Genomic DNA, 57,671 nt, shown 5'->3' with positions numbered 1-57,671 from the left:
GGACCCAGAAGTCCTGCTGCAGCTCCCACACGGTGTCGTCGCGTTCGACGAGCTCGAGTGCCCGCAGGCGGTAGATCGGTTCCGTTCCGGCCGTCGACCGCGATCCGAGCGGGGTCGCGCCCTGGAAGTCGTCGCCGCCGATGTCCGGGTTCGCGGCGGCTTCGACGTACAGCTCGAACGAGCCGTCCGGGCCGGGCTCGACCGGCAGGGTGTCGTTCAGCGGCTCGATGCCCTTGATCGTCGTGCCGTCCGGTCGCCACGCGAGTCCCTCGGCCTGGAAGCCCGGCTGGCGCTTCGAGAAGCCGAGGTCGACGCGGAGCTCGACCGTCGTGCCGGGGTCGGCCCCGAAGTCCGACGGCACGGTGCCGCGGACCCGGAACCAGGTCGTCCCCCACGGCCGGCCGCCCCAGGCGTCACCGACGTGGAACGGCGTGTACTCGGCGGCGACGGCCTCGGCGAAGGGCACGGGCTCGACCGGCACCTGCCAGGCCTCGATCGTGACCGGGGCCGAGCGGCGGAGCACCGCGGGGTCGACGCGGTCCCGGACGAGACGGGCGATGCGGGCTTCGACGAGCGGTTCGTCGTGGTGCATGGAGGTGGTTCCTTTCCAGCAGGGACGGTCGGGCGCGGGGCCCGGAGTGCGTGGGCGCGGTCAGCCCTTGATGCCGCCGGCGAGGGCGTTCGCCCCGCCGAGGCCGCGCGAGACGAGGACGTAGAGGGCGATGACGGGCACGGAGTAGACGATCGAGAACGCGGCGAGCTGCCCGTACGCGACGGCTCCGTTCTGCCCGAAGAAGTTGAAGATGCTCACCGCGGCGGGCACCTTGTCGGGCGAGAGCAGCAGGACGAACGGGACGAAGAAGTTCCCCCACGCCTGGATGAACACGAAGATGAACACGACGGCGATGCCCGGGCGCATGAGCGGGATGACGATCCGCCACAGCGTGGTGAACATCGAGGCGCCGTCGGTCCAGGCGGCCTCCTCGAGGGAGATCGGCACCGAGTCCATGAAGTTCTTCGCCATCCAGATCGCCATCGGCAGGCTCGTGGCGGCGAGGAAGAAGATGCAGCCCCACACGTTGTCGATCAGGTTGAGCGACACGAACAGCGCGTAGACCGGCACCATCATCGCGGTGATGGGCAGGCCGGTGCCGAACAGGATGCTGTACAGGAACGGCTTGTTGACCCGCATCTTGTAGCGGGACAGCGGGTACGCGGCGAGGATCGCGACGACGACCGTGACGACCGCGGTCCCACCGGAGAGCAGCAGGCTGTTGCCGAGCGGGATGAACGACAGCTCGGGCGTGAGCACCTTCGTGAAGTTGTCGAGCGTGAACTGCGTCGGGAGCTTCACGGACAGCGACGCCTGCGTGTCGAACGAGGCGAGCACGAGCCACAGCAGCGGCACCGCGAAGCAGACCGCGATGACGAGCAGCACGACGTTCGACACCCAGCGCATGGTGCGGCCGCGCGGCGAGGTCATGTGCAGCGCACCGGGGGCCGTCACCGAGCGGGTGACATCGGACACGGGACGGTCGGCGGTGAGTGCCATGGTCAGTCCACCTCCGGCTTCAGTGCCTTGATGTAGATGATCGAGAAGACCGCGCCGACCACGAGCAGGATCGTCGCGATCGCGGTCCCGAAGCCGAGCTGCGAGAACTTGAACGCCTCCTGGTACGCCAGGATCGGCAGCGTCGACGAGTTCGTACCGGGGCCGCCGCCCGTCATCACGAAGATGAGCGTGAAGACCGACAGCGTCTGCAGCGTCGTGAGCATGAGGTTCGTCGAGATCGACCGGCGGATGACCGGCAGGGTGATGTAGACGAGTCGCTGCCAGCCGGCCGCGCCGTCCATCTCGGCGGACTCGGTGATCTCCTCGGGGACCTCCTGGCGAGCATCGGGTACGTGTAGAGCCAGTTCGGCCCGCTGATCCCGATCGAGGCCAGGAACGTGTTGAGCGTGCCGGTGTCGTTGAAGAACGCGTACGCCGCGAACGAGGCGACGATCTCCGGCAGGACCCACGCCGCGACGACGAACGTGCCGAGCCCGAGGACGTTCTGGCCCACGACCGCCGAGGCGAGCAGGAACACGATCGTCAGGACGACGGACTTCGGGAAGTCCGGGTCCTGGAAGAGCTCGACGTAGTTCTGCAGCCCGACGAACTGCTGGTTCGCGGCGCTCGCGCCGGTCAGCGCGGAGTTGGTGAAGGACCCGTAGAACGACGAGATGACGGGGCCGAGCAGGAAGATGACGAGCAGGACGACGGCCGGCAGGAGCGGGACCGCTCGGCTCGCTCTCCGCAGGGAGCGCCGCCGACGCGGCGTCGGCGGATCGGTGCGCTTCGGCGCACCGGGTGCCGACAGCGTCGGCGCGAGGGGGGTGCTGGACACGGGTGGTTGCCTTTCGGGTGCGCCAGAGGGTTCCGAAGGTGGGGAGGGGCGCACTGGAGGCACGGGGCGGTGTGGCGCCGCGCCTCCAGTCCGCCGTGCGGCCGGGTGACTACCCGACGTCGACGGTGTTCTTCTGGCCGACCACCTGTTCGACCGACTGGTCGTAGGCCTTGGCGGCTTCGGCGGGTGTCTGCTGCCCGGTCATGACGGACTCCATCGCGACCTGGATGGCGTTCGAGACCTGCGAGTAGTCGCTCGTCGCGGGGCGGAAGTTGGTGTGCTGCACCAGTCCCGAGAAGAACTTGAACGTCGGGTTGGCGCCGGTGTACTCCGGGTCCTCGGCGACGTCCTTGCGGACCGCGATCTGGCTGTTCTCGGTGTCGTACTTCAGCGAGCCGTCCTTGCTCAGGAAGGTCGAGATGAAGTCGAACGCCGCCTGCGGGTTCTTGGAGTTCTTGCCGACCGCGAGCGTCCAGCCACCGGACATCGAGTTGTAGCCGGGCTCCTGACCGTTCTGCGTCGGGAAGGCCGCCTGACCCATCACGTCGTTCCACTCCTTCCACGGAGCGGTGCCGGACTCGAGCCACGTGCCGGACTGCCACGAGCCCGTGCCGACGTTGGTGTCGAGCGCCTGCTGCGGGGTCGGGCCGAGGCCGCCCTGGTAGACGTCCTTCACGAACTTCAGGGAGTCCTCGAACTGCTTCGAGCCGACGACCCACTTCTTGTCCTTGTAGAGGGTGTTGCCGTCGCCCTCGGCGCCGTACAGGAGCATCTCGAAGCCCTGCATGGTGGACGCTTCGCCCTGCGCCTTGCCGGAGTAGATGTTGAACGGGATGACGCCCGAGTCCTTCTCCTTGATCGTCTTCGCGGCGGCGAGCACGTCGTCCCAGGTCTTGGGCTCCCACGGGACGGGCAGGCCGACCTTCTTGAAGATGTCCTTGTTGTACCAGAGCGCCCGGGTGTCGGTGCCCATCGAGACGCCGTAGATCTTGCCGTCGTCACCCTGGCCGGCCTGCTTGGCGTTGTCGTAGAACTGGTCCCAGTCCTTCCACTTCGCCACGTAGTCGTCGAGGGGCAGCAGGTAGCCGGCCTCGGCGTCGGACTTGATGAGGAAGGTGTCCTCGTACATGACGTCCGGGGCCGTCGCGGGCGCCTTGTTCATGAGCGCGAGCTTCGTGTAGTAGTCGTTGCCCTGGGCCTGGATCGGGACGAGGGTGACCTTCTTGCCCGGGTTCGCCTTCTCGTACTCGGTCTTGACCTCCTTCATCTGCGCATCGAGCTGCTGGAAGGCACCGAACTTCTGGTACGCGATCTTGATGGTGTCGCTCGAGGCAGAGCCCGAGCTGGAACAGCCCGCCAGCCCGACCGCGGCGACTGCCACGGCTGCGAGGCCGGCGATGATTCGGGTGCGGCGTTTCATCGGTGCTCCTTTGCACGGGATGTCCGCGGGCTCCGTCACCCGCGCGCAGGATTAGTACAGCGTGTGGACTTAATCGTGTCAAGCACTTTTCGTCACGGCTCGGTCACGGCATGGGCGCGCGCGAGGTGGAGGCCGATCCGCGCGTGGGAGGCCGATCCGCGCGTCCGAGGCCGATCCGCGCGTCGGAGGGCGGGTGGAACGACCTCCTCCGCGCGGAAGAGCTTCCCATCGCGCCTGCGATGGGAAGGAACGTGCACCCGCACCCGGGTCAGGCGATGGGCGTGGCGCCGCCGATCACCGTGATGCCGCCGGACTCGGGCACGTCGACGAGCAGCACGCTCGGACGCCCGACGTGTCGACCCTGCCGGATCACGACGCGGCTCCCGGGCGACACCGCGCCGATCGCGCGCAGGTAGGCGCCCGTGGACGCCGCCGCGGAACCGGTCGCCGGGTCCTCGGTGATGCGGCCGGCGGGGAACAGGTTGCGCGCCTCGAACGCGAGCGGGCCGGTGCGGTGCAGGACGGTCACGGTGCCCGCCCACCCGTACTCGTGCTTCAGGGCGGCGAGCACCGCGGGGTCGAACCGGAACTGGTGGAACAGGTCCTCGTCGGCCAGGACCACGACCGGGTGCCAGTTGCCGGCGAAGGACTCGAGCACGGGGAAGCCCTCGGCGACGTCACCGTCGACGAGTCCGAGCACGGCGGCGAGCCGCTCCCACCGCACGGGGTCGATCGGCCGGGTGTCGGGTTCGACGCTCGTCATCGCGACCTGCACGCTGCCGTCGGGCGCGGCCGTGGCGTCGACCGCGACGTCCCCGGCAGCGGTGGAGAACACCCGGGCTCCGGTGCCGTCGCGCTCGGCGAGCACGACGGCGGTGGCGACGGTGGCGTGCCCGCAGAAGGGGACCTCGGCGGCCGGCGAGAAGTAGCGCACGCGGGCGCCGTCCGGGGTCCGCGCGACCACGAAGGCGGTCTCGGGGTACCCCACCCGCTGCGCGACGGCGAGCATCTCGTCGTCGGTCATCTCCTCGGCGTCGAGCACGATGCCCGCGGGGTTGCCGCCCCCGGGCTCGGCGGCGAAGGCGGTGTAGCGGAGGACCTCGGTGCGCATCCTCCGACGCTACCGCGCGACCCCGGCGCACCCGGACGCCGACGCCCCCGCCGTCCGGAGGGACGACGGGGCATCGACGAGCGGTCCCGCGGGTCAGGCCTGCGCGACGGCCGACCGGTGACGACGACGGGCCACGAGGACACCGGTCCCGGCCGCCAGGAGCAGGAGCGCCGCAGCGATCCCACCGCCCAGCTCGGCACCGGTGAACGCGAGCGCACCCGTCGCGGGGTCGATCGTCACGGCCGTCCACCCGAGCACCGTGCCGTCGGACGCCGTGACCACGATGCGGTGCTGCCCGGCCGGGACGTCGGCGGGGACGACCACCGTCACGGTGCCGTCCGCGGCGACGACCGGCGTCCCGAGGAGTCGAGGCTCGGAGAACAGCCAGACCGCGACACGCTCACCGGCGTACTGCGCCCCGACGGAGATCGTCGCCGAGGACCCGGCTCGGACCACCGACGGCGCCGACACCGAGCCGCGGTTCCCCTCCGTGAGCGAAGAGGCGTCCGGCGCGACCGGGGCCGCCGGGGTCGTCGGGGTGGTCGGGTTGGTCGGGCCAGGGGCGGTCTGGGTCGGCGTCGGGGTTCCGTCACCCGCTCCCGGCGAAGGCGTGCCGCCGTCACCCGGAGCGGGCGTGCCGCCGTCACCAGGCGCGGGCGTCCCGCCGTCGCCCGGCTCCGTCGACGCGTCGCACGGGTACGTCCCGGTCCGCAGCGAGGACCCGTCCGTGTCGTTGTCGTCGGCGGTGAAGGTCGCCCGGGCGCCGTCCACACAGCGCCCCGAGATCGCGAAGCCCTCGTTGGCGAGCCCTCGGTCGGCGTTCGCCGGCGCCTCGTACAGCGTCGCGAGCGTGAACGCCCCGTCCTGCACGTCGAACAGCGCGGTGCGCCCGGAGCAGGCCTCGTCGCAGACGACCCAGAGCGCGTCGAGCGTGGGGTCGAACTGCACCTCGGCGACGAGGGAGAACGGCGTCGCGATCGTGGCGACGCGCTGGAACGCCCCGTCGTCCATCAGCGCGTAGGCGTAGACGCTCGCGGTGCCCTCGACCCCGACCAGGAAGAGGCCCTCGCCGTGCCTGGGGTACGAGGTGGGCGCGTAGGCCGCACCGGTGTGCTGGTCGACGAACCCGTGTGACGTCAGCCACGCGTCCGGCACCCAGGTCACGCCCTCGAGCCCGGCGTTCGCGCCGAGACCCGGGAAGTCCGCGGCGAGGTTCCACTCGTCCGTCGCGCGCAGCACCGACTCGGAGCCGTCGGCGCTCGCGAAGCGCAGCACCGCGGGGCGGCTCACCTTCGACACGTCGTTGTCGCGCTCGGTCGACACGTAGACCGCGCCGGGGTCGTCGGCCGTGACGGTGACGCCCTCGGCGTCGGGCGTCCCGGTGCCGTCGGCGTACCGCAGGTCGACACCGGCGGCGTTCGTCGGTGCCCAGCCGCCCCGGCCGTCCGGGGCCAGGTGGTAGAGCAGTCCGTCACCGTTCTGCACGGCCCAGAGTTGCCCGTCCGCCGACGTGGCGGAGGGTGCCCAGTCGAGGCCGCTCAGGTCTCCGGTGAAGGTGTCCTCGGCGTCCAGGACGGTCTCGTCCGGGCCGCCGGGCCACGCCTCGGCGGTCACGGACCCGGCGAAGCGGTTCGCCGCGCCCTTCGTCGGCTCGGCGGTCTCGGCGAAGGCACCGGTCCCGTCCGGGTTCCGTCCGTACGTCGTCGCGGCGTGCGCCGTCCAGGAGTACGAGTCCACCGGGACGCCCCGGGGGTCGGACAGCCGGACGGTGTCCGCCTTGCCGAGCCCGAAGCCGAACCGGGCCTCGTCGAGCACCGTGAAGCCATCCGGCGCGACGGTGGTGCCCGCCGGGATCGTCCACGCGTGGTCGTCCTCGCTGTCCCGGAGCACGTACCCGCCGAGGTCGACCGTGGTCGTCCCGACGTTCGTCAGCTCGACCCAGTCGCCCGGGGTGCCGTCCTGCGACTCGACCTCGTTGATGCGGACCGGCGAGGAGCAGTCGTTCGGCTTCCCCTTGGTCGACGCGGTGGTGTCGACGAACGTGCCGGAGCCGTCCGGGCAGCTGCCGTACGTGACGGCCGCGTGCGTGGTCCACGCGTACCGCAGCGTCAGCGCGCCGGCGGTGTCGTAGAGCCGGACCGCGTCGGCGCCGCCGAGTCCGAAGTCGAATCCGGGGCGCGTGGTGGTCTCCTGGTCGACGACGAGGTACCCGCCGGCGGCGATCGTCGACCCCTGCGGCAGCACGTACGCGGCGTGCGACGAGTCGGAGTCGAGGAAGCGCTGTCGTCGGCGTTGGACTCCACCTCGTTGATCGCGAGTCCGGCGACGGGGCCGGTGGCGACGCGGGCGCCGACGGTGGGGTCGTCGTCACCGACCGCGGCGACGGCGGGGGTCGCGGTCAGCACTCCGGCGGCGAGGGCGATGCCCGTCGCGAGGCCGGCGCCGAGCCGCAGGGCAGGGGTGCGCATGCAGGGTCCTTCTCAGGGAGGTCGGGGGACCTGCACGACTGTTCAGCATCTCGGCGTCCGTCCGGTGGCGACCAGGTGAACGACAGGTGTCGCGCCACGGGCGGTGACCGGTGCGGCTTCTCAGGGGACGCCGACAGGATGAACACCGCACTGCAGTCGATGATCGACCGCGCAGGACGCATCACCGCCGAGGAGGCCGAGGCCCTCGACGTCGCCTGGAAGGCCGACGAGCAGATCGTGGTGCCGGAGGCGAGCGCGTCGCTCGCGATCCAGGGCGGCGCGGACGGCCGCATGGTGACGAACGCCGACCTGCTCGCCGCGTGGCAGCACGCGCTCGACGCCGCCGGTGCCGCCGGCCGGGTCGACGAGATCGAGGCCGCGCAGGCGGCCGGACGCGCGGTGAAGCACTCCGACGCGCACCTCCGCGACCGCGCCGGGGCCGAGGAGGCCGTCCGGTCCGCGGTCCTCGCCACCGGCGTGCGGGACCTCCTGTCCGACGACGAGTACGACACCCTGACGGCGACCTGGCGCAAGGTGCTCGGCGCGGCCTGACCCACACCCTGACCAGCGGAAGGCGCGCGCCGGACCGGCACCGTGCCTCCCGTCCGCGTCAGCGCCGACCAGGCGTCAGCGCCGACCGGGCGACAGCGCCGACCGGACGACAGCGCCGACCGGACGACAGCGCCGGTTCAGGCGTCAGCGCCGGATCAGGAGCGCACTCGCGCGCGGTGACAGCGCCGCGTCGAGGACCAGGCAGGCCGCGCCGACGGCCGCGACGTCCGCACCCCGACCGCTGTCCTGCACCACCACCGGGTGCTTCGGCACCAGCAGCGGCGACGTGACGACCGCCTGCCGGGCGGCCGGCAGGGCGACGGGCGCGATCCGCGACCAGAACGGACCACCGAACACGACACGGTCGATGTCGAGCAGGTTCACGATGAGCACGACGGCGTTCCCCATCACGGTGCCGGCCTCGGCCGCGAGCGTCACCGCGACCGGGTCGTCCGCGTCGATCGCCTCGCCGAGCGCGGCCCACGCCCGTTGCACCGCGGCGGCGTCGTCCTCGCGCGCGGGATCGCCGAGTGCCAGCCCACGCGAGCGCGCGACCTGCACGAGCCGGTCGGGGGCGACGGCCGCGCCGACCATGATGTGCCCGGCGTCGCCGGCGTTCGAGCCGACCCCGCGCACCGGCTCGTGGTCCACGACGAGTCCGACGCCGAAGCCGGTGCCGAAGTACACGAACGCGAAGTTCCGGGCGGACGACTCCCCCGCCAGGAACATCTCGCCGACGACCGCGGCGGTGACGTCCTTCTCGAGGAGCACCGGGAACCCGGTGGCCTCGGCGAGCGCGTCACGCAGCGGGACGTCACGCCAGCGGGGCAGGAAGGGCGGGTCGAGCACGACGCCCGCGTCCACGTCGAGCACCCGCGACCAGGCCGTCGATGGCGGTGGCGATGGTGCGGACGACCTCGTCCGGGTCCTCGGCGGACGGCGTCGAGGTCGTCGTCTCGGCGAGCACCGTGCCGGCCAGGTCGAGCAGCACGTACGTGACCACCGCGGGGTCGACGTGCACCCCGACGGCGTACCGGCTCGAGGCCTCGAGCCGCAGGATCGTCCGTGGCTTCCCGCGCCCGGCGACGACCGTGCCGGACTCGACGATCATCCCCGCCTCGATGAGGAACCGGGTGACGTTCGACACGGTCTGCGCGCTGAGGCCGGTGCGGGCGGCCAGCTCCACGCGGCTCAGGCCGTCCGGCGACCGGCGGACCGCGTCGAGCACGACGGTGCGGTTGAACCCGCCGATCGACGGCAGGTTCGCCCCACGCCGGTGCTCCACCATCCCGCGACCATACCGCGCGGTCCGGACGGCGCTGCAACGGACGTGCAACGGTCGTGTCACCGTCCTGGCCCCCGGTCGGGGAGCACCGCTAGCCTGACCCCATGTCCGACCTGCGCCTCGAAGAACTCTCCGCGTCCACCGCCGCCGCAGCGAACTCCCTGACGCTCAAGCCGGGGCAGGAGGAGTTCGTGCAGCCGCAGACGTACGCGGTCGCGGAGTCCGACGTGAAGCCCAGCTCCGCCTGGACCCGCGTCGTCCTCGACGCGCGGACGAGGAGCTCCGGAGCGCGATCTGGCGCGTGCACGTCGCCGGTGACGCCCAGGGCCGGGGCGTCGGACGCTTCGCGGTGCACGGCCTGGCAGACGAGGCGCGGAGCCGAGGGTTCGAACGCCTGACCGTCGTGTACGAGCCCGGCGGCGAGGTCGGTCCCGAGGCGTTCTTCCGCGCGCTCGGCTTCTCGGTCGTGCGCGAGACGCAGTACGGCGACCACTTCGCCGCGCTGTCCCTGTAGTGCCCTCCGAGCCCGACCCGACGGACTTCGGTGCCGCGGTCGCGCTGGTGGTGCGGTCGATCCCACCCGGTCGGGTGATGACCTACGGAGACGTCGCCGCTGAACTCGGGTCACGTGCACCCCGGGCGGTCGGCAAGGTGATGGCGCACGAGGGCTCGGACCTGCCGTGGTGGCGGGTGGTCCGCTCCGGCGGGCTGCCGCCGGTCCGGCACGAGACCCGCGCGTTCGAGCACTACCGGGCGGAGGGGACGCCGCTCGTGCAGGGCTCCTCGGCCTGGAGGATCGACATGCGCCGTGCGCGCTGGTCCGGCTTCTCCGAGCAGCTGCGAGATTAACTGCATACGACATTTCAGATGTACAACTGAGCGACCTCGTCTCGAAAGGACACCATGCTCAGGAAGAACCACGTCATCGCCACGACCGCCGTCACGGTCGGTCTCCTCTGCGCCGCGGCAGCTCCGGCATCGGCAGCGACGAACGCCTTCGGAACCGCTGCGACCGCCAGCGCGTCCGCCCGTGCCTCGTCGACGATCCCCGGCAGCTCGACCGAACTGCGCTACTTCGGCGGCGTGCCCGTGCTCGACCTCGGCGACTCGCGACTCGCCCTTGCGTCGTCGCGCTCGGTCGTCGTCTCGGGAGTCGCCTCCGCCGCCGGCACCTTCCACCTGTCGGACGGTGACCGTGAGCTCTGCAGCGTCGCCACGCAGGGGCTGGCCTTCGTCTGCGAGATCCCGGACCTCGCGCCGGGGGAACGCGAGCTGCACGCCTTCGTCACGACTCCCGACGGCAGCCGCACCGCCGAGGACGTCGTGCTCCTGCGCGCCCGCGTCGAGAAGCCCAACGTCACCTCCGCCACCCGCCACGGTGACGTCGCCGTGATCGAGGGCACCGCGACCCCCGGCGCGCACATCACCGTCGCGACCCCCTCCGACGACGCCACGGTGGCCGAGGCCGACGCGAACGACGGCACGTTCCGCGTGGAAGCACCGGTGCGACCGGGCAACGCCGACGAGGACGACGCCTTCCGCGTCCGCGCCACGGTCGACCTGCCCGCCGACCAGCAGGGCGACCCCGAGGACTCGCTCGGCACCAGTGCGTGGACCCAGGTCGACGTCGACGACCAGGGCGGGACCCCCGACCCCGGCACCGGCGGCCCGAGCGACGTCGTCACGCCCCCGACCGACGTCGACCCCGGCTTCACCCCGCAGCCCGGCGACGGCGGCGAGACCCCCGACCCCGGCGACGGCGGCGAGGGCGAGACCCCCGCACCGGTCGACCCGATCCAGTGGATCATCCCGACGGATGACGGTGCTGGCTACACCTCGCTGCAGGTCCGCGGGGAACCGGGCACCTCGGTCACGGCGACCACCCCGACGGGCGACACCGTCCGCGGCCGCCTGGACGGCTCGGGCTCCGCACGCCTGCAGCTGCACCTGCCGTCGCAGTTCCGCTGGAGCGTGCAGGTGACGGCCGAGCACGACGGTGCCACGGCCGAGCGCACCGTCGAGGTGGGCACCGGCCCGCGCGCCGACCAGGGCACCCTGGTCGCGACCGCCGTCTCGAAGGGCTACGAATCGCAGATCTGGTTCGCGGGCGCGACCGGCTCCGTCACGATCTCCTACGACGGCCAGACGACCACCGCGTCCGGCAACGAGAGCGGCTGGGGCCGGTACGTCTACGGACCGAAGGCCGGCACCGTCGTGCCTGCGTGGGATCCGTCTGCTGGCTCATGCCATCGCCTCCTCTCGGGCGGGCGCATCGTCCTCGTCGAGCGAGGAGATGACGTAGCGGTAGTGCTCGTTGGTGGCCATCAGCTCCGAGTGGGTGCCGACGGCGGTGATCCGGCCGTTCTCCATGAGGGCCACGCGGTCGGCGAGGGTCACGGTGGACGGGCGGTGGGCGACGATGAGCGACGTGGTGTCCGCGAGGACCCGGCGGAGCCCGGCCTCGACCCGCGCCTCGGTGTCGACGTCGAGCGCCGACAGCGGGTCGTCGAGCACGAGCACCGACGGCCGCGCCGCGATCGCCCGGGCCAGCGCCAGACGCTGCCGCTGGCCGCCGGAGAGCGACAGGCCCTCCTCCCCGACGCGGGTGTCGACGCCCTCCGGGAGCTCGTCGACGAAGGACGCCTGCGCGATCTCGAGGGCCTCACGCATGATCCGCTCCGCCTCGTCGCCGGACAGGTCCGGGCGACCGAGCAGCACGTTGTCACGCACGCTCGTCGAGAAGAGCGTGGCGTCCTCGAACGCGACGCCGACGTGCCGACGGAGTTCCTCCCGGGTGAGGTCGCGGATGTCGACGCCGTCGATCGTGATCGAGCCGCCGGTCACGTCGTAGAGCCGCGGCACGAGCGAGAGCAGCGTTGTCTTGCCGCACCCGGTCAGGCCGACGAGCGCCATGGTCTCGCCCGGCTGGAGCTCCAGCTGGACGCCGTTCACCAGGTCCGGGAACTGCGCCGGCGAGTCCTGGTAGCGGAAGTGCACGTCGTTGAACGACAGCGCACCGTGCGGCTCGGCGATCGTCCGCGGGTGTTCCGGGTCCTGGATCGTGTTCTCGGAGTCCATCACCTCGAAGAACCGGTCGACCGCCGTGCGGGTGTCGAACGTCATCGAGAGCAGGAAGCCGATCGACTCGATCGGGAACCGCAGCACGGTCGCGGTCGCGAAGAACGCGAAGAGCTGCCCGACGGTGAGCTCGCCCTGCGACGCCAGCCAGATGCCGGCGAGCAGGCAGAGCGCGAAGGCGACGTCCGGCACGAGGAGCAGCCAGAGCCACAGGCCCGCGATCGCCCGGGACTTCTCGATCTCGGTACCGCGCAGCGCCTCGGCCTGCTCGGTGAACTCGTCGAGCTTCGACCGGCCGCGACCGAACGCCTTGAGCACGCGGATGCCGTGCACCGACTGCTCGACGCTCGTCGCGAGGTCGCCGACCTGGTCCTGGGAGCGGCGCGTGATGATCGAGTAGCGGCGCTCGAACAGGATCGCGGTGACCCAGATCGGCACGCACGCGACGAGGAAGACCAGGCCGAGCAGCCAGCCGAAGCTGAACAGCACGACGAAGCCGACCACGATCGTGACGGTGTTCACGACGAGCAGCACCACGCCGAACGCCAGCCAGCGTCGGATGAGCGACAGGTCGGACACCGAGCGGGACAGCAGCTGCCCGGACTCCCAGCGGTCGTGGAACGCGACCGGTAGGTCCTGCAACTTGTTGTAGAGCGCGTTGCGCATGCTCGACTCGATCCGCGTCGAGGGGCGCATCACCATCCGCCGACGGGCGGCGATGAAGAACGCCTCGAGCACACCGAGCGCCAGGACGGCGAGCCCGGCGGGCAGGATGAGGTTCCGGTCGCCGCTCGAGAGCGGACCGTCGACGAGCCCCTGCAGGACGTAGGGGATGGCGAGGGCCACGAGCGAGGCGCCCATCGCGACGGCCATGCCGCCGAGCAGGCGACCGCTGTGCGGTCGGACGTAGGGCCAGATGCGCGCGAGCGCGCGCAGCGTGGAGGGACGGTCGGTGGACGGGCGCGCCTGGTCTGGCGTCTTGGACATGGGTTGCGTCCTCGTGCGTCGTGCCGCGTCCGCCCGGTCTGGTCGCCGCTGCCGCCGACGGGTCACGTCGGTGGGTGGCGGTCCGGCCGGGAGGCACGGTGGGCGTTGCGTGGTGGTCGTCGGCCGGGCGCGTGGTCGCGCGCCGTCGCCGTCACGTCGCGTGACGTCGACCGGGCCGGAGGGCACCGGGGGACGCAGTGGTCCCCCGGGTTCTCAGCGGGTGGTCCGTGCTCGCCGACGGCGGTCGTCGGGCACGGGGCCGTGGGAGGGGCCTGGCTAGACGGCGGCCGCGGCCGGGGTCCGTCGCGGCATGCGCGCGCGGTACCGGGGTCGCGGAGCGGGAGTGGTCCCCACGAGGGACACGAGACCCGTCCGGGCAGCCGTCGCCACTGTGCCGGTCGTCGTGTCCATCGTCACTCCAGTCGTCGTCTTCGTCACCGTTGTGTCCGCGCTGCCGCCGATCCGTCGGGGATCGTCAGCACCTGTTGCGGAGCCTTGCAGACTATTCCCGGGCGGACGTGTTGCGCAACGGATCCGAGGAAGATTCCTGTTGTTGGACGCGGTGTCGATTCCGTCCGAGCGCGTCGGTCGGCGTCGGTCCTCGTCGGCGTTGGTCCGCGTCGGCGTCGGTCCGCGTCAGCGTCGGTCAGTGGAAGAAGTGGCGCTCGCCCGTGAAGTACATGGTCACGCCGGCCGCCTGCGCCGCCGCGATCACCTCGGCGTCGCGGACGCTGCCGCCCGGCTGGGCGACCGCGCGGACCCCGGCGTCGAGCAGCACCTGCAGGCCGTCGGCGAACGGGAAGAAGGCGTCGGACGCGGCGACGCTCCCCGCGGCCCGCTCGCCCGCACGCGTGACGGCGAGGTGGCAGGAGTCGACCCGGTTGACCTGGCCCATCCCGACGCCGACGCTCGCGCCGCGGTCGGCCAGCAGGATGCCGTTCGACTTCACCGCACGGCTGGCCTTCCACGCGAAGGCCAGGTCGGCGAGGGTCGCGTCGTCCGCTGGCTCCCCCGCGACGAGGTCCCACGTGGACTGGTCGAAGCCGGCGAAGCGGTCGGCGTCCTGCACGAGGAAGCCGCCGGAGATCTGCTTCACCTCGTGCTCGGCGAGCGCGAAGTCCGCCGGCAGCGTGAGCAGGCGGATGTTCTTCTTCTGCGACAGGATCTCGAGGGCCTCGGGGTCGAAGCCGGGGGCCACGACGACCTCGGTGAAGATGTCCTTGACCGTCTCGGCCATCTGCTTCGTCACCGGGCGGTTCGCCGCGATCACACCGCCGAACGCCGACAGCGGGTCGCACGCGTGGGCCGCCGCGTGCGCCGAGGCGATCGGGTCGAGGGCGTCGGCCGGGGCGATCGCGATGCCGCACGGGTTAGCGTGCTTGATGATCGCGACGGCGGGGGTGTCGAAGTCGTACGCGGCCCGGACGGCGGCGTCGGCGTCGACGTAGTTGTTGTACGACATCTCCTTGCCGTGCAGCTGGGTCGCCTGGGCGATGCCCGTGCCGTCGGGGGTCGTGTACAGCGCGGCCGCCTGGTGGGCGTTCTCGCCGTAGCGGAGGGTCGCACGGAGCTCGGCCTGCAGCCGGAGCTCGTCGTCGAACGTGCCGGGGGTCACGACGTCGCCGTCGACCGTCGGTGCCGCGGCCTGCTCGACCACGTCGGTCGCGAAGTACGACGCCACGGCGGTGTCGTAGGCGGCGGTGTGGGCGAAGGCCTGCGCGGCGAGGCGCTTCCGGAGCTCGAGCGTCGTCCCGCCGGCGCGGACGGCCTCGACGACCTCGGCGTACGAGGACGGCGAGACGACGACGCAGGCCACCGTCTCGACGAAGGGGTACAGGTTCACGACGACGAGCTCGAACGGCGCGATGCCGAGGTCCCCGAGCTGCTGCTCGTGCGACGCGAGGCGCAGGTCGGCGAGGAGTCCCGCGTGCACGGCCGGGTGCAGGGTCTTGACGCGGCCGTCGAGCGACTCCGGGAACCCGGTCACGCTCGACACGTCGGTCACGGCGTACCCGGCGTCGCGGATCGTCTGCGCGGTGCTGCCCGTAGAGACGAGCTCCACACCGGCGTCGGCGAGGGCCTCGGCGAGCGGTAGAGGCTGGGGTCGGCGGCGTGCACGCTCATGCGCTCGGGGTGCCCTTCAGGTCGGTGGTGCCGTTGGCGATGTCGAGGATCGTCTGGATGAGGAGTCGGCGTTCGACCGGCTTGATGCGGTCGTGCAGCGTCGACTCGGTGTCGCCCGGCAGCACCGGGATGCGCTCCTGGGCGAGGATCGGCCCGGTGTCGACGCCGTCGTCGACCTGGATCACGCTCGCGCCGGTCTGGTCGACCCCGGCCGCGAGCGCGTCCCGGACGCCGTGCGCCCCGGGGAACTCGGGCAGGTACGCCGGGTGGGTGTTGATGATGGCGGGGGCGAACTCCGACACGACCTGGTGCGGGAGCAGGCGCATGAGGCCGGACAGCACGAGCAGGTCGGGCGACCACGGGCGGATCTGGGCGGCCAGTTCGGCGCCCCAGTCCTGGCGCGTGGCGAAGCGGGAGAACGGGACCGTGAAGGTCGGGATGCCGAACTCCTCGCCGAGCCCCAGGCCCTCGGCGTCGCGGTCGGCCCCGATCGCGACGACGCGTGCGGGGTACTCGGCATCGGTGGTCGCCTGGAGCAGTGCCCGCAGGTTCGACCCGGTACCGGAGATCAGGACGACCAGTTCGAGCACGGGGACCAGCCTAGCGGCGGTGCGCGGCGGACTACGCGTCGTGCTTCGGACGGCGCCACCAGGGCAGCTCGTCCTCGGCGATCTGGTCGGTCGTGTCCCAGCGCGGAGGGCGGGCCGACCGCGCAGGCTCCGCGGTGTCGGCCGATCCCGTGGCGCCCACGTCGGTGCCCGTGACGTCGGTGCCGGTCAGGTCGGTGCCGGTGTCGTCGTGCCGGCTGGCGACGAACTCCTCGGTGCTCCACGGGAACGCGGGCTGCTGCTCGGTGCCCGGCGCGTGCGGGAGCGGTTCGTCCCCGGGGCCCCCGGGGCGGTCGGCGTCCGAACCCGTGACGCGGTCACGCAGGTCCCCGGCACGGCTCCGGACGCCGTCGGCGGCGCCCCGGAGTCGGTCGCGCAGGCTGCTCACACCGCCGCGGGACGGCACGGTCGCCCCCTGCGACGACGGAGCGGGCTCGATGCGCTCCGCCGCGACGGCGTCCGTGCGCGCCCAGGCCGGGAGCGGCACCGCGTCGGACTCCGGCTCGGGCCCCGGCGACGGCTCCCGTGACGGAGACGGAGACGCCGGTACCGGCGTCGGCTCGTCCGCCGGTGCCGGGTCGTCGTGGATCGGCTCGGTCGGGTGGTCGTCCGCCGCGGCACGGGTGGCGGCGTCGTGCGCCTCGTGCACCACGAACCGGTGCGACTGCGTGGACCGTCCGCCGCCGGCGTCGTCGAGGGCCGCGAGGAGCGAGCCGGCACGCGCATCGTCAGCGGCGTCGGCACCGGTCCCGTCGGTCGGGACGTCGTCGTCCGCCTCGTGCCAGCGCTCCCGGCCCCAGCCGCGCTCGGGCAGCCGGACGAGGTCGCTGCCGATCGCGAGCGCGACGACCGCGGGCACGCCGACCTCGAGGGCCGCGAACAGCCCGACGACGAGTCCGTCCGGACCCGCCTGTGCGAGACGACCCGGCCCGAACGACCCGGCGGTCAGCCCGGTGGCCACTCCGGTCAGCAGCCCGGCGACCACGCCGGTCGCCACCCCGGCGAGCGCCCGGTGCAGCGCGGAGTCGTCGGCGCCGAGCGCCCGCACGAGCCGCGGCCGGAGCAGACCGCCGACGACGAACCCGGCCACGACGGGCACGAGCACCCAGAGCAGACCGAAGGTGTGGCCGGCCGCGGGGAGCGCGCCGAACACGGGCAGGCCCGGGATCGGGCCGAGCACGGTGCCGATCGGGGAGACGCTCGAGCCGGTGCCGATCGCGAAGCCGGGTCCGACGAGCCACGCGGTGGCCCAGCCGACCAGGTCGGGCACGAACGCGAGCTGCCCGACGGTGAGCGCGATGCCGCCGACGACCCCCGCGTGCGAGCGCTCGTACAGGGCGATGACGTCGGCGAACGAGGCGAGCAGGACCAGCCCGACCACGAGCGCCGCGACGGCGACGACCACGGCGGTGGCGGCCGTGCCCGCGCGGAGCCCGAACCCGGCGAGCATGCGCCACCGCCCGGGGATGCGGTCGACGAGCGCGAGCACCCGACGGGCCAGGGGGTCCGCCGGCAGCCCGCGGCGCACGCGGCAGACCTCGGACGTCACGAGGGCGGGGACGGCGAACCACAGCGCGGGCAGCACGACGGCCTGCCAGACGGTGGGGTCGGTGGCCGCGGAGCGGGAGGACAGTGCGACAGCGAGCCCGAGGGCCGCGACGACCCCGGTGCCGACGAGCAGGCCCGTCGTCCGGTGCTCGGTCTCGGCGAACCGTCGTCCGGCCCGACCGCCGAGCCAGGCGGTCACGACCGCGAACCCGAGCGCCGCGAGGGTCACGTGGATGGGGGCGGCGGCGCCGTCCACCCCGGACGCGCCGGCCACCGCGGAACCGAGCCGGAAGGTCACGTCGACACCGTGGCCGACGAGCCAGACGCTGCCGGTCGCCTTCCAGAAGACGTCCCAGTCGACCTGCAGGCCGTACTCGAAACCCCAGAGGAGCGTCAGCGGGACGAGCGCGATGCCGATGCCCACGCCGACCGTCACGATCGCCTCGACGGCGGCCAGCAGTGCGGTTCCCAGGCGGTTCATCCGGGCCAGGGTACGTGCCGCCCGGGCCGGCGCGGGCGAGCCGCGCGGTGCCGGTGGACATCCACGCGACCACGGACGCAACGGGAGGCACGGTGCGGGCCCGCACCGTGCCTCCCGTCCGTCCTGGGGTCGGGTGACCGGACCGCCTACGAGGCGGCGACCACCTCGCGCAGCAGCGCGGCCGTCTCGGACGGGGTCTTGCCGACCTTCACGCCCGCGGCCTCGAGGGCCTGCTTCTTCGCCTCGGCCGTGCCCGCGGAACCGGACACGATGGCGCCCGCGTGGCCCATCGTCTTGCCCTCGGGCGCGGTGAAGCCCGCGACGTAGCCGACGACCGGCTTCGTGACGTGCGCCTTGATGTAGTCGGCCGCGCGCTCCTCGGCGTCGCCGCCGATCTCGCCGATCATGACGATCGCGGTGGTCTCCGGGTCGGCCTCGAACGCGGCGAGCGCGTCGATGTGCGTCGTCCCGATGACCGGGTCGCCGCCGATGCCGATGGCGGTCGAGAAGCCCAGGTCACGCAGCTCGTACATCATCTGGTAGGTCAGGGTGCCGGACTTCGACACGAGCCCGATCGGACCCTTGCCGGTGATCGTGGCCGGCGTGATGCCGACGAGCGACTCCCCGGGGGTGATGATGCCGGGGCAGTTCGGGCCGATGATGCGGGTCTTGCCGCCGAGGGCCTTGGCGTGCGCCCAGAACGCGGCGGAGTCCTGCACCGGGATGCCCTCGGTGATGACGACGACGAGCGGGATCTCGGCGTCGATGGCCTCCATCACGGCGTCCTTCGCGAACGCCGGCGGGACGAACACGATCGAGACGTCGGCACCCGTGGTGTCGATGGCCTCGCGCACCGAGCCGAACACGGGCAGCTCGACGTCGCCGTGCGTGACGGTCGTGCCGGCCTTGCGGGCGTTCACGCCGCCGACGACGTTCGTGCCGGCCTTGAGCATCAGCGCGGTGTGCTTCGTGCCCTCGCCGCCGGTGATGCCCTGGACGATGACCTTCGAGTCCTTGTTGAGGAAGATCGACATTGCTCTGGTGCTCCTTACGCCGCGGCCGCGGCGAGCTCGGCGGCCTGCTCGGCCGCATCGTCCATGGTCGCGGCGACGGTGACCAGCGGGTGCGCGGCCTCCGCCAGGATCCGACGGCCCTCGTCCACGTTGTTGCCGTCCAGGCGCACGACGAGCGGCTTCGTGGCCGCGTCGCCGAGGATGCCGAGCGCGGCGACGATGCCGTTCGCGACGGCGTCGCAGGCGGTGATGCCGCCGAAGACGTTCACGAACACGCTCTTGACCTGCGGGTCGCCGAGGATGACGTCGAGGCCGTTCGCCATGACCTCGGCCGAAGCGCCGCCGCCGATGTCGAGGAAGTTGGCGGGCTTCACGCCGCCGTGGCGCTCACCGGCGTAGGCGACGACGTCGAGGGTCGACATGACGAGCCCCGCGCCGTTGCCGATCACGCCGACCTGGCCGTCGAGCTTGACGTAGTTCAGGCCGTGGGCCTTCGCCTTGGCCTCGAGCGGGTCCTCGCTCGCGGTGTCCTCGAGCTGCGCGTGCTCCTGGTGCCGGAAGTCGGCGTTCTCGTCGAGCGAGACCTTGCCGTCGAGCGCCAGGATCTGGCCGTCGCCCGTGCGGACGAGGGGGTTGACCTCGACCAGGGTGGCGTCCTCGCCGGCGAAGACGTCGTAGAGCTTCACGAAGACGTCGGCGACCTGGTCCTGCAGCTCCGCCGGGAAGTTCGCCTGACGGGCGATGTCGAGCGCGGCTTCCTTGTTGATCCCGGTCAACGGGTTGACCTCGACCCGGGCGAGCGCCTCGGGCTTCTCGACCGCGAGCTGCTCGATCTCCATGCCGCCCTCGACGCTGACGAGGGACAGGTACGAGCGGTTCGCCCGGTCGAGCAGCACGGAGAAGTAGAACTCCTCGGCGATGTCGGCGCCCTGGGCGACCATCACCCGCTGGACGGTGTGGCCCTTGATGTCGAGGCCGAGGATCGCCTGCGCGTGCTCGCTTCACCTGGGCCTTGACGACGACCACGCCGCCGATCTTCTCGGCCGCTGCCTTCGCCTCCTCAGGGGTGTCGGCGATGATGCCCTGCAGCACAGGGACGCCGTAGGACTCGAAGAGGTCCCTGGCCTGGTACTCGAAAAGATCCACGCTGTTCTTCTTCCCGCACGGTTCGTGCGATCGGCATCGGTCATCGGGTCGCGCACTCAACGTCGAGGGTCGCTCGATGTCGAGACAACGGCCGCGACCACCCTACTGCCGCAGCGTGGACACCCGGTGCGCGGATCCGGATGGCCGCGACGCGCCACGCGGGGAGGACCTCCAGCCGCCCCCGGGCACGGTGGCTCCGATGGACACCGCACTCCGTACCCGCGCCGCCGACGTCTTCGGCTGGGACCTCCGTGACGCCCAGGCCACGGTCATCGACGCCGTCCTGGCCGGCCGCGACGCCCTCGCCCTGATGCCGACCGGGTCGGGGAAGTCCGCGATCTACCAGGTCGCCGGGCTCGCACTCGACGGGCTCGTCGTCGTGGTCTCCCCGCTCGTGGCCCTGCAGGAGGACCAGGTCGTCGGACTGCAGCGGCACCCGGACGCCCAGCGTGCCGTGGCCGTGAACGCGACGACGCGGGCCGCCGAGGTCGAGGACGCGTGGGACGCGATCGCCGCCGGGGACGTCCGCTACGTGTTCCTCGCGCCGGAGCAGCTCGCGAAGGACGACGTGGTCGAGCGACTGGCCGCGGCGGGCGTGTCCCTGCTCGCCGTCGACGAGGCGCACTGCGTGTCCTCGTGGGGGCACGACTTCCGCCCCGCGTACCTGGCCCTCGGCGAGGCTGCGGAGCGCCTCGGCCGTCCGCCGGTCCTCGCCCTCACCGCGACGGGCTCGGCCCCGGTCCGCGAGGACGTCGTCGCGCGCCTCGGCATGCGCGACCCGCTCGTGCTGTCCGCGGGGTTCGACCGCCCGGGCATCCGCATCGAGGTCGAGCGCTACGCCGACGCCGACGAGAAGCGCGCGGCCGTGGTCGAGCAGGCCGCAGCCGCGACCGGCACCGGCATCGTCTACGTCGCGACCCGGAAGGAGACCGACGAGTACGCCGACGCCCTCCGCGCCCGCGGCAAGGACGCCCGGCCGTACCACGCGGGCATGCGGGTCCGGGACCGCGACGCCGTGCTGCACGCCTTCCACGACGGCGAGGTGGACGTGGTCGTCGCGACGAGCGCCTTCGGCATGGGCATCGACAAGCCGGACGTCCGCTTCGTGCTGCACGCCGACGTCGCCGAGTCCGTGGACGCGCACTACCAGGAGATCGGCCGTGCGGGACGGGACGGCGCCCCGGCGACCGCGACCCTGCACTACCGCGCCGAGGACCTGGGCCTCCGCCGGTTCTTCGCGACCGGCACCCCGAAGCCCGCGTCGCTCCGCGCCGTGTTCGACGCGGTCCCCGAGGACGGGTCGATCGCCCGGTCGGCCCTCGCCGACGCGTCCGGCCTGTCGACCCGGACCGCGGGCCGTGCGGTGAACACCCTCGTCGAGGCGGGCGTGCTCGACGACGGCGCGGACGGGATCGTCCGCGCTGCCGACGCACCGCACTCGGCCGCCGAGGCCGCGAAGCGCGCGTCCACCCGCGCCGAGGAGCGCGAGCAGGTCGAGCAGTCCCGGATCGCGATGATGCGACGGTTCGCCGAGACCACCGGCTGCCGCCGCCAGTTCCTGCTCGGCTACTTCGGCGGCGAGCTCGCCGAGCCCTGCGGGAACTGCGACACCTGCACGTCGGGCAGCGCCTACGAGCAGGGGGCGCACGGCGCCGACGGTGCGCACGACGACGTCTGGCCGCCGGAGTCGGCGGTCGAGCACGCGCAGTCTTCTTCGAGTCGGCCGGGTACAAGACGCTGGCCCTGGCCGACGTCGAGGAGCGGCACCTGCTCGAGCGGGTCTGAACCCGGGACGCCGAGCACAGGGGGAAGGCGCGGTCGCTCGACCACCCGTCGGCGACCGCGCTCCACTCCCCCGAGCACGGCGAGTGTGCCCCGCGTCCGTGTCCCGGAGGTGTCCGCCGGGTGAACGCGACGCGAAGCCGGGCCCCGAGTGCGCATCCCGGACGCCCCGTCAGGCGTCCGGCGTACACAGGAGGACCACCGAACGCGCCCGATCGGGCGAACGACAAGGAGCCACCATGAGCGACCCCGGCATCAGCCCCGTCGACGACTTCGACGCCCAGGAGCGCCGCGCCGACGACGTGGACCGCGAGCACGTCGGGCCGTACGAGGTCGACGAGTCCGAGGAGTCCCTGGAGACCGTCACGAACGACGCCGTCGCGGGCGAGACCGTCGAGCCGCAGGTCGGCGACGGCTCGGACGACGGCCCCACGGGCGGCGCCCCGCGCGAGGGCTCCCCGGACCTCTGGGAGCACGACGAGGACGAGGACCGTCCGGACCTCGGCGGCGACCTCGGCACGAAGCCGCTCTGACGCAGCACGGCACCGACGGAGCACGGGACGGTAGGTTGCCGCCCGTGCTCCGTCGTGTCCGTGCCGCCGTCCGCCGCGTCCCTGCGGTCGCGAGGCTGCTCGCCGTCGCCGCGCTCCTGCTGGTGGCCGCCGGCGCGCACACGCTCGTCCACGGGGACGGCCCGGCCACGTGGGTGGCGCTCACCGTCGCCGGGATCGTGATCGCCCTCCTGACCGGCTGCCCGACCCGCACCTGGCCGCTCCCTGCCGTCTGGCTCTTCGCTGCCCTGCTCGCGTCTGCTTCCGCCACCGGCGACGCCGTCGCCGCCCGCGTCGCCGCGGCGGCGGTCGCCGGTGGCGTCGGTCTCGTCGCCGCCGTCCTCCTGGACGTGGTCCCGGTGCTGCGGGCGCGCGGGCGCGGGTCCGCGACGTGACCGGTCGACGGCCTGGAGGCACGGCACACGACCGGTGGCGTGCCTCCCGTCCGACACCCGGCCGGGTCGCGGACCGTGCCCTGCGGGACTGGCTGGCCGACAGCACGCCCGTCGCGGCCGGCGGCCGCGCCATCCTGCTGCAGATCGCGGACCCGGTCGTCGCAGCGGGGGTCCGACGGCACTCGGACTTCGCGCGGCGACCGCAGCAGCGGCTCGCCCACACCCTGATGTTCGTCTCCGCCGTCGTGATCGGCACGGACGCCGACGCCGCCGTGGCGACCGCCTTCGTCGAGCACGCGCACCGGCCCGTCGCCGGCGCGGACGACGTCGAGCGCCAGCTGTGGGTCGCGGCGACGCTCTTCGACTCCGCACGTCGCGCCCACGAGCTGTTCGGCGACCCGCCCGGTCCGGACCGGGCCGAGGACGTGCTCGCGGCCTACGACGTCGCCGACTTCGACCGGTACTGGGCCGCGACGCTGCCGACGCTCACCGTCACCGACGACGCCAGGGGCATCGTCCGGGACCTCCTCCACCCGCGCTTCGCCCCGGCGTGGGTGCGGGCCGCGATGCCGCTCGTGCGGACCGTCACGGTCGGGATGCTGCCCGATGCTCTCCGCGCCGCGTACGGGTTCCCCTGGGGGCCGCGCGAACAGCGGCGCTTCCGACGGGCCGTCCGGCTCGTCCGGGGTGTGCGCCGCATGGTGCCGGCGGCACTCCTGCGGCTCCCGGGGCCCCTGCTGCTGCGCGCGATGCACCGGACGGCCGCCCGGTACCTCGCGGTACGGCCGGACCAGTTCTTGTCCTAGCGACAATTACCGTGGTACGGTCGGGTCATGGCAGTCGAACTCAGCACCTGGGACGCCCAGGGCACACCGACGACACCGACGTTCTCCACCATGCGGTTCCCCGCCGGTGAAGCCCACGTCAAGGTCGTGGACGACGCCGACGCGGGGGCGACCACCGAGATCGCGACCCTGCGCGGCACCAACGGGGACGACCTCGTCATGCTCGGCATGTGGGCTGACGCGGTCCGGCAGCGCGGCAGCAGGTCCGTCGCCCTCGTCCCGTACCTGCCCGGAGCCCGCCAGGACCGCGGGCTCCCCTTCGGCGCGAAGGTCTACGCGGACGTCCTCAACGGCTTCCACATCGACCAGGTGATCGCCTTCGACCCGCACTCCCCCGTGATCGTCGACCTCGTCGACAACCTCACGGTGGTCACGAGCGAGCAGGTCGTCCGCGATGCCGTGCTCGACGTCGAAGGGGACGCGTACACGGGGATCATCGCGCCGGACAAGGGTGCGGTCGCCCGTGCCACCGCGGTCGCCGAGTCCTGCGGGCTGCCGCTGTACCGCGCCGAGAAGCACCGCAACCCGGACACCGGCAAGCTCGACGGCTTCACGTGCGAGCCACTCCCGGCGGACGGCCGGTTCCTGGTCGTCGACGACATCTGCGACGGCGGCGGCACGTTCACGGGCCTCGCCGGCTCGACCGGCCTGCCGAAGGAGCGCCTGGGCCTCTGGGTCTCACACGGGGTGTTCTCCGGCCGGGCTCCGCAGCTCGCCGAGCACTTCGGCGAGATCGTCACGACCGACAGCTACCCGGCCCAGAACGCCGTCCCCGGTCTCCGGACCGTCCCGCTCAGCCCCTACCTCACGAAGGAGATCCGATGACCACCACGACGACGGGCCTCGAGCCCCGCACCACCACCGCGAGCCCGATCGCCCCGCTGCTCGCCGTCGACGGCTACAAGCACTCGCACCGGCAGGTCTACCCGCAGGGCACGACCCGGATCCTGATCAACTGGACGAACCGCTCGAACGCGCACATGCCCGAGTCGACGCACGCCGTGGTCTTCGGGCTGCAGGCCTTCGTGCAGCGGCACCTCGTCGAGGCGTGGGAGCCGTTCTTCGCCGCCGACGAGGACACCGTCGCCGACCTGTTCGAGCAGGCGCTGCAGGGCTACTTCGGCCCGAACCACATCGGGGTCGACCACGTCCGCGCCCTGCACCGCCTCGGGTACCTGCCGCTCGAGATCCGCGCCCTCCCCGAGGGCACCCTCGCGCCGATCGGCGTCGCCACCCTGACGGTCGAGAACACCGTCGACGAGTTCTTCTGGCTGCCGAACTACATCGAGACCGCACTGTCCGCCTCGATCTGGCACCCGTCCACCGTCGCGACGAAGGCCCTGGCCTACCGCGACCTCATGGAGGAGTGGGCCGAACGGACCGGCGCCGACCCGGCGAGCATCGACTTCGCCGCGCACGACTTCTCGTTCCGCGGGCAATCGAGCATCGAGTCCGCAGCCGCCGGCGGTGCCGGGCACCTGCTCTCGTTCCTCGGCACCGACTCGATGCCCTCGCTCGACTTCATCGACCGCTACTACCCCGGCGACAACGGCTGGGTCGCGGCGAGCGTGCCCGCCACCGAGCACAGCGTGATGTGCGTCCGGGGCGCCGACGGCGAGCTCGAGACCTTCGAGCAGATCCTCGATGTCTACCCGACGGGCATCGTCTCGGCGGTGAGCGACGGCTTCGACCTGTTCAAGGTCATCACCGAGACGCTCCCGCAGCTCAAGGACCGCATCACGGCCCGCGACGGCAAGCTCGTCATCCGCCCGGACTCGGGCGACCCGGTCGACATCGTCACCGGCACGGTGCACAGCGTCCCGCGGGACGAACTCCTCCGCGACGGCCGCACCCACGAGGAGAAGGGCGTCGTCGAGCTCCTCGACGAGCTGTTCGGCCACACCGTCAACGCGAAGGGCTTCAAGGTCCTCGACCAGCACATCGGCGTGATCTACGGCGACAGCATCACGCTCGACCGTGCGCACCGCATCTACGAGCGCCTGGCCGCCAAGGGCTACGCGAGCGACAACATCGTGCTCGGCATCGGCTCGTACACGTACCAGTACATGACCCGCGACAACCTCGGCAGCGCGGTGAAGGCCACGTGGGCGCTCGTCGACGGCCAGCCGGTCGACATCCAGAAGGACCCGAAGACCGGCAGCGGCAAGAAGAGCGCGAAGGGCCGCATCGCGCTGCACCGCGACGCGGACGGCGAGATCCGCCAGACCGACCAGGCCACGCCCGAGGACGAGGCCACGAGCCTCCTCCAGCCGGTCTGGGTCGACGGCCGCTTCCAGGTCCACCAGTCCTTCGCGGACGTCCGACAGGTGCTCCGCACCGAGCGGGCGGCCCGGGCCGCCCGCCGGGCGACGGTGTGACCGACGCCGCCACGGTGGCCCGCGACCAACCGCTCATCGCGATCGACGTCGTCCCGGTGTCGTTCACGACGGCGGACGGTCTGCGGGTCGCCACCGCGCGGCGGGCACACGACCCGTTCGCCGGCCTGGAGGCACTCCCCGGCGTCCAAGACCGGGATCGACACGGCTGCGGTCCGGCACCTCGCGCAGGTCGGTGCGTTCGACGGACCGTCCCGCGACCCGCGGGACACCGCGATCAGCATCGCGTTCCTGGCGGTCGTCGACCCGGGGGTGGACGCACCGTCCGCGGTCTGGCGGCGACCCGACCAGGGTGACCCGCGCCTCCCGTTCGACCACGACGCGATCGTCCGGACGGCCGTCGACCAGGTGCGGACCCGGCTGTGGCGCGACATCCCGCTGACACGCGCCCTGCTCGGCGAGGTGTTCCCGACGTCCGCGGCGGCGCGGCTGCACGCGGCGTTGCACGGCAGCGCACCAGACGCCGGCCGCACCCACGACGGCGGGCACGCGGAGCGGACGTCCCCCGGCGACCTGGACGTGGGCGGGCTGAGCGCGGTTGGCTGGGGCCATGTCCGCTTCGCTGTCCGGTGACGACTCCCTGCACCTGCCCGAGTTCGACGCGCCGCCGTCGTCCCCGATCGACCTGGCCCGGCGGTGGCTCGACGACGCCACATCGCGCGACGTGTCCGAGCCGATGTCGATGACCCTCGCGACGGCGGGGGCGGACGGCCGGGTGAGCGCCCGCACGGTCGACGTGAAACGGCTCGAGGACCGCGGGCTCGTGTTCGGCACCTCGACGCTCAGTCCCAAGGGGCGGCAGCTCGCCGAGAACCCGCACGCCGCGCTCCAGGTGTACTGGCGCGAGACGATGCAGCAGCTCCGGTTCGAGGGCCGGGCGGTGCAGCTCTCCGACGACGAGTCCGACGCGCTGTTCGCCGACCGCTCGCCGAAGTCCCGCGCCGCGACCGCGATCGCCGACCAGTCCGCCGTGCTCGAGCCCCGGACCCTGCAGGACCTGATCGACGACGCGAACGTGCTCCTGTCCCAGACCGACGACGCCGTCCCGCGCCCGGAGGGGTGGGTTGCGTGGCGGCTCGAGCCCGAGGTCGTGGAGTTCTGGCACGGCAGCCGCGACCGGATGCACCGGCGGCTGCAGTACGTCCGCGCGGGCGAGGGCTGGGACGCGGCGCGGCTGCAGCCGTAGCGGGGGCGCTCGTGCTCTGCCTGTTGCCGTCCGCAGAGCGCGGTAGCGTCGGTGGATGGGGAACGCAGGCGCAGTGACCGTCCGACCGGCCGGGGCAGGGGACGCCCGGGCGATCGCCGAGGTGCACGTGCGGGCCTGGCAGGAGGCGTACGCGCACCTGCTGCCCGCGGCGTACCTCGCCGCGCTCGACGTCGACGCCCGGGCGGCCCGCTGGGAGGGACTGGTGGTCGAGCCGGGCCTGACCGTCGTGGTCGCCGAGTGCGACGGCGCCGTCGTCGGGTGGGCCTCCGCCGGCCCCGGGCGCGAGGAGCCCGCGGTGCGGGACCGGGAACTCGAGGGGATCTACGTCCTCGCGGCCCACCACGCGTCCGGCGCCGGGCAGGCGTTGCTCGACGCCGCGGTCGGTGCCGAGCCGGCGTTCCTCTGGGTCGCGGAGGGCAACCCGCGCGCCGAGGCCTTCTCCCGCCGGAACGGCTTCGAGCGGGACGGCGGAGCGAAGCACGTGCCGATCGGGCCGAACGGCATGGACGCGGTCCGGATGGTGCGCTGACACGCGGTCCGCGCGGTCCGTGTGGTCAGCGCCGGCCTCGTCCGGGCCGAGCGCCTCGGGTCGAGCTCCCCGGAGCGGTGCGCCTCGGCGTCAGAGCTTCTCGATGGGCGCGATCTTGATCAGGAGCTTCTTGCGCCCCGCGGAGTCGAACGCGATCTCCGCGATGCGCTTCGCGCCCTGGCCCGTGACCGCGGACACCGTGCCCTGACCGAAGTCGACGTGCGAGATCCGGTCGCCAGGGGCGAGCTCCATGTCACCGTTGTCCCGGACCTGCCCGGACACCCGGTTCGCCCACTCCGTCTTGGGACGGGTCTTCGCCGCAGCCGCCGCACGGTCGTACGACCCGCCGCCGAAGCCGCCACCACCGCGGTAGCCGCCCCCGCCGGACGGACCGCCGCCGAGCCCACCGCCGCGCCGGGCGTTGAGGGCCCGGGGCTCGGTGCCACCGCGGCTGTTCGCCATGCCGGGCGACTGCTTCCACTCGATGAGCCCCTCGGGGATCTCCTGCAGGAAGCGGGACGGCATCGCCACGTTGACGTCGCCGAACTGCGCGCGGGTCATCGCCAGGGACAGGAAGAGGGACTTCTTGGCCCGGGTGATGCCGACGTAGAACAGTCGGCGCTCCTCGCTCGGACCACCCGGTTCGTTCGCCGACATCCGGTGCGGGAGCAGGTCTTCCTCGACGCCGGTGAGGAACACCGCGTCGTACTCCAGGCCCTTCGCCGTGTGCAGCGTCATGAGCGACACCGTGCCCGACGAGTCGTCGAGCTCGTCCGCCGCGGCGACCAGGGACACCTCGGTCAGGAAGTCGGACAGCGTGCCTTCGGGGTTGTTCTTCTGGAACTCCCGCGTCACGGCCACGAGCTCGTCGATGTTGTCCGCGCGCGCGGCATCCTGGGCGTCGGGCGACTTCCGCAGGTTCTCGAGCAGCCCGGAGCCGTCGAGCAGCTGCGTCAGGGTGTCCACGACCGGCTGCGTCGCCGCGCGCGAGGCCACGTCGTCCAGCAGCGCCGCGAAGGACGTGATCGCGGTCCGCACCTTCGGGCCGAACCCGAGCTCGTCCGCGTGCCGCAGGGCGTCGCGCATCGAGGTCTCGTGCTCGTCGGCGTACCGCTGCAGCGCCGTCTCGGTCACCGCACCGATGCCGCGCTTCGGCACGTTGAGGATGCGGCGGAGCGAGAGCGGGTCGGCCGGGTTGGCGACGGTGATCAGGTACGCCATCGCGTCCTTGATCTCGGCGCGCTCGTAGAACTTGGTGCCGCCCAGCACCCGGTACGGGATCGCCGCGCGGATGAAGATCTCCTCGAGCGCACGGGTCTGCGAGTTCGTGCGGTAGAAGACGGCCATGTCGCGGTAGGACGTACCGTCGTCGTGCAGCCGCTGGATCTCGTCCGCGACGAACTGGGCCTCGTCGTGACCGGTGTAGCCCGTGAACCCGATGATCTTGTCGCCGGCGCCGACGTCGGTGAACAGGTTCTTGGCCTGCCGGTCGAAGTTGTTCGCGATGACGGCGTTCGCGGCGTCGAGGATGGTCTGCGTCGACCGGTAGTTCTGCTCGAGCAGGATGACCTTCGAGTTCGGGAAGTCCCGCTCGAACTCGACGATGTTGCGGATGTCGGCCCCGCGGAACGCGTAGATCGACTGGTCCGAGTCGCCGACGACCGTCAGGGACGCCGGGGCGATCGACCCGTCGGCCTCCCGCATGCGCTCGACGTGCTGGCCGGCGTCCTCGAGCTTGTCCACCTGCTCGACGGGCACCGGACGCGTGAGCTCACGGATGAGGGCGTACTGCGCGTGGTTCGTGTCCTGGTACTCGTCGACCAGTACGAACCGGAAGCGTCGCTGGTACAGCGCGGCGACCTCGGGGAACGCCCGGAACAGGAACACCGTCTGCCCGATGAGGTCGTCGAAGTCGAACGCGTTCGCCCGCCGCAGCTCGTTCGTGTACCGGCGGAACACCTCGGTGAACATGACCTCTTGCGGGTCGTTCGCGTTGATGTTGCGCGCGTACGTGTCGATGTCCTGCAGCTCGTTCTTGAGCTTCGAGATCTTCGACGCCGCAGCCCCGACGGTCAGCCCGAGCGAGTCCGCCTCGAGCTCCTTGATGATCCGCTTGAGGAGCGCGCGGGAGTCAGCGGAGTCGTAGATGGTGAACGACTGCGGGAACCCGAACCGCTCCGCTTCGCGACGGAGGATCCGCACGCACGCCGAGTGGAACGTCGAGATCCACATGCCCTCGGCAGCCTGCCCGACGAGGGCCTGCACGCGCTCGCGCATCTCAGCCGCGGCCTTGTTCGTGAACGTGATCGCGAGGATCTGCGACGGCCACGCCTCGCGGTTCGCCAGGAGCAGGGCGATGCGCCGCGTGAGCACACTGGTCTTGCCGGAGCCGGCGCCCGCCACGATGAGCAGGGACTCGCCGCGGTACTCGACGGCTTCCTTCTGCTGGGGGTTGAGACCCGCGGTGAAGGGGTCGTCGTACCCGCCGGCGCGGTGGCCCGCGTCCGGCTCGGGGGACTGGTCGAAGGGCTCGAGCACGATCGTCATGACCGGGTCAGTCTAGGCGCGCCCTCCGACAGCCGCAGCGGGCCGCGACCACGAGCTGTGGGCCGCGGGACACAGCTCGGTCCGCGAGGAGCCGGGCGTGCCGCGCGCACGTCCAGGCTGTGGGGCATGAGGACGTGGACCGTGTGGGACGCCGTGGCGCTCGTCGAGCGGAGCTGGTGCTGGATGGTCTTCGTCACCATGCCGGTGACGATCGTCGTCGCGCTGGCCGCTTCCCTGCTGGTCGACGGCCGCCCCCTCGGACCGGAGCAGGTGGCCGCCGCCGGGCTCCTCGGCCTGATCGTCGCCGTGGCGTCGGGGGTGGTGTCGGTCGGCGGCGGGATCGTGGCACTGCCGTGCACGTGGTTGCTCGGCTGGGCGCTCACCCGGCGCGCGCTCCCCCGAGGCGTGCACGTCGTCGCACACGCCGTGCTCGCCGGTGCCCTCGGGACGCTCTGCGTCGTCGTGCCGAGCGCGTCCTGGGGCTCGCCGCTGTGGGCTCCGCTCCCGGCCTTCGCCGCGGTCGTCGGGGTCGCAGCGAGTACCGCAGCCGCGATCGCCGCGCGGCGCACTGGGCTTCCGGCCGACATCGAGCCCGCAGCGGAGCCCGACGTCTCAGTCCGCGCTGCCGCCGACGAGTGACCGGGCCCGCACCGCGAGGTCCGGGTGGTCCGCGAACACGCCGTCGACGCCGGTCCGCAGCACCGAGGTGAACCAGCGCTCCCAGTCCCCGTGGGCGGCGACGTCCCCGCCCCGACGGAGCGGCGCCGGCAGGAACCGGTTCTCCGGCCGCAGGGTCCAGGTGTAGACCGCGAGCCCCGCCGCGTGCGCCCGGTCGACGATCGCGCTCCGCACCGGTCGGGGGTCGTCCACGGCCGCGGTGTCGGTCCCCGCCATCAGGGTCTTCAGGTCGACGCTGATCCCGTGGAACTCCGCGGCGAAGCCGGCCAGGGCCTCGTCGGTCCGCTCGGACGCCCACGACGGAGCCACCGACCCGTGGGCGGCGACCTCGTCCGCGGCGCTGCCACGAGCCTCCTGGAGGTACACGAGCCGGCCACCCGTCCTCCGCGCGCCGAGCTGCCGGAGCACCGTCTTCTCGAACGACTCGACCGTCAGGCGGTCGTCGCCGCGCCAGCCGGCGGCCCCGAGTGCGTCGTCGAGCAGCTGCGCCATCGGGAGGCCGGCCTGCTCGAAGAAGGTGGCGTGCTTCACCTCGGCGACGAGCCCGACCGGCCGCGGTGCCGCGTCGAGGATGCCGAGCAGGTCCTCGAGCCGGAGCACGCCCTCCTGCCCGTCGTACGCCGCGGACGCGGGCCGCAGGGCCGGGAGGCGCTCGCGGACCCGGAGCGTGCGGAGCTCGTCCCACGTGAAGTCCTCGGTGAACCACCCGGTGACGACCTGTCCGTCGACGGTCTTCGACGTCCGCAGGTGCGCGAACTCGGGACGGTCCGCGACGTCGGTCGTGCCGGACACCTCGTTCTCGTGGCGCAGCACGAGCACGCCGTCCCGCGTCGGCACGAGGTCCGGCTCGATGGCGTCGGCACCGAGTTCGACGGCGAGCTCGTAGGCGCTCCGGGAGTGCTCGGGCCGGTGGCCGGACGCACCGCGGTGGGCGATCACACGGGTCATGCGCCGAACCGTACCGCCCCGCCGTGACCGGGCGGTGTCGCGCGACGGGACACTGCTGCGAGCCGTCGCAGGTGATCGGCGATCACTCGGCCGGCTCGGGGTGCGCTCGCAGACCACCCCCATAGTCTTCGGGTGTCGGGCCCGTCAGGACCCGCTTCCGCTCGCCGCGAATCCTCAGCCTTCCGCGGCGCAGCGCCTCTAGGCTGAGAGGACTCGAATCTCCAAGGAAGAGGACACCATGGCCTTCAAGCCCGGTTTCGACCAGTCCCCCGCCTTCAACGACCAGGGGCGTGGCGCCTGGGGCGTCAGCGGCGCTGGTCAGCAGCAGGCGGGCTGGGGACAGACCCCGAAGCAGGGGCAGTACCCGCAGCAGGGCGGCATGACGCCCGAGCAGCTGCAGTACATGTACGACCGCCCGTCGGCGAACACCGTCGACACGGACCGGATGTCGTACGAGGACACCATCGTCAAGACGCTCCTGGCGTTCGGCGTGCTCCTCGTCGGCGCGGTCGCCGGGTGGAACCTGCCCCCGATCGTCTGGATCGTCGGCGCGATCGTGGGCTTCGTGCTCGCGCTCGTGAACACCTTCAAGAAGAAGCCTTCGCCGGGACTGGTCCTGACGTACGCGTTCTTCGAGGGGCTGTTCGTCGGTGGTATCTCGAACTACTTCCAGACGGCGTTCCCGCAGGCCGACGGCATCGTTGCGCAGGCGGTCTTCGGCACCCTCGGTGTCTTCGCCGTTACGCTGCTCTTGTTCCTCTCGGGCAAGGTCCGTGCGACGCCCAAGCTGACCCGTTTCTTCCTCATCGCGATGGTCGGGTACATGGCGTTCTCGCTCGTGAACCTCGTCCTGATGTGGACCGGTGTCACGCAGACCGCCTTCGGGCTCATGGGAACGACGATCTTCGGCATTCCGCTCGGCGTCCTGATCGGCGTGTTCGTGGTGCTCATGGCGGCGTACTCGCTGATCCTCGACTTCGACCAGATCAAGACCGGTGTCCAGCGCGGCGCCCCGAAGATCTACGCGTGGACGGCGGCGTTCGGGCTCGCCATCATCGCGAGCAGCCAGCGCAACTAGCGCTCCGCTCGACCTCGACCGAAGGGCCCCGGCACCGCCGGGGCCCTTCGGCGTTCCCCGGGACGGGGCGGGAGCCCGTCAGCGTGCAGGACATGCCGCGTGCGTGTCGTCGTGTGTGCGCTTCCGGTCGCCGGCGCGCCTCGAGCGTGACAGAAGTGGCACGGTCGGCGGCCCACCCGCACGCACGAGGGCCCGGCACGCAGCGCGCACCGGGCCCTCGGCAGGTCAGGGAGGGGTCACTCCCACTCGATCGTCCCCGGCGGCTTCGACGTGACGTCGAGCACGACCCGGTTGACGTCGGGCACCTCGTTCGTGATGCGGTTCGAGATCTTCGCGAGGGTGTCGTACGGCAGGCGCGTCCAGTCCGCGGTCATGGCGTCCTCGGACGAGACCGGACGGAGCACGATCGGGTGGCCGTAGGTACGGCCGTCGCCCTGGACGCCCACGGAGCGGACGTCGGCGAGCAGGACGACTGGGCACTGCCAGATCTCCTCGTCGAGGCCGGCCGCGGTGAGTTCCTCGCGCGCGATCTTGTCCGCGGCACGGAGCAGGTCCAGCCGCTCCGCGGTGACCTCGCCCACGATGCGGATGCCGAGCCCCGGGCCGGGGAACGGCTGGCGGCCGACGATGACCTCGGGGAGCCCGAGCTCGCGACCGACCGCACGGACCTCGTCCTTGAACAGGGTGCGCAGCGGCTCGACGAGCTCGAAGGTCATGTCCTCCGGCAGCCCACCGACGTTGTGGTGCGACTTGATGTTCGCCGTGCCCGAACCGCCGCCGGACTCGACGACGTCGGGGTAGAGCGTGCCCTGCACGAGGAACTTGACCTCGCCGGCCTCGTCGTCTCCGCGCGCCTCGAGCACGAGGGCCTCGGCCGCCGCCTCGAACGTGCGGATGAACTCGCGGCCGATGATCTTGCGCTTCTGCTCCGGGTCGCTCACACCGGCCAGGGCGTCGAGGAACTGCTGCTCCGCGTCGACCGTGACGAGCCGGACACCGGTCGAGGCGACGTAGTCCTTCGACGAAGACGCACGTGAGCTGGTCGCCGACGGCCTTGTGCACCAGGGCCGCGGCCACGGCGGAGTCGACGCCGCCGGAGAGCCCGGCGATGACCCGTGCGGAGCCGACCTGCTCCCGGATGCGGGCGACCTGCTCCTCGATGACGTTGTTCGAGTTCCAGTCGCCGGGGAGCCCGGCGGCACGGTGCAGGAAGTTCTCGAGGACGGCCTGGCCGAACGCGGAGTGCTTGACCTCGGGGTGCCACTGCACGCCGTAGAGCTTGCGCTCGTCGGACGCGAACGCGGCGACCGGGGTCGAGGCGCTCGACGCGAGGACCTCGAAGCCCTCCGGCGCCTTCGCCACGGAGTCGCCGTGCGACATCCACGTGACCTGGGACGCCGGCTGGTCGCCGAGCAGGACGCTGTCGGTCCCGGACACGGTGACGTCGGTCGCGCCGTACTCGCGCTGGCCGGTCTGGGCGACCTCGCCACCGAGCGACTTCGCCATGGCCTGGAAGCCGTAGCAGATGCCGAGCACGGGGACACCGAGGTCGAGGATCTCGCCGTCGAGCGCCGGAGCGCCTTCCTCGTAGACGGACGAGGGGCCGCCGGAGAGCACGATGGCCGCCGGGTCCTTCGCCTTGACCTCGTCCGCGGTGATGGAGTGCGGGACGATCTCGCTGTAGACGTTCGCTTCGCGCACGCGTCGGGCGATCAGCTGCGCGTACTGCGCACCGAAGTCGACGACGAGGACGGGTCGCTGGTCGGTCTCGCTCACCGAGCGGCCTCCTTCTCACGCTGCTGGGCAGCGGTCAGCTCGTGGTAGGTGTCCATGGCCTTCTGCTGCATGCGGTGCTCGACCACGAAGGACATGAACGGGATGATGCCGCCGAGGGCGATGAGCAGGAAGCGCGACGGCTTCCAGCGCATGATGCTCCAGAGGCGGAAGTCCGTGAACAGGTAGAGGACGTACAGCCAGCCGTGCGCGATGAGGATCGCGATCGACAGGTTGAACGTGCCCGGTGCTTCGCCGGCCGTGCCGTTCGGCACGAAGAACGGCCCGTTGCCGAGCTGCATCTCGAGCTGCAGCGGCGTGTACTTGATGATCACCTCGATGACGAGGGCCAGCAGCAGCACACCGGTGATGTACGCCGAGACGCGGTACCACTTGACGGCTCCCGGGATCTTCGGGATGTCGCGGGTTCGGACGGTCAGAGCCATGGCCTCGATCCTACCGGTGCGCCGGAGCGGGCTCGGTGGCCGCTGCGGCGTCCTGAGCGTCCTCCTGCTCACGTTCCCAGGCGTCCTTCACGAAGCGGTACCAGAGGAACACGGCGAAGCCGGCGAAGACGACCCACTCGATCGCGTAGAACAGGTTGAGCCAGTCGAACTGGACCTCGCGCGTGGGGGCCCGGTCGGCGATGGTGCCGAGGTCGGCCGCCTTCGCGGTGCTGCCGTCGGCGACGACGTAGCCGATGTACATCCGGTCGTCGAACGCCTTCCACGTGTTCACGAACCGTGCCGGCGCCACCGCCGAGAACTCGCCCTTGGTGTACGCGTCCTGGTCGGGCGACTCGGCCGGGTAGTAGCGGCCCTCGACCGTGAGCTCGGCGCCGTCGGCCACGCGCTCCCCGCCGGCCTCGGCCGCGCGACGCTCGTCCGCCCACCCGATCACGACGGGCACGCTCGCGCCGCTCGCCGCGTCGACCAGGTGGCCGACGGTCTGGTACGTCCCGCCGCCGGAGCGGCCGGTCAACAGCGTGGTGTCACCGGCGACGAAGCGACCGGTGACGCTGACCTTCTGCCCGGCGATCGTCTCCGACGCGGCCTGCCCCGGCTGGGTCACGTCCTGCAGCGGCTTCTGCGTCTCGGTGGTCTCCGGCAGGGGCGTGCCGTTCGCGATGCTCCGCTCGAGCTGCCACTTGCCCAGCCCGGCGAACACCCCCGCGAGCACGAGCGCCAGCACGAGCAGCGCGATCCACTTCGGTCGTCGGGCAACGGCCCACATCTGTATCAGTACTCCGGGTCACGCTGGCGGGCCGGGCGCTTCGGGCGCTCGGTGGGGACGTCGACCGGCGACGTGACGGGGTCGCTCGTGGCCGGGTCGGACGCTCCATTGTCGCGCTCTTCCCTACCGGCCGCCTCCACGAGGGCGAACTCCTCCGCGAACTGCCGGTCGCGTTCGGCACGACGGGCCGCGGCGGCCGCGTCCTGGTCGGCGACGCCGGCCTCGGCCGCGGTGTCGATCGCCGCGTCGAGCGACGGTCCCGCCGGGATCCCGGCAGCCGAGCCGCGCGCCCCGGAGCCGCCGAGCCGCGCGCGCAGGCGCTGGCGCAGCCGCGCCACACGGGCGGGGCGCACCACGAGGCGGCCGATCCGGTCCGAGTTCACGGCGAGCAGCGGCCCCAGGACGGCCATGACGAGGACGTAGAGGCCCGCGAACGCGGTGATCCGCTCCTCCAGGCCGGCGGCAGCCGAGAGCGTCGCGAGGATCAGCGCGAACTCGCCACGGTTCACCAGGATGACCGCGGTGTTGATCCCCTGCTGGACGTTGAACCCGTTCATCCGGGCGACGATCTGCCCCGCGACCGCGTTGAGCACGACCGTCATGCCGATGGCGCCGAGGACGGGCCAGAGCACCTCACCGAAGGTGGACACGTCGAGGCCGAGCCCGAAGTTCACGAAGAAGAAGGCCGCGAACACGTCGCGCATCGGCAGGGCGAGCTGCTCGATGCGGTCCCGGTAGCGGGTCGCGCCGCAGAGCAGGCCGATCACGAACGCACCGATCGCGTCAACATCACGGCGAGGCCGAAGAACAGCACGGTGAACAGCTCGTCGTCGCGGGTGCCGGCGAACCGGGCGAGCGTGAACATCACGACGAGGAACCCGAACGCGAGTCCGAGCTTGCCGACCACGCCCCAGACGTTCGTGTCGCCGGAGAGCACCACGGAGACGATCGCCAGGTAGATGGCGATGAAGACGTCCTCGATCACGGTGACGCCGAGGATCATCGGCGTCTCGTCGTTCGCCAGTCGCCGCAGCTCGATGAGGAGCTTCGTCACGATCGCACTCGACGACGTCGCCGTCATGCCCGCGATGATCAGGGCTTCTCGGGTGCCCCAGCCGAGCGAGAACCCGAAGGCGAACCCGATGCCCATGTTGATGGCGACGTAGGTGCCACCGGAGACCAGGAGCTTCCCGGCGTTGCCGTAGAACTCCTCCTGGTCGAACTCCAACCCCAGGTTGAAGAGCAGGAGCACGAGTCCGAACGTCGCGATCAGTTCGATCGTGTGGGACTCGACGCTCAGCCCGATCCACGGGGTGTGCGGGCTCGCGATGAGCCCGACGACCATGTAGATCGGGATGGCGGGCAGACCGATGGTCTTGCCCAGGCGTCCGAGGACGTAGGCGATGATGAACAGGCCGCCGATGGTCAGCAGCTCACCACCCAGGTGCACCGGCTAGCTCCCGGGCGGCGCCTCGGCGGCCGAGGCCGCCAGCTGTCCGCTGCGGTAGAAGGAGAACGCCTTCGCGACCTTCTCGGGAGCACCCGCGACGACGACTGTCGCCGCGGACGACCGCGACGACGGTGAGGCCGATGAAGCCGGAGTCGTGCAGGTCGCCGAGGGGCTTGCCGGCGATCGCGTCGTCGTAGTCCACGCTGAACCAGTCGATCGACAGGCCCGGGATCTCGTCGAGCTTGTCGAGGCCCTCGGTGATCCGGGTGCCGCCGAGCAGTTCGGCGAGGGTGTGCGCCTCGTCCTCGCTCAGGCGCAGTGAGACCTTCTCGGACTTGTCCGCGCCGTCCGAGACGTCGGCGAACGAGATGAGGTCGGAGTGCCCCGACCGGTGCGTGATGACCCCGCACTTGCCACCGTCGTCGGTGTAGAAGCTGTGCAGCACGCCGACTCCGGGGAGTTTGACGCGATGGACGTCGACCATGATGGCTCCCTTGGTGAGTACCCCGATGATAACCACCGGCTGGTTCCCGGCATTCCGGCCGTAGGGTGCGGGGATGGGGTGGACTCGGACGGCGTGGACGCGGGTGACGGCCGTCGGCGGGATGGTGCTCGTGGTCGCCTACGCGGCGCTGCTCGCGGTGCACGCCCTGGTGCTCGATCCGCTCGCCGCCGTGCCGGGTCGGTCGCTCCGCTCGATCTACGCGGGCGTCGACGCGATCGGGCTCAGCACGACCCAGGACGTCGTCGGCGTGCTCGTGAGCGCCGGCACCGGGGTCGCCATGGCGGTCGGCGTCGCGGTCGTGGGGCTCCGGCAGCGGATGCCGCTCCCGATCGTCGCGGTCTGCCACCTCGCGCTGCTCGCGTTCGGTGCAGCGGCCGTGTTCCAGAGCGGGTTCTTCCTGGGGATGGACGTCGCCGACGCGTTCGGGGTCTCCGGCGCGGTGCACGCGTGGTCCGGGAAGGTGCTCTTCACCGTGAGCGTGGTCGCGCTCGCGGGCATCCCGGTGGTGCTCGTCGCGACGGCGGTGCGGACCGTGCGCCGGTCGCGGACCGCAGGCTGACGACGGACGGGAGGCGCGTGGCGGGCCCGCCACGCGCCTCCCGTCCGCCTTGTGCTTACTTCGGTTCGCTCGTCTTCTCGCCGACGACCTGCTCGTCCGACGCCTTCGCGCCCTCGGCGCCGCTCGACCGGCCACCGCCCACGACCACGTCGTCCTCGTCGAAGCCGAACGCGATGTCCGGCGCCTCGAGCCGCACGCGGTCCGCGGACTCGTCGTCGGGCTGCAGCTGCGACTGGCGCTCCGCGGCCACGCGCTTCAGGTAGTTCGCGACCTCGTTCTCGGTCGTCTCCTGGTCCCAGCCGAGCACGTCGGCCATGAGCTTCGCCGCGACCGGCGCCGCCGACTCGCCGCGGTCCCACGCCTCGATCGAGATGCGGGTGCGGCGGGCGAGGACGTCCTCCAGGTGCAGGGCGCCCTGCCGAGGGACGGGTCCTGCTTCACGAGCGCCAGGACCTCGGTCGCGAGCGTGCCGTACCGGTTGAGCAGGTGCTCGATGCGGACCTTGTGCAGCCCGTACGACCGGGCGGTGCGGCCGCGTCGGTTCCAGGCCGCCGGGTAGCCCTCGGCACCGACGAGCGGGATGTCCTCGGTCGTCGACGCCGGGATCTTGCCGTCCATCGCGGCGACGGCCTCGTCGATGGCGTCCTTGCCCATCACGCGGTAGGTCGTCCACTTGCCGCCGGCCACGACGACGAGCCCGGGGACGGTGTGCGCGACGACGTGCTCGCGGCTGAGCTGCGAGGTCTGGTCGGACTCCCCCGCCAGGAGCGGCCGGAGCCACCTTGTTGACGTGCTCGAGGATGTAGTCGATGTCCGCCGCGGTGGCCGCGGGGTGCGCCTTGTCGAGGTTCCAGTCGGTGTCCGTCGTGCCCACGAGCCAGTGCCGGCCCCACGGGATGACGAACAGCACGCTCTTCTCGGTGCGCAGGATCATGCCGGTGTTCGACTGGAAGCGGTCCCGCGGGATCACCAGGTGCACGCCCTTCGACGCCCGCACCTTGAACTGCCCGCGCGTGCCGATCATCGCCTGGGTGTCGTCGGTCCAGACGCCCGTGGCGTTGACGACCTGCTTCGCCCGGATGTCGAACTTCTCGCCGGTCTGGATGTCGTGCGCGTGCGCCCCGACGACCCGCTCCCCGACCTTGATGAACCCCTCGATCCGGACCCGGCTGGCCGCGAGCGCCCCGTACGAGGCGGCGGTCCGGACGAGCGACGCGACGTAGCGGGCGTCGTCGACCTGCGCGTCGTAGTAGGTCATGCCGCCGATGAAGGCGTCCTTCTTCAGGCCGGGCATGTTCCGGAGGACCTGCTTGCGGCTGAGGTGCCGGTGGTGCGGGACCCCCGGGGGACGACCACCTGACCAGCTGAAGACGTCGTACATCGCCATGCCGATGCCGATGTAGAAGCGTTCCCACACGCGGTGGTTGAGCGGGTAGAGGAAGCGGACCGGCTTCACCAGGTGCGGGGCGATGCGCTGCAGGAGCAGGCCGCGCTCGATCAGGGCCTCGCGGACGAGCGCGAAGTTGAGCTGCTCGAGGTAGCGGATACCGCCGTGCACGAGCTTCGACGAGCGGCTCGACGTGCCGGATCCCCAGTCGCGGGCCTCGACGATCCCGACGCTCAGCCCGCGGGTCACCGCGTCGAGCGCGCTGCCGCCACCGACGATGCCGCCGCCGACGACCAGGACGTCGAGCTCCTTGGTCTTCAGCGCCTCGATCGTCGCCGCGCGTTCGTCCGGCCCGAGCTTCGCGGTCGGGTCGAACCCGACGCCGCCGCTCGACGGCACGCCCCGCCCGGGAGCGGCGTTCGTCCCGTCCGGTCCGGGGCCCGTGCTGGTGCCGGTGCTCGTGCTGGTGGGTGCCTTCGCCATCGTCGCCTCCGTGCGGGTCCACGCCCGGAGCCGGCCTCCGCGCGCGTGGGCACGGGAACCGCCGTCACTGTCGGTGGTACGGCGCCACGACCACTTCTACTCGCTGGAACTCCTTGACGTCGGAGTATCCGGTGGTGGCCATCGACCGACGCAGGGCGCCGACCAGGTTGGCGCGGCCGTCCCACGACGGGGTCGGGCCGTTCAGGACGTTCTCGAGCGGGGCTATCTGGCCGACCTCGACCCGGCGGCCGCGGGGCAGCTCCGGGTGGTGCGCCTCGGCACCCCAGTGGAAGCCGCCGCCGGGGGCCTCGGTCGCGATGTCGCCGGCCGTGTCGAGGCCGCCGTCCGCGATGACGTGCACGTACCGGCCGCCGGACTCGTCCATGTAGTCGCGACGGGCGCCGGCGACGTCCGCGACCGCGGTGGCCATCGGCGCGTGGATGCCGAGCGCCGCACGGGTGGTCGACGCCGCACCGCCGCCGAAGCCGACGAGGACGCCCGCGGCGCCGGTGCGCATCAGGTGCAGCGCCGACGTGTACGTCGAGGCACCGCCGACGAGGGAGACGTGCTCGGCGGAGACCGTGGTGCCGCGGATGACGAACAGATCGACCCCGGCGTCGACGACGGTCTGCGAGAACTCCTGCGTGCGCTGCGGGCTGAGCGACCCGGCGACCGGGACCCCGGCGGCGCGGATCTCGGCCAGGCGCGCGGTGATCAGCTCGGCCTTGACCGGCTCCGAGTAGATCTCCTGCATGCGACGGGTGACGTTGCCGTCGGTGAGGGTCTTGATCTCCTCGTAGAACGGCGTCGGGTCCTCGTAGCGGGTCCAGAGGCCCTCGAGGTCGAGCACGCCGAGGATCCCGAGCTTGCCCATCTGGATGACCGTCGCCGGCGAGGACACGGAGTCCATCGGCGCGGACAGGATCGGCGACGCGAACGTGAACGCGTCGATCGACCACTGCACGCTCACGTCGTGCGGGTCGCGGGTGCGCCGCGAGGGGACCACCGCGATGTCGTCGAACGCGTACGCCCGATGGCCGCGCTTGCCTGCACCGATCTCGACTTCAGTCACCGGGCAAGCCTAGCGGGCGGTCCCGTCCCGCGGGCGGGTGCGTCGGGCCCGCCGGTTCCGCAGCACCCGCAGGACGAGCCCGAGCAGGAGCGCGAGCACGACGAGCACGACGAGGAGCACCGCGGCGACCTTCACGAGCAGGGCGGCGCCGACGAAGAGCGCGGCGAAGACCACCCAAACGAGGGCGTCGAGCACGAGGGGGCCGGAGGTGCGCACCCGCGTCACGCTAGCCGAGTGGCGGGGGCGGGTCGTGCCTCCAGGCCGGTTCCGCACCACGCGCCCGGCGGGACGGCGCGTGTGACCGGACCGGTTCGTGGAACGGGGCCGCGCGGCGCGACAGCAGCCAGCGCGACCCCGTCCGGGACGGGTACCACCCCCACAGCGGTACCCGTGTGTCGACGTGACGCTAGCGCGCCTCGTCGACGTCCTTGGCGAGCGTCCCCAGGTAGAGCTCGATGACCTTCGGGTCGTCGGCGAGCTCCCGCCCGGTGCCCGAGTACGCGTTCCGCCCCTGGTCGAGCACGTACCCACGATCGCAGATCTGCAGACAGCGTCGCGCGTTCTGCTCGACCATGATGATCGACACCCCGGCCTTGTTGATCCTGCGGGTGCGGATGAAGGTCTCGTCCTGGCGCACCGGCGACAGTCCCGCGGAGGGCTCGTCGAGCAGCAGCACCTTCGGGTCCATCATCAGGGCACGCGCCATCGCGACGGACTGCCGCTCACCACCGGACAGGGACCCCGCCCGCTGCGTGCGACGCTGGCCGAGGACGGGGAACAGGTCGTAGATGACCTCGAGCCGCTCCGCGAACTTCTTCGGGCGCAGGTACAGGCCCATCTGCAGGTTCTCCTCGATGGAGAGCGAGGGGAAGACGTTGTTCGTCTGGGGGACGAAGCCGACGCCGGCCTGCACGAGCTTGTTCGCCCGGAGGTTCGTGATGTCCTCGCCCTGCAGCGTGACCGATCCTTCGCGGATGGACACGAGACCGAACAGCGCCTTGAGGAGCGTCGACTTCCCGGCGCCGTTCGGGCCGATGATGCCGATGAGCTCGCCCGGGTAGCAGTCCAGGTCGCAGCCGTTGAGGATGTTCACGCCGGGCAGGTAGCCGGCGACGAGGTTCTTGGCGCTGAGGACCGGCTCGCGGTCCAGGGTGGCCACCGGAGACGGACCGGAGGCGCGGCTCGCGTCGGCTGCGTTCGTTGCGTCGGTCATCGGGTCGCCTCCTGCTCGTCTTCTTCCTTGACCTCTTCGGCGAGTTCCTCGTAGGTCTCCTCGGTGAGGAGCGCGTCGTCGCCCAGGTCCGTGTCGTGGTGCGCACCGAGGTACGCGTCGATGACCGCGCGGTCGTCCATCACGGTGTCGGCCGGCCCCTCGGCGACGACCTTGCCCTCGGCCATCACCACGACCCAGTCCGAGATGTGCCGGACCATGTGCATGTCGTGCTCGACGAACAGCACGGTCATGCCGTCGTCGCGCAGGGACTTGATGTGCCCGAGCAGCGACTGGGTCAGCGCCGGGTTCACGCCGGCCATCGGCTCGTCGAGCATGATCATCGTCGGGTCGGACATCAGCGCCCGGGCCATCTCGAGCAGCTTCCGCTGGCCGCCGGAGAGGGACCCCGCGTAGTCGTCCTTCTTCTCGAGCAGCTTGAACCGGGCGAGCAGGTCCTCGGCCTTGGCGGTGATCTCCTGCTCGCGCTTAGACCAGAGCGGCTTGACGAGGGCGGCGAAGAAGTTCTCGCCGGGCTGGTCGCGGGCGCCGAGCAGCATGTTCTGCATGACGGTGAGGCGGCTCAGCGCCTTCGTCAGCTGGAACGTGCGGACCATGCCCTTGTTCGCGATGTGGGTCGCGCTGGTCTTCTGCAGGGTCGCGCCGTCGAACGTCGTGCGGGCGCCGGGGCTCGGCTTGTCGAACCCGGTGAGCAGGTTGAAGAAGGTCGTCTTCCCGGCACCGTTCGGGCCGATCAGCGCCGTGATGGTGCCGCGCTGCACCTCGAGGTGGTCGACGTCGACCGCGGTCATGCCGCCGAAGTGGCGGGTGACCGTGTCGACCGTGAGGATCGGGTCGGTCTTGCTGTGGGCGTACGGCTCAGACACTGAACGTCAGCTCCTTCTTGTTGCCGAGGAGTCCCTGTGGACGGAACACGATGAGGAGCATGAGCGCGACGCCGACGAGCACGTAGGAGAACTGTTCGGCCTGCTGGGCGTTCATGATCGAGTCGGGGATGAAGTCCCCCGCGAGGGTCCGGATGAACAGGCGGACCACGAAGAAGAGCACGGCCCCGAGGACCGGACCGAAGACCGTCGCCGCACCGCCGAGGATGAGCGCCGTCCAGATGAAGAAGGTCATCGACCGACCCATCGCGTCCGGCTGCACCGAACTCGGCAGGACGTAGATGACCCCGGCGAGTGCACCGAGCGCGCCACCGAACACGAGCGCCTGCATCTTGTACGAGTAGACGTTCTTGCCGAGGGAGCGGACGGCGTCCTCGTCCTCGCGGATGGCCTTCACGACACGGCCCCACGGGCTGCGCATGAGCAGGAACAGCACCAGGGTGAACAGGGCGACGAGGCCCCAGGCCGCGATGCGGATCCACCAGCCGTTGACGCCGTTGTTCGAGTACGTGAACCACAGGATGCTCGTGGTGCCGTCGGGCAGCGGGCTGAGCGCGTTGAACGGGTCGCGGTACGCCGAGCCGGCGATGCCGTTCGAGCCGCCGGTCGTGGTGGTCAGCAGGCTCGAGCGGCCGACCATGCGGATGATCTCGGCGCCGGAGATCGTCACGATCGCCAGGTAGTCGCCGCGCAACCGCAGGGTCGGGATGCCGAGGATCACCGCGAAGACGATCGCGACGGCGAGCGCCACCAGCACGGCGACGACGAAGGGCAGGCCGTTCGTGATCGAGATCGCGAAGCCGTAGGCGCCGAGCAGCAGGAACGCCGCCTGGCCCATGTTGATCAGGCCGGTGAGGCCGAAGTGCACGTTCAGGCCGATCGCGGCCAGGGCGAACGCCGCCGTGGTGGGGGCGAGGGCCTCCTGCGTCAGCGAGCTGAGCAGGTTCAGGATGTAGTCCATGTCGCAGCTCCCTTAGCCGATGCGCTCGGCGCGACCGAAGATGCCCTGCGGCCGGAACAGCAGGATGAGGATGAGGATGACGAGCGCCGTGGCGTACTTGAAGTCGCCGGGGAGCACGAGGTTGGTGAGCTCGACGACGACGCCGATGATCATCGAGCCGACGAGACATGAGCAGGAGCAGCTGGAGACCGGTCTGCCAGTTCACGCCGTTCAGCACGAGGCCGAGCATCACGCCGGACAGGCCCGCCAGACCGGCGGCGAGCGTCCACACGAACCGGATCACCCGGTCGACGTCGATGCCGGACGCCGCGGCGAGCGCCGGGTTGTCCGAGACCGCGCGGGTGGCCCGGCCGAAGCGGGTCTTCGCGAGGAAGAGTCCGGTGCCGACGAGCACGACGAGCGCGATCGCCATCGCGACGTAGGACTGCACCGTCAGGGTGAGTCCGGCGAACGTGACCGTCTCCGGGTTGCCCTGCTGGATGCGGACCGTCGAGGCACCGAAGAAGTACTGGAACGCGTACTGGGCGGCGATCGACAGACCGATCGTCACGATCATGAGCTGCGTCAGGCTGATCCGCTTGCGGCGCAGTGGCTTCCAGATCGCGGCGTCCTGCAGGTAGCCGGTGGCCGCGCAGAGCAGCGTGACCACGATCCCGGTCACCCAGATGTTCCACCCGAGCTGGTTCGCGAAGACGTAGGCGAGCAGACCGCCGAGGGTCACCTGCTCGCCGTGCGAGAAGCTCGACAGGCCGGTCGTGCCGTAGATCAGCGAGAGGCCGACGGACGCGAGGGCGATGAGCAGGCCGAGCCGGATGCCGGAGGCGAGCTGCTGCCAGGCCCGGGCGAACGTCAGGCTCGACGAGTCGGTGTCGGTCGTCGCGCCCTGCTGGTCGGAGAGCTGGAAGATCTGCCCGACGTTGGCGTTCAGCGTGGCGTTGACCTTGCGGTCGGCGTCCGCGGCGTTCGTCAGGTACTGGCCCTTCGGCAGCGATCCCTGGTCGACGCTCACCGTGTACTGGCCGGCCGTCGTCACGCTCACGGACCAGCGGCCGGTGTCGTCGGTGGACGCGGTCTGCGCGAAGCCGCCGGGGCCGGTCACGTCGACGTCGATGCCCTTCGCGGGCTTCCGCTCGGAGTCGAGGATGGTGCCCCGGATGCAGCCGTTGGTGGGGCTCACGGCGCAGGGCCCGGTGCTGGCCGGGGCGCTCGCTGGGGCGCTGGCCGGGCTGCTGCTGCTGGCGGTGACGCTGCCGGCGGTGACGCTGCTGGCGGTGACGCTGCTAGTGCTGCTGGTGGTGCTCGTCGCCGCCTCCGCCGCGGGCGACACTGCCCAGTCGACGGCGAAGGTGGCGAGGAAGGCGAGGAAGAGCACGGCGGCGAGGACCAGGCGACTGCGACCTGGAGCCCCGCGGCGGAGCCGGCGCATGAGCGCTGACCCCGGGGGAGTGATGGAACCCACGGATGAGCCTCTCGTTCGGATAGTCGAGGACCCTAGGGATTTTTTGTGTCCCCCGTGTTTCCGTCACGTCTCCTGCACAAATCGTGCTGCTTTCGTGACCGATGCCCTGTCGATCCGCACCAATCCGCCCGTCCGGCCGGTACAGGATTCTCAGGAACCGTTTCGCGCGTCACGGACACGGCCGGGCGCGGCCCCGCTCACCGGCACCGTGCGGCCTGCTCGCCGGCGCCGTGCGGCCTGCCCGCCGTGGGCCGTCGGAATGGCACGTGTACCGCGCGCGTTACCATGGCCCATCGGGAACCCGACGACGCGCCCCGGTGCCCACCACTTCACCTCGCCCACGAAGGGGACCCATGGACCAGCCGGATCCGTTCGGATTCATCGGACTCACGTACGACGACGTCATGCTCCTGCCGGGGCACACCGACGTCATCCCGAGCGAGGCGTCCACGACGTCCCGGCTCACCAAGCGCATCTCGGTCAACGTCCCGCTGCTGTCCGCAGCGATGGACACCGTGACCGAGGCCCGGATGGCGATCGCGATGGCTCGTCAGGGCGGCATCGGCATCCTGCACCGCAACATGTCGATCGAGGACCAGGCGGCGTACGTCGACAAGGTCAAGCGCTCCGAGTCCGGCATGATCACGAACCCGGTCACCACGACCCCGGACGCGACCGTCGCCGACGTCGACGCGATCTGCGGCCAGTTCCGTGTCTCCGGCCTCCCGGTCGTCGAGTCGGACGGCACGCTCGTCGGCATCATCACGAACCGGGACATGCGCTTCGTCGCCCCGTTCGAGATGGCCTCCACGCTCGTCCGCGACGTCATGACCAAGGCGCCGCTCGTCACCGCGCTCGAGGGCATCGACCCCGAGGACGCCGTGGCGATCTTCGCGCAGCACAAGATCGAGAAGCTCCCGCTGGTGGACGCCGACGGCAAGCTCCGCGGCCTCATCACCGTCAAGGACTTCGACAAGAGCGAGAAGTACCCGGACGCCACGAAGGACGACGAGGGCCGCCTGCGGGTGGGCGCGGCCATCGGCTTCTTCGGTGACGCCTGGCAGCGCGCCGAGGCCCTGCGCGACGCGGGCGTCGACGTGCTCGTGGTCGACACCGCGAACGGCGAGAGCGAGGGCGTCCTCGACATGGTCCGTCGCCTGAAGGCGGACGCCTCGTTCGCCGGCATCGACGTGATCGGCGGCAACGTCGCGACGCGGCAGGGTGCGCAGGCGCTCATCGACGCGGGTGTCGACGCGGTCAAGGTCGGCGTCGGCCCCGGTTCGATCTGCACCACGCGCGTCGTCGCGGGTGTCGGCGTGCCGCAGGTCACCGCCGTGTACGAGGCGTCGCTCGCCGCGCGGGAGGCCGGCGTGCCGGTCATCGCCGACGGCGGCCTGCAGTACTCGGGCGACATCGCCAAGGCCCTGGTCGCGGGTGCGGACACCGTGATGCTCGGCTCGCTCCTCGCCGGCACCGACGAGTCCCCCGGCGACCTGGTGTTCGTCGGCGGCAAGCAGTACAAGGCCTACCGCGGGATGGGCTCCCTCGGCGCCCTGCAGACGCGCGGCGAGAAGACCTCGTACTCGAAGGACCGCTACTTCCAGGCCGACGTCCCCTCGGACGAGAAGCTCATCCCCGAGGGCATCGAGGGCCAGGTCCCCTACCGCGGCTCCGTGGCGAACGCCGTCTACCAGCTCGTCGGCGGCCTGCGTCAGTCGATGTTCTACGTCGGCGGCCGCACCGTGCCCGAGCTCAAGGCCCGCGGCAAGTTCGTCCGCATCACGGCCGCGGGGCTCAAGGAGTCGCACCCCCACGACATCAAGATGGTCGTCGAGGCCCCGAACTACCGCGGCTGACCCCGGCCCGGCCCGGCCCGGCTCGACCGCTTCTGCACGAGACGCCCCCGAACGCGCGAGACGCCCCCGAATCCGGGGGCGTCTCGTCTGTTCGGGGGCGTCTCATCGTCACCAGGCCGTGTTGCGTCGTCCTCCACCACCCCACCTGGACGGGAGGCGCTCCACAGGTCCGTCCCGTTCGCCACCGACCGACGTGTGGTCGCGTCAGTGTGGTCGCCATGACATCGATCCCCACCTTCCGGCCCGGCCGACCGGTGGTCGTGCGCCGTCCCGCTGACCTGGCAGACCCGGTCCGGCTGTTCCACGGCGCAGCTGTCGAGCGCCGGGAGTGGGAGGCCCTGGACGCGCTCGGGCGACGGCAGTTGGTCGTGCGGTCCCGCATCGCTGCCCTGCAACGCCGCGTGGTCGCATCCCATCGGTCCGCCGGGGCACTCTGGGGGCTTCCAGAACTCGGTCGGTGGGACTCGCGGCTGCACGTCGTCGACCCGGGCATCGCCAAGACCCACGTCGGGCGCGGCGTCGTCCGACACGCGGGTCAGATCGCCTCGGACGAGATCGCCGAGCTCTCGGGGACGCCCGTGACGTCCCTGCTGCGGACCGTGACCGACATCGCGCACACCGTTCCGCTCCGGCACGGTGTCGTCGTCCTCGACCACGTCCTGCACACCGGGCACATGGACCGTCCGGCACTGCAGCGAGCGTTCGACCAGCGCGCGGGTCGGCGCGGCAACCGCGTGGCGAGGTCTGCACTGGACCTGGCCGACGCCGCGTCGGAGTCGCCCGGTGAGTCGAGCAGCCGTGTCTTTCCGGGTCGACTTCTGGTGGCCGGACGTCGGGGTCGTCGGCGAGTTCGACGGTCGCGTCAAGTACGACGACCGGGACGTGCTGTGGGCCGAGAAGCGACGGGAGGACGCGCTGCGACGACTCCCCCAGGTGTCCGGCTTCGCGCGGTGGGGCATGCGCGAGGCAGGCGACCCCGTCCTCCTCGCCCACGTGCTCCTGGCAGCGGGCGTGCCGCCCGCGGTGCTCGAGACGCCCCCAGATGCTCGAGACGCCTGCGCCCAAGGCGGCGTCTCGGCGGGAAGGAGGCGTCTCGACGGGAAGGCGGCGTCTCGGAAGGACCGCTCCACAGGCTCGCGACCGTCCGGACGGACTCCTCATCAGGGGTTCCGGTGCAGCCGTACAGATGAGTCACGGGTCTGTAACGAAACGTCCAGGGGAGGTCGACGGACACACACGCGAAACACATCGGCCCTAGTTTTCTCGGCAACCCACGCGGAGGTGCGGCACGGATGACCAGAACCACCCGTGCCACCACGGCACTGGCAGTGGCGGGAGCGGCAGCGCTCCTCCTCGCCGCGTGTTCCACCACCGGCAGCGCCGGGACCGACTCCTCCGCCTCGGCGAGCGGCGCGAAGAAGGACCCGGCCGCGGATCGGCACGATCCTGCCCCTCACCGGCACCCTGTCGTACCTGAACCCCCCGGCCGAGTCCGGTGTGGGCCTGGCCGTCGAGGACATCAACGCCGCGGGCGGCGTGCTCGACAAGGACGTCAGCATCGACCCGGCGACGGACTCCGGCGACAGCAACGACATGACCGTGTCGAGCTCGGCGGCGACGAAGCTCGTGAACGCCAAGGTCCCGGTCGCGATCGGCGCCGAGTCCTCGAGCGTCACGCTCAACGTCATCGACCAGCTGACGAGCAACTGCATCGTCGAGATCTCGCCCGCGAACACGGCGACCTCGCTCTCCGGCTACTCGTCGTACTACTACCGGACCGCTCCGCCGGACTCGGTGCAGGGCTCGGCGCTCGGCCAGCTCGTCACGGGTGACGGCAACGCCAAGGTCGCGTTCCTGGTCTTCAACGACACGTACGGCACGGGTCTCCGCGACACCGTTCAGAAGGCGATCGAGGCCTCTGGTGGTCAGGTCGTGTACGGCGGCAAGGGCAAGGGTCAGGAGTTCCCGCCCGGACAGACGACGTTCTCGTCCGAGGTCACCGCGGCGCTCGCCACGAAGCCGGACGCCATCGTCGTGCTCGCCTTCGACGAGACGAAGTCGATCATCCCCGAGCTCAAGTCGCAGAACGCGGACATGGCGAAGATCTACATGTCCGACGGCAACACCGCGGACTACTCGAAGGACTTCGACAAGGGCACCCTCGAGGGCGCTCAGGGCACCATCCCCGGCGCGAGCCCGAAGGACGAGCTGAAGCAGCGCCTGTCGGACTACTACCAGAAGACCGCCGGCAAGCCGCTCTCGGACTACTCGTACGCGGCCGCCGGCACCATCCAGAAGAACATGGCCGCGGTGTCCGGCGCCGACGGCGGGACCGAGTGCACCACCTTCGCCGACTGCAAGAAGCTGCTCGACGAGGGCAAGGACATCCACTACACCGGTCCGTCCGGCATCGGTCCGTTCGACTCGAAGAACGACCCGTCGAGCGCCTACATCGGCATCTACAAGTTCGACGGTGACAACAAGCCCGTGTACCAGAGCGCCATCCAGGGCTCGGTCTCGAAGTAGGCACGAACCACCCCGCACCACACGTCGGCCCCGGATCTCATCGAGATCCGGGGCCGACGTGCGTGCCGCCGACGGTCGCGCGCTCGCCCTGTCGGCGCGAGACTCGTTTCCTCGGACGGTTTCGCGGCATCGACGCCGCGGATGTGTCCGCATGGGCGAGACTCGGCGCCGCGGGCGGGCGGCACCAGCTCCGGCAGGCGCGCAGGCGGCCGGCCTGGAGGCACGGGTCGGGCCCGTCAGACCGGCTCGGCCGCCGTGGGTGCGAGCGTCCGGCGCCGCGCTGCCCGGGCCGCCGCGCCGGCGGCATCGCCTCGTGCTGCACGACGACCCCGACGAGCAGCTGCATCACCGGTGCGAGGTACTGCGTCAACCCGAGCGTGGACAGGCTCACCCGCCGCGCCGAGGACGCGAAGAGCAGCAGTGGCACGGCCGTCGCGGGCCCGGTCAGCACCGTGACGAGGACGTGCGGCCAGCCCTCGCTCGTGAAGGTCACCCCACCGTCGAGGCCGGTGACCCCGAGCACGACGAGCACGCCCACGGCGATCGGCAGGAGCCAGAGCGTCTCGATCGTCAGCCCGCTCAACGCGTCGATCGTCCCGCCGACGCGCTTCTTCACCAGCCCGTACAACCCGAACGAGAACGCCAGCGTCAGCGAGATCCACGGGACCTGGCCGTAGCCGACGGCGATGACGACGACCGCCACGATGCTGATGCCGACCGCGGCCCACTGCGCCGCACGGAGCCGTTCGCGGAGCACCACGATCCCGAGGGCGATCGTCACGAGCGGGTTGATGAAGTACCCGAGGGCGGCTTCGCAGGATGAGGACGGCCGCGATGCCCATCACGAGCATCACCCGGCGCTGGGCCAGCAGGGAGCGGGTGCGGAGCCACGAGCGGGTGACGGCGATCGCGACGGCACAGAAGACCAGCCCGAAGACGATCCGCCACGCGACGATCTCGAACGCGCCGGCGGGGGCCATCGCCGCGAAGAGCAACGGCATGAGTCCCCACAGCCCATACGCGACGATCGCCTGGACGACACCGACGGATGCCTCGGAACGGGCGGGGCGCGTCGGGGTCGGTTCACTCACGGAACCATCCTAGGAAGCCGGAGCGACGCGGCGGGCCGGACGCGATCCGCACGCCCGCCGGACGCGTGCCGCACGCACGAACGCCCCGCCGGCCGGAGCCGAGCGGGGCGTTCGTCAGGAGCTGGGTGTCAGCGCTCGATGACCGCGAGGACGTCGCGAGCCGAGAGGACCAGCAGGTCCTCGCCCGTCGCCGACGGCGACGTCGAGCGGCACGCGGTTGCCGTTGTCGTCGATGCGACCGGGGCCCACGGCGACGACCTCGCCCTCCTGGGGCTTCTCCTTCGCGGTGTCCGGGATGACCAGGCCGGAAGCAGTGGTCTGCTCCGCCTCGACCTGGCGGATGACGATGCGATCCTCGAGCGGCTTGATGGTGACGGCCACGGTGACCTCTTCTTTCTCGGTACTGACTCGGTACAGATGGGAACCGGTTGGCACTACGCACAGGAGAGTGCCAACGCGAGTCTAGGGACAGTCTGGCACTCGGTCAATCCGAGTGCCAGGCGGCTCCGGCCCTCTCGGCGACCTGGGAGGATCGAGGCGTGGACGCCGCCGATCTCGCACAGCTGCTGACCCCCGAGGGGATGGCCCTGCTCGACCGTACCCCCGGCATCTCCGACGGCGGCGAGATCGTCCGCGTCGTCTCCCGGCTCCGCGCCGAGGGCCACGACCCGGGGCTCGTCGCCGCCGTGCTCACCCAGGCGCGACTGCGACAGCGGGCCCGCGGCAAGTTCGGCGACTTCGCCGGGCGCATGCTCTTCACCGAGGCCGGACTCGAGCAGGCGACCCGGCTGCAGGTCGCCGCGTTGCACGCCGGACGCTTCGTCGGCGCCGGACTCACGCGGGTCGCCGACCTCGGCTGCGGGATCGGCGGCGACGCGCTGGCGATGGCCGCGCTCGACCTCGACGTCACCGCCGTCGACCGTGACGAGGTCACGGCTGCCGTCGCGACGCACAACCTCGCGCCGTGGCCGAACGCCCGGGTGGAGCTCGGCGACGCGGCCGGGTTCGACCTCGGTCGGGTGGACGGCGTGTGGATGGACCCGGCTCGTCGGACCGCCGGGCACGCGAACACCCGACGGCTGGCGGACCCGGACGACTGGTCGCCGTCGCTCGACACGGTCTTCGCGGCCGCGACGACCACCCCGACGGGCGTCAAGCTCGGGCCGGGGATCGACCGCGACCTCATCCCGGACACGCTCGAGGCGCAGTGGGTCTCCGTCGACCGCGAGGTCGTCGAGCTCGTGCTCTGGTCCGGTCCCCTCGCCCGCCCGGGCATCCGACGTGCCGCGACGGTCATCGGCGCACACGGCACCGCGGAGCTGACCGCGCCCGGGGACACCGAGGACGTCGAGGTCGGCCCCGTCGGCGACTACCTGTACGAGCCGGACGGCGCGGTGATCCGCGCGCGGCTGATCGGGGACCTCGTCCGGTCGCTCGACGGGCGGATGCTGTCCGACGGCATCGCCTACGTGACCTCGGACCGTCCGGTGGCGACGCCGTTCGCGCAGGGCTTCCGGGTGCTCGACACGATGCCGCTCGACGTGAAGCAGCTCGCGGCACGCCTGGCGGCGGAGGACGTGGGCACCGTCGAGATCAAGAAGCGCGGCGTGGACGTCGACCCGGCGCAGTTCCGGAAGCGGCTGCGGCTGCGGGGCCGGCGCGCGGTCACGCTCGTGCTCACCCGCCTGGAGGGACGGCACACGGCGATCCTGTGCGAGCGGCTCGTCGACGTGGCTGGCTGAGCACGCCACGGACGAGGACGGGCCCCGCGCGGTTGCGCGGGGCCCGTCGTCGTGGTCGTCCGGGTTCGTCAGCCGACGAAGGCGCCGGAGTCGTAGCCGTAGGGGTCGGAGTACGAGCTGCTGAAGCCGGCGAAGACCACGAGCGCGATGATCCACAGGATCCAGAAGCCGGTCATCACCCAACCGGCGATGATGCCGGTCAGGGCGAGGGCACGGCCGCCCTCACCGTTCTGCTTGATCTTGCCGAGGGCGATGTGGCCGAGGATCGCACCGGCGGGGCCGAGCAGGATCGCCATGAAGAAGAGCGGGATCGCCCCGAGGCCGAACACGATCGAGAGCACCGCGAGGGTGTTCGTCTTCGGGCGCTGCGCGTACGGCTGGTACCCGGTGGAGGCGTAGGACGCCGCGTACGGGTTCGACTGCTGCTGCGGCTGGGCGTACGGGTTGCTGGGCTGCTGACCGTACTGGCCGCCCTGCTGCTGGCTGTACTGGCCGCCGGACGGCTGCTGGTAGGGGTTCGACTGCTGCTGCGGCTGCGCGTACGGGTTCGACTGCTGCTGGTGCGGTGCCGCGTACGGGTTCGACTGCTGCTGCGGCTGGCCGTACGGGTCCTGCTGCTGGCCGGGTGCCGAGTACGGGTACTGCGGAGCCGACCGGGGCGCGGACTGCGGCGGCTGGGACCCGGACGCGCTCGACGTCGGGTCCGAGGACCCGGTCGAGTTCGACGCGTTCGACGACTCGTCCGGCTTCGGCCACTGGTTCTGATCGGACACCGGTCCACCCCTCTCGGCGCCTGGTCGGTCGACGCCCGACCTGAATCCTCCCACAAGGACCCGCGGCGGGTTCAGCGCCCCGGGCTGCCCGGCCCTCCGTCGGACCGGGACGGGCGTCAGACCTGGACGGTCGTCACCGGCAGCGTCGAGTCCGCGGCGAACCCGAGGTCGCTCGGCGCGTGCCCCTCGGCGACGAGCCGCGCGCCGACCGCCGCGATCATCGCGCCGTTGTCGGTGCACAGATCGAACGGCGGGATGCGCAGCGCGACCCCGGCGGCCGCGCACCGCTCCTCGGCGACGGCCCGCAGCCGCGCGTTCGCGACGACGCCACCGCCGAGCAGCAGTCGGTCGACTCCGGTGTCCCGGCACGCGGCGAGCGCCTTCGTCAGGAGCACGTCGACCACGGCCTCCCGGAAGCTCGCGGCGACGTCGGCGACCGGCACCTCGCGGCCCTCGTCGCGGCACTTCTCGACCCAGCGTGCGACGGCGGTCTTCAGTCCGGAGAACGAGAAGTCGTATCGGTGTGCCGCCATGTCCTTCGGCAGCGTCAGGCCCCGGGGGAACCGGATGGCCGTCGGGTCGCCGTCGGCCGCGGCGCGGTCGATCTGCGGGCCGCCGGGGTACGGCAGCCCGAGGAGCCGTGCGACCTTGTCGAACGCCTCGCCCGCGGCGTCGTCGATCGTCTCGCCGAGCAGCTCGACGTCGCCGACCAGGTCGCGGACGAGCAGCAGCGACGTGTGCCCGCCGGAGACCAGGAGCGCGACGGTCGGCAGCTCGATCGCGGAGTCGTCGGCCCGGAGCACGTCCGCTCCGACGTGCCCGACGAGGTGGTTCACGCCGTACAGCGGCTTGCCGGTGGCGACCGCGAGGGCCTTCGCCGCCCCGACGCCCACCATGAGGGCACCCGCGAGGCCCGGGCCGGCGGTGACCGCGACGGCGTCGAGCTCGTCGAGCGTGACGTCCGCGCGCCGGAGCGCTTCATGCAGGGTCGGGGTCATCGCCTCGAGGTGCGCACGGGCCGCGACCTCCGGGACGACCCCGCCGTACCGGGCGTGCTCCTCCATGCTCGACGCGATGACGTTCGCGAGCAGGGTGGTCCCGCGGACGATGCCCACGCCGGTCTCGTCGCAGCTCGTCTCGATGCCGAGCACCAGGGGACCCGACCCCGGTGCAGTGTCGTCATCCGTGGCGCAGCTCGTCTCGATGCCGAGCACCAGGGGACCCGACCCCGGTGCAGTGTCGTCATCCGTGGCGCAGCTCGTCTCGATGCCGAGCACCAGGGGACCCGACCCCGGTGCAGTGTCGTCATCCGTGGCGCAGCTCGTCTCGATGCCGAGCACCAGGGGACCCGACCCCGGTGCTGTGTCGTCATCCGTGGCGCAGCTCGTCTCGATGCCGAGCACCAGGGGTTCAGTCGCGCTCACCGAGGGTCTCCTGTCCGATGGGTCCGATGCCGGTCGAGGGAGTCGTCGCCGCGCGCTGCGGGAGCGTCGCCCGCATCACCCACGCGTCGACGCCGTCCGGCTGGTAGTAGCGGGGGCGCACCGCGATCTGCTCGAAGCCGGCGGCCGTGTACATGGACTGCGCCACGGGGTTGTCGGCGCGGACCTCGAGGAAGACCTCGTGCACGCCGCGACGCCGGGCCTCGTCGAGCAGTTCGGTGAAGAGCACCTTCCCGAGGCCCCTCCCCCGGTACTCGGCCGCGACCGCGATGGTCTGCACGTCCGCGACGGGGTTCCCCGCCAACGACGACAGTCCCGCGTAGCCGACGACGGACGGAGCCCCGATGACGGTGGGCGCCCCGCTGTCGGTGGTCTCGAGCACGACGTAGTACCCGTGCGGGGACCACAGCTCGCCGGCCATCTGCGCCGCCGACCAGGCATCGGTCGGGAACGAGGCGTGCTCGAGCCACATCACGTCGTCGAGGTCCTGCGGGACCGCCCGGCGCAACCGCAGCCCGTCGGGCAGCTCGCTCACCGGACCACCCGCTTGGGCGCTCCCGGCATCGTCACGTCGGGGTCGCGCAGGTAGAGCGCGGTGTCGTCCGCGAAGGACGCGCCGGACGCGAGCCGGTCCGCGGCGAGTGCCCCGAGCCTCCAGGCCGGGATGGTCGCGACCGTCACGCGGTCCCAGCCCACCGCGTCCGGACGGGCGGCACGGATCGCATCGTCAAGGTCCGCGGGCTTCGCGAGACCAGGACCCGCGACCCGCGTGCCGGTCTGGTCGTACGCGCTCCAGTAGACCTCGCGGCGGCGCGCGTCCGTGAGGACGACGAACGGACCGTCGGCCGCCTGGTCGGCGGCCACCGCGTCGTGGCTGACGAAGGGCAGGACGGGGACGCCGCGTGCCGCGGCGAAGGTGCGGGCGGCGGCGATGCCGACGCGGAGGCCGGTGAAGGGGCCGGGGCCCATGCCGGCGACGACGCCGGTCACGTCGGCGCCGGTGATGCCGGCCTCGGCGAGGACCTCGGCCAGGAACGGGCCGACCACCTCGGCGTGCCGACGGGAGTCGTCGGTGCTGCGCTCGGCGACCGCGCGCCCGGTGGCGGGGTCGACGACGGCGACGGAGGTACCGGCGGACGTGTCGATGGCGAGGAGCACCCGTCCATCGTATGCGTCCGGCGGCCGGTCACCCGAAGTGCGGACAGCGGGCGTTCTGCCCCTGCACTGGGGCATCCCCGACCGCTTGCAGCCGACGTTCGGAAGCCGACAATCCACGGTGCAGGCCGTTCGGGTCGGTCTGCACGGTGCGGGCCCAGGGACGGTCCGCGCCCGAGGGAGCAGCACATGCAGCGCACCACCAGGGGTCGCCCAGGCAGGGACACCGGCCAAGCCGACCGGGACGTTCACGCAGACGTTCCGCGAGGACTTCAGCACTCCGGCGACCGCCGACGGCCCGTTCGCGAAGCGGTACACGAACGCCTGGCAGCCCTACCCGGACGGGATGGGCGACGGCAAGTACTGGTCCGGCTCGCAGGTCAGCGCGCACGACGGGGTGCTCGACGTCACCCTGGACGGCAAGCGCGACGTCGGCGGGACCTTCACCGTGCGGGCGCGGGCGACGGGTGGCGACGGGAACGGGGCGGCCTTCATCGTCTGGCCGAAGTCGAACGTGTGGGCGGACGGCGAGATGGACTTCCCCGAGGGGAACTTCGACCAGGTGCCGTACGCGTTCCACCACTCGATGACGCCCGGCAAGGAGGCGTCGGCGGTCGCCGTCTCGACCAAGGCGTCGTGGCGCGACTGGCACACGTACTCGGTGCAGTGGATCCCGGGCCGATCGGTGACGTACTCGATGGACGGCCGGGTCCTGCAGACCGTGACCCGCGACGTGGCGACCACCCCGCACCGCTTCATGTTCCAGACCGGGAACTGGGGGAAGAAGGGGCACCTGTACATCGACTGGGTGACGATCGCCTCCTGGAAGCCCTGAGCCCGGCGGCGCTCCCGGAGGTTGCACCCCGTCGTCGCATCGACGAGGATGCTGTCCGGTGATGTTCCAGCGGACGCCGAACCCGGA

General features: G+C 71.8%; 47 protein-coding genes and 9 pseudogenes. 20 read left to right on the top strand and 36 right to left on the bottom strand.

All coding sequences use genetic code 11. The features are described 5' to 3' along the window. Positions 1 to 652: 652 nt before the first annotated feature. The 5 genes and pseudogenes from HUN58_RS19635 to HUN58_RS20365 form a co-directional block, all read right to left on the bottom strand. Positions 653 to 1,552 carry a carbohydrate ABC transporter permease gene (locus tag HUN58_RS19635; RefSeq protein ID WP_180224578.1) on the bottom strand — a complete coding sequence of 300 codons (900 nt, stop codon included), beginning with the start codon at positions 1,550 to 1,552 and terminating at the stop codon, positions 653 to 655. A gap of 2 nt (positions 1,553 to 1,554) precedes the next feature. Beyond that, positions 1,555 to 2,303: pseudogene (locus HUN58_RS19630) on the bottom strand (carbohydrate ABC transporter permease). Positions 2,304 to 2,499: 196 nt separating this feature from the next. Further along, positions 2,500 to 3,810: an extracellular solute-binding protein gene (locus HUN58_RS19625; RefSeq protein ID WP_208745687.1), complete on the bottom strand. Its 1,311-nt coding sequence runs from the start codon at positions 3,808 to 3,810 to the stop codon at positions 2,500 to 2,502. A gap of 268 nt (positions 3,811 to 4,078) precedes the next feature. Then, positions 4,079 to 4,921, bottom strand: a complete 843-nt coding sequence (locus tag HUN58_RS19620) for a PhzF family phenazine biosynthesis protein (RefSeq protein WP_180224577.1) — start codon at positions 4,919 to 4,921, stop codon at positions 4,079 to 4,081. Positions 4,922 to 5,014: 93 nt separating this feature from the next. Beyond that, positions 5,015 to 7,165: a lamin tail domain-containing protein gene (locus HUN58_RS20365; protein ID WP_217488562.1), complete on the bottom strand. Its 2,151-nt coding sequence runs from the start codon at positions 7,163 to 7,165 to the stop codon at positions 5,015 to 5,017. Positions 7,166 to 7,527: 362 nt separating this feature from the next. Between HUN58_RS20365 and HUN58_RS19610 the strand changes: the two genes are divergently transcribed. Further along, entirely contained in the window at positions 7,528 to 7,941 is a 414-nt protein-coding gene (locus HUN58_RS19610; RefSeq protein ID WP_208745686.1) for a hypothetical protein, read from the top strand. Between the two features lie 144 nt (positions 7,942 to 8,085). Here the strand turns inward: HUN58_RS19610 and HUN58_RS20800 are convergent, their stop codons facing one another. Next, complete coding sequence (locus HUN58_RS20800; protein WP_254631569.1) at positions 8,086 to 8,805, bottom strand: ROK family protein; 720 nt, start codon at positions 8,803 to 8,805, stop codon at positions 8,086 to 8,088. Further along, a complete protein-coding gene (locus tag HUN58_RS20795; protein WP_254631568.1) occupies positions 8,756 to 9,229 on the bottom strand; it encodes a MarR family transcriptional regulator in 474 nt (157 codons plus the stop codon). Before HUN58_RS20795 ends, HUN58_RS20800 begins: the two co-directional genes overlap by 50 nt. Before the next feature lie 101 nt (positions 9,230 to 9,330). On the opposite strand from HUN58_RS20795, the pseudogene HUN58_RS19600 reads away from it, so the two are divergent. Both HUN58_RS19600 and HUN58_RS19595 read left to right on the top strand, forming a co-directional pair. Beyond that, positions 9,331 to 9,740, top strand: a pseudogene (locus HUN58_RS19600) (GNAT family N-acetyltransferase). Continuing rightward, complete coding sequence (locus HUN58_RS19595; protein ID WP_114849401.1) at positions 9,740 to 10,075, top strand: MGMT family protein; 336 nt, start codon at positions 9,740 to 9,742, stop codon at positions 10,073 to 10,075. Before HUN58_RS19600 ends, HUN58_RS19595 begins: the two are co-directional and overlap by 1 nt. Positions 10,076 to 11,467: 1,392 nt before the next feature. Here the strand turns inward: HUN58_RS19595 and HUN58_RS19590 are convergent. From HUN58_RS19590 to sucC, 6 genes and pseudogenes are all read right to left on the bottom strand, one after another. After that, positions 11,468 to 13,291, bottom strand: a complete 1,824-nt coding sequence (locus HUN58_RS19590; RefSeq protein WP_114849398.1) for an ABC transporter ATP-binding protein — start codon at positions 13,289 to 13,291, stop codon at positions 11,468 to 11,470. A gap of 646 nt (positions 13,292 to 13,937) precedes the next feature. Then, positions 13,938 to 15,386 (bottom strand): annotated as a pseudogene (gene purH / locus HUN58_RS19585) (bifunctional phosphoribosylaminoimidazolecarboxamide formyltransferase/IMP cyclohydrolase); the annotation flags it as partial. Between the two features lie 25 nt (positions 15,387 to 15,411). Further along, complete coding sequence (gene purN, locus HUN58_RS19580) at positions 15,412 to 16,005, bottom strand: phosphoribosylglycinamide formyltransferase (RefSeq protein WP_114849396.1); 594 nt, start codon at positions 16,003 to 16,005, stop codon at positions 15,412 to 15,414. Positions 16,006 to 16,036: 31 nt separating this feature from the next. After that, complete coding sequence (locus HUN58_RS19575) at positions 16,037 to 18,052, bottom strand: DUF6350 family protein (RefSeq protein WP_208745684.1); 2,016 nt, start codon at positions 18,050 to 18,052, stop codon at positions 16,037 to 16,039. Between the two features lie 146 nt (positions 18,053 to 18,198). Continuing rightward, a complete protein-coding gene (sucD, locus tag HUN58_RS19570; protein ID WP_058741263.1) occupies positions 18,199 to 19,086 on the bottom strand; it encodes a succinate--CoA ligase subunit alpha in 888 nt (295 codons plus the stop codon). A gap of 14 nt (positions 19,087 to 19,100) precedes the next feature. After that, positions 19,101 to 20,211, bottom strand: a pseudogene (gene sucC, locus HUN58_RS19565) (ADP-forming succinate--CoA ligase subunit beta). Between the two features lie 199 nt (positions 20,212 to 20,410). Between sucC and HUN58_RS19560 the strand changes: the two are divergent. From HUN58_RS19560 to HUN58_RS19520, 9 genes are all read left to right on the top strand, one after another. Beyond that, a complete protein-coding gene (locus tag HUN58_RS19560) occupies positions 20,411 to 22,120 on the top strand; it encodes an ATP-dependent DNA helicase RecQ (RefSeq protein ID WP_254631566.1) in 1,710 nt (569 codons plus the stop codon). 112 nt (positions 22,121 to 22,232) lie between these two features. Next, positions 22,233 to 22,526 (top strand): hypothetical protein, encoded by a 294-nt coding sequence (locus tag HUN58_RS19555; protein WP_058741266.1) that lies wholly within the window; start codon positions 22,233 to 22,235, stop codon positions 22,524 to 22,526. 44 nt (positions 22,527 to 22,570) lie between these two features. Beyond that, complete coding sequence (locus HUN58_RS19550) at positions 22,571 to 22,939, top strand: hypothetical protein (RefSeq protein ID WP_180226012.1); 369 nt, start codon at positions 22,571 to 22,573, stop codon at positions 22,937 to 22,939. Beyond that, entirely contained in the window at positions 22,936 to 23,745 is an 810-nt protein-coding gene (locus tag HUN58_RS19545) for an oxygenase MpaB family protein (protein WP_208745683.1), read from the top strand. The genes HUN58_RS19550 and HUN58_RS19545 overlap by 4 nt, the downstream gene beginning before the upstream one ends. A gap of 27 nt (positions 23,746 to 23,772) precedes the next feature. Continuing rightward, positions 23,773 to 24,609, top strand: coding sequence for a phosphoribosyltransferase family protein (locus tag HUN58_RS19540; RefSeq protein ID WP_180226010.1), 837 nt, complete (start codon positions 23,773 to 23,775; stop codon positions 24,607 to 24,609). Further along, positions 24,606 to 26,162, top strand: a complete 1,557-nt coding sequence (locus HUN58_RS19535) for a nicotinate phosphoribosyltransferase (protein WP_180226009.1) — start codon at positions 24,606 to 24,608, stop codon at positions 26,160 to 26,162. The genes HUN58_RS19540 and HUN58_RS19535 overlap by 4 nt, the downstream gene beginning before the upstream one ends. Before the next feature lie 270 nt (positions 26,163 to 26,432). After that, positions 26,433 to 26,753, top strand: a complete 321-nt coding sequence (locus HUN58_RS19530; RefSeq protein ID WP_208745682.1) for a hypothetical protein — start codon at positions 26,433 to 26,435, stop codon at positions 26,751 to 26,753. After that, complete coding sequence (locus HUN58_RS19525; protein ID WP_180226007.1) at positions 26,731 to 27,366, top strand: pyridoxal 5'-phosphate synthase; 636 nt, start codon at positions 26,731 to 26,733, stop codon at positions 27,364 to 27,366. Before HUN58_RS19530 ends, HUN58_RS19525 begins: the two co-directional genes overlap by 23 nt. Positions 27,367 to 27,421: 55 nt before the next feature. After that, positions 27,422 to 27,916 (top strand): GNAT family N-acetyltransferase, encoded by a 495-nt coding sequence (locus tag HUN58_RS19520; RefSeq protein WP_180226006.1) that lies wholly within the window; start codon positions 27,422 to 27,424, stop codon positions 27,914 to 27,916. A 90-nt stretch (positions 27,917 to 28,006) separates the two neighbouring features. Here HUN58_RS19520 and HUN58_RS19515 read toward each other — a convergent pair whose 3' ends face one another. Continuing rightward, a complete protein-coding gene (locus HUN58_RS19515; protein WP_141863105.1) occupies positions 28,007 to 30,463 on the bottom strand; it encodes an ATP-dependent helicase in 2,457 nt (818 codons plus the stop codon). Between the two features lie 126 nt (positions 30,464 to 30,589). Here HUN58_RS19515 and HUN58_RS19510 point away from each other — a divergent pair, with 126 nt between their 5' ends. Further along, positions 30,590 to 31,102 carry a hypothetical protein gene (locus tag HUN58_RS19510; RefSeq protein WP_141863107.1) on the top strand — a complete coding sequence of 171 codons (513 nt, stop codon included), beginning with the start codon at positions 30,590 to 30,592 and terminating at the stop codon, positions 31,100 to 31,102. Here HUN58_RS19510 and HUN58_RS19505 read toward each other — a convergent pair. After that, complete coding sequence (locus tag HUN58_RS19505) at positions 31,076 to 32,089, bottom strand: glycerophosphodiester phosphodiesterase family protein (RefSeq protein ID WP_141863109.1); 1,014 nt, start codon at positions 32,087 to 32,089, stop codon at positions 31,076 to 31,078. The two genes, HUN58_RS19510 and HUN58_RS19505, sit on opposite strands and share 27 nt — an antisense overlap. Before the next feature lie 238 nt (positions 32,090 to 32,327). Between HUN58_RS19505 and HUN58_RS19500 the strand changes: the two genes are divergently transcribed. Continuing rightward, positions 32,328 to 33,167 (top strand): Bax inhibitor-1/YccA family protein, encoded by an 840-nt coding sequence (locus HUN58_RS19500; RefSeq protein WP_208745681.1) that lies wholly within the window; start codon positions 32,328 to 32,330, stop codon positions 33,165 to 33,167. Between the two features lie 236 nt (positions 33,168 to 33,403). Here the strand turns inward: HUN58_RS19500 and guaA are convergent. From guaA to HUN58_RS19475, 6 genes and pseudogenes are all read right to left on the bottom strand, one after another. After that, positions 33,404 to 34,943 (bottom strand): annotated as a pseudogene (guaA, locus tag HUN58_RS19495) (glutamine-hydrolyzing GMP synthase). Next, entirely contained in the window at positions 34,940 to 35,386 is a 447-nt protein-coding gene (locus HUN58_RS19490) for a DUF3817 domain-containing protein (RefSeq protein ID WP_022906980.1), read from the bottom strand. The pseudogene guaA and the gene HUN58_RS19490 overlap by 4 nt, the downstream one beginning before the upstream one ends. A gap of 10 nt (positions 35,387 to 35,396) precedes the next feature. Next, the gene (locus HUN58_RS19485; RefSeq protein WP_058741279.1) at positions 35,397 to 36,173 is read right to left on the bottom strand and encodes an SURF1 family protein; all 777 of its coding nucleotides are present in this window, start codon (positions 36,171 to 36,173) and stop codon (positions 35,397 to 35,399) included. A gap of 5 nt (positions 36,174 to 36,178) precedes the next feature. Then, positions 36,179 to 36,940: a cation:proton antiporter gene (locus tag HUN58_RS20790; RefSeq protein ID WP_254631565.1), complete on the bottom strand. Its 762-nt coding sequence runs from the start codon at positions 36,938 to 36,940 to the stop codon at positions 36,179 to 36,181. Further along, positions 36,937 to 37,623, bottom strand: coding sequence for a cation:proton antiporter (locus tag HUN58_RS20785; RefSeq protein ID WP_254631564.1), 687 nt, complete (start codon positions 37,621 to 37,623; stop codon positions 36,937 to 36,939). The genes HUN58_RS20790 and HUN58_RS20785 overlap by 4 nt, the downstream gene beginning before the upstream one ends. Further along, a complete protein-coding gene (locus HUN58_RS19475; RefSeq protein ID WP_254631563.1) occupies positions 37,607 to 38,107 on the bottom strand; it encodes a hypothetical protein in 501 nt (166 codons plus the stop codon). The genes HUN58_RS20785 and HUN58_RS19475 overlap by 17 nt, the downstream gene beginning before the upstream one ends. A gap of 73 nt (positions 38,108 to 38,180) precedes the next feature. Between HUN58_RS19475 and HUN58_RS19470 the strand changes: the two genes are divergently transcribed. Next, on the top strand, positions 38,181 to 38,687 hold the full coding sequence (locus HUN58_RS19470; protein WP_180226002.1) for a hypothetical protein: 507 nt from the start codon (positions 38,181 to 38,183) through the stop codon (positions 38,685 to 38,687). Positions 38,688 to 38,742: 55 nt separating this feature from the next. Here HUN58_RS19470 and HUN58_RS20780 read toward each other — a convergent pair. The 9 genes and pseudogenes from HUN58_RS20780 to HUN58_RS19435 all read right to left on the bottom strand — a co-directional run. After that, a pseudogene (locus HUN58_RS20780) lies at positions 38,743 to 39,305 on the bottom strand (glycerol-3-phosphate dehydrogenase C-terminal domain-containing protein). Between the two features lie 145 nt (positions 39,306 to 39,450). Then, positions 39,451 to 40,557 (bottom strand): annotated as a pseudogene (locus HUN58_RS20775) (glycerol-3-phosphate dehydrogenase/oxidase); the annotation flags it as partial. 64 nt (positions 40,558 to 40,621) lie between these two features. Further along, complete coding sequence (locus HUN58_RS19460) at positions 40,622 to 41,629, bottom strand: IMP dehydrogenase (protein WP_208745680.1); 1,008 nt, start codon at positions 41,627 to 41,629, stop codon at positions 40,622 to 40,624. Between the two features lie 9 nt (positions 41,630 to 41,638). Then, positions 41,639 to 41,845, bottom strand: coding sequence for a hypothetical protein (locus HUN58_RS19455; RefSeq protein ID WP_114849380.1), 207 nt, complete (start codon positions 41,843 to 41,845; stop codon positions 41,639 to 41,641). A 190-nt stretch (positions 41,846 to 42,035) separates the two neighbouring features. Then, a complete protein-coding gene (locus HUN58_RS19450; RefSeq protein ID WP_229666858.1) occupies positions 42,036 to 42,842 on the bottom strand; it encodes an ABC transporter ATP-binding protein in 807 nt (268 codons plus the stop codon). Continuing rightward, positions 42,839 to 43,726 carry an ABC transporter ATP-binding protein gene (locus HUN58_RS19445; RefSeq protein ID WP_180226000.1) on the bottom strand — a complete coding sequence of 296 codons (888 nt, stop codon included), beginning with the start codon at positions 43,724 to 43,726 and terminating at the stop codon, positions 42,839 to 42,841. The genes HUN58_RS19450 and HUN58_RS19445 overlap by 4 nt, the downstream gene beginning before the upstream one ends. Continuing rightward, positions 43,719 to 44,705: a branched-chain amino acid ABC transporter permease gene (locus HUN58_RS19440; protein ID WP_114849378.1), complete on the bottom strand. Its 987-nt coding sequence runs from the start codon at positions 44,703 to 44,705 to the stop codon at positions 43,719 to 43,721. The genes HUN58_RS19445 and HUN58_RS19440 overlap by 8 nt, the downstream gene beginning before the upstream one ends. Positions 44,706 to 44,717: 12 nt before the next feature. Then, positions 44,718 to 44,858: a hypothetical protein gene (locus HUN58_RS20770; RefSeq protein ID WP_254631562.1), complete on the bottom strand. Its 141-nt coding sequence runs from the start codon at positions 44,856 to 44,858 to the stop codon at positions 44,718 to 44,720. 79 nt (positions 44,859 to 44,937) lie between these two features. Then, positions 44,938 to 46,131, bottom strand: a pseudogene (locus HUN58_RS19435) (branched-chain amino acid ABC transporter permease); the annotation flags it as partial. Positions 46,132 to 46,517: 386 nt separating this feature from the next. On the opposite strand from HUN58_RS19435, the gene guaB reads away from it, so the two are divergent. Together guaB and HUN58_RS19425 are read left to right on the top strand one after the other, a co-directional pair. Then, entirely contained in the window at positions 46,518 to 48,020 is a 1,503-nt protein-coding gene (gene guaB / locus HUN58_RS19430) for an IMP dehydrogenase (protein WP_114849377.1), read from the top strand. Between the two features lie 1,308 nt (positions 48,021 to 49,328). Continuing rightward, positions 49,329 to 50,546 (top strand): ABC transporter substrate-binding protein, encoded by a 1,218-nt coding sequence (locus tag HUN58_RS19425; protein ID WP_368075776.1) that lies wholly within the window; start codon positions 49,329 to 49,331, stop codon positions 50,544 to 50,546. Between the two features lie 37 nt (positions 50,547 to 50,583). Here HUN58_RS19425 and HUN58_RS19420 read toward each other — a convergent pair whose 3' ends face one another. Next, a complete protein-coding gene (locus tag HUN58_RS19420; RefSeq protein ID WP_254631561.1) occupies positions 50,584 to 51,327 on the bottom strand; it encodes an EamA family transporter in 744 nt (247 codons plus the stop codon). A gap of 53 nt (positions 51,328 to 51,380) precedes the next feature. On the opposite strand from HUN58_RS19420, the gene HUN58_RS20765 reads away from it, so the two are divergent. Then, entirely contained in the window at positions 51,381 to 51,650 is a 270-nt protein-coding gene (locus tag HUN58_RS20765) for a hypothetical protein (RefSeq protein WP_254631560.1), read from the top strand. A gap of 115 nt (positions 51,651 to 51,765) precedes the next feature. Here HUN58_RS20765 and HUN58_RS19415 read toward each other — a convergent pair. Further along, positions 51,766 to 52,018: pseudogene (locus tag HUN58_RS19415) on the bottom strand (co-chaperone GroES). Between the two features lie 158 nt (positions 52,019 to 52,176). On the opposite strand from HUN58_RS19415, the gene HUN58_RS19410 reads away from it, so the two are divergent. Further along, positions 52,177 to 53,379, top strand: a complete 1,203-nt coding sequence (locus HUN58_RS19410) for a class I SAM-dependent methyltransferase (protein WP_180225997.1) — start codon at positions 52,177 to 52,179, stop codon at positions 53,377 to 53,379. Positions 53,380 to 53,447: 68 nt separating this feature from the next. On the opposite strand, the gene HUN58_RS19405 is transcribed toward HUN58_RS19410, so the two are convergent. The 4 genes from HUN58_RS19405 to tsaB all read right to left on the bottom strand — a co-directional run bounded on the left by HUN58_RS19405 (position 53,448) and on the right by tsaB (position 56,752). Then, entirely contained in the window at positions 53,448 to 54,152 is a 705-nt protein-coding gene (locus HUN58_RS19405; RefSeq protein WP_208745421.1) for a DUF4190 domain-containing protein, read from the bottom strand. Positions 54,153 to 54,268: 116 nt separating this feature from the next. Beyond that, positions 54,269 to 55,357 carry a tRNA (adenosine(37)-N6)-threonylcarbamoyltransferase complex transferase subunit TsaD gene (tsaD, locus tag HUN58_RS19400; protein WP_368075810.1) on the bottom strand — a complete coding sequence of 363 codons (1,089 nt, stop codon included), beginning with the start codon at positions 55,355 to 55,357 and terminating at the stop codon, positions 54,269 to 54,271. A gap of 205 nt (positions 55,358 to 55,562) precedes the next feature. Then, complete coding sequence (gene rimI / locus HUN58_RS19395; protein ID WP_306669576.1) at positions 55,563 to 56,129, bottom strand: ribosomal protein S18-alanine N-acetyltransferase; 567 nt, start codon at positions 56,127 to 56,129, stop codon at positions 55,563 to 55,565. Then, positions 56,126 to 56,752 (bottom strand): tRNA (adenosine(37)-N6)-threonylcarbamoyltransferase complex dimerization subunit type 1 TsaB, encoded by a 627-nt coding sequence (gene tsaB / locus HUN58_RS19390; RefSeq protein WP_180225996.1) that lies wholly within the window; start codon positions 56,750 to 56,752, stop codon positions 56,126 to 56,128. Before tsaB ends, rimI begins: the two co-directional genes overlap by 4 nt. Positions 56,753 to 56,870: 118 nt before the next feature. Here tsaB and HUN58_RS19385 point away from each other — a divergent pair, with 118 nt between their 5' ends. Further along, entirely contained in the window at positions 56,871 to 57,584 is a 714-nt protein-coding gene (locus tag HUN58_RS19385) for a glycoside hydrolase family 16 protein (RefSeq protein ID WP_254631559.1), read from the top strand. Positions 57,585 to 57,671: the final 87 nt, after the last annotated feature.

This window comes from Curtobacterium sp. Csp1 (assembly GCF_013347185.1).
This window is presented reverse-complemented; position numbering and strand designations above follow the sequence as displayed.

Excerpts from the sequence above, each read along its gene's own strand:
- HUN58_RS19485 (WP_058741279.1), bottom strand. The coding sequence starts at position 36,173 with ATGTGGGCCGTTGCCCGACGACCGAAGTGGATCGCGCTGCTCGTGCTG.
- HUN58_RS19540 (WP_180226010.1), top strand. The coding sequence starts at position 23,773 with ATGGCAGTCGAACTCAGCACCTGGGACGCCCAGGGCACACCGACGACA.
- HUN58_RS19555 (WP_058741266.1), top strand. The coding sequence starts at position 22,233 with ATGAGCGACCCCGGCATCAGCCCCGTCGACGACTTCGACGCCCAGGAG.
- HUN58_RS19560 (WP_254631566.1), top strand. The coding sequence starts at position 20,411 with ATGGACACCGCACTCCGTACCCGCGCCGCCGACGTCTTCGGCTGGGAC.
- sucD (WP_058741263.1), bottom strand. The coding sequence starts at position 19,086 with ATGTCGATCTTCCTCAACAAGGACTCGAAGGTCATCGTCCAGGGCATC.
- HUN58_RS19510 (WP_141863107.1), top strand. The coding sequence starts at position 30,590 with ATGAGGACGTGGACCGTGTGGGACGCCGTGGCGCTCGTCGAGCGGAGC.
- HUN58_RS19610 (WP_208745686.1), top strand. The coding sequence starts at position 7,528 with ATGAACACCGCACTGCAGTCGATGATCGACCGCGCAGGACGCATCACC.
- HUN58_RS19475 (WP_254631563.1), bottom strand. The coding sequence starts at position 38,107 with ATGGTCGACGTCCATCGCGTCAAACTCCCCGGAGTCGGCGTGCTGCAC.
- HUN58_RS19575 (WP_208745684.1), bottom strand. The coding sequence starts at position 18,052 with ATGAACCGCCTGGGAACCGCACTGCTGGCCGCCGTCGAGGCGATCGTG.
- HUN58_RS19490 (WP_022906980.1), bottom strand. The coding sequence starts at position 35,386 with ATGGCTCTGACCGTCCGAACCCGCGACATCCCGAAGATCCCGGGAGCC.
- HUN58_RS19635 (WP_180224578.1), bottom strand. The coding sequence starts at position 1,552 with ATGGCACTCACCGCCGACCGTCCCGTGTCCGATGTCACCCGCTCGGTG.
- HUN58_RS20770 (WP_254631562.1), bottom strand. The coding sequence starts at position 44,858 with ATGATCATCGGCGTCGTCGTCGAGCTCACCAACCTCGTGCTCCCCGGC.
- HUN58_RS19625 (WP_208745687.1), bottom strand. The coding sequence starts at position 3,810 with ATGAAACGCCGCACCCGAATCATCGCCGGCCTCGCAGCCGTGGCAGTC.
- HUN58_RS19515 (WP_141863105.1), bottom strand. The coding sequence starts at position 30,463 with ATGACGATCGTGCTCGAGCCCTTCGACCAGTCCCCCGAGCCGGACGCG.
- HUN58_RS19525 (WP_180226007.1), top strand. The coding sequence starts at position 26,731 with ATGTCCGCTTCGCTGTCCGGTGACGACTCCCTGCACCTGCCCGAGTTC.
- HUN58_RS19535 (WP_180226009.1), top strand. The coding sequence starts at position 24,606 with ATGACCACCACGACGACGGGCCTCGAGCCCCGCACCACCACCGCGAGC.
- HUN58_RS19520 (WP_180226006.1), top strand. The coding sequence starts at position 27,422 with ATGGGGAACGCAGGCGCAGTGACCGTCCGACCGGCCGGGGCAGGGGAC.
- HUN58_RS19450 (WP_229666858.1), bottom strand. The coding sequence starts at position 42,842 with ATGACCGACGCAACGAACGCAGCCGACGCGAGCCGCGCCTCCGGTCCG.
- guaB (WP_114849377.1), top strand. The coding sequence starts at position 46,518 with ATGGACCAGCCGGATCCGTTCGGATTCATCGGACTCACGTACGACGAC.
- HUN58_RS19590 (WP_114849398.1), bottom strand. The coding sequence starts at position 13,291 with ATGTCCAAGACGCCAGACCAGGCGCGCCCGTCCACCGACCGTCCCTCC.
- HUN58_RS19440 (WP_114849378.1), bottom strand. The coding sequence starts at position 44,705 with ATGGACTACATCCTGAACCTGCTCAGCTCGCTGACGCAGGAGGCCCTC.
- HUN58_RS19620 (WP_180224577.1), bottom strand. The coding sequence starts at position 4,921 with ATGCGCACCGAGGTCCTCCGCTACACCGCCTTCGCCGCCGAGCCCGGG.
- HUN58_RS19505 (WP_141863109.1), bottom strand. The coding sequence starts at position 32,089 with ATGACCCGTGTGATCGCCCACCGCGGTGCGTCCGGCCACCGGCCCGAG.
- HUN58_RS20795 (WP_254631568.1), bottom strand. The coding sequence starts at position 9,229 with ATGGTGGAGCACCGGCGTGGGGCGAACCTGCCGTCGATCGGCGGGTTC.
- HUN58_RS19470 (WP_180226002.1), top strand. The coding sequence starts at position 38,181 with ATGGGGTGGACTCGGACGGCGTGGACGCGGGTGACGGCCGTCGGCGGG.
- HUN58_RS19500 (WP_208745681.1), top strand. The coding sequence starts at position 32,328 with ATGGCCTTCAAGCCCGGTTTCGACCAGTCCCCCGCCTTCAACGACCAG.
- HUN58_RS20765 (WP_254631560.1), top strand. The coding sequence starts at position 51,381 with ATGCCCATCACGAGCATCACCCGGCGCTGGGCCAGCAGGGAGCGGGTG.